At 65.0% G+C, this 55,358-nt stretch carries 59 protein-coding genes and 5 tRNA genes (2 of these 64 only partly in view); 26 read left to right on the top strand and 38 right to left on the bottom strand.

Annotated elements, in window-relative coordinates; genetic code table 11:
* Positions 1–327, bottom strand: partial view of an ATP-dependent Clp protease ATP-binding subunit ClpX gene (gene clpX / locus ACOQPH_RS03735; protein WP_420623395.1) — the start only. It extends 939 nt beyond the left edge of the window; only the first 327 of its 1,266 coding nucleotides appear in the window; its start codon is at positions 325–327; its stop codon lies beyond the left edge, outside the window.
* A 191-nt stretch (positions 328–518) separates the two neighbouring features.
* On the opposite strand from clpX, the gene tig reads away from it, so the two are divergent.
* Both tig and ACOQPH_RS03725 read left to right on the top strand, forming a co-directional pair.
* Positions 519–2,024, top strand: coding sequence for a trigger factor (tig, locus tag ACOQPH_RS03730; protein WP_420623394.1), 1,506 nt, complete (start codon positions 519–521; stop codon positions 2,022–2,024).
* A 35-nt stretch (positions 2,025–2,059) separates the two neighbouring features.
* Entirely contained in the window at positions 2,060–2,701 is a 642-nt protein-coding gene (locus ACOQPH_RS03725; protein ID WP_420624300.1) for an ATP-dependent Clp protease proteolytic subunit, read from the top strand.
* Positions 2,702–2,705: 4 nt separating this feature from the next.
* Here ACOQPH_RS03725 and ACOQPH_RS03720 read toward each other — a convergent pair.
* From ACOQPH_RS03720 to ACOQPH_RS03700, 5 genes are all read right to left on the bottom strand, one after another.
* Positions 2,706–2,777, bottom strand: a tRNA-Gly gene (locus ACOQPH_RS03720).
* 35 nt (positions 2,778–2,812) lie between these two features.
* Complete coding sequence (locus ACOQPH_RS03715; protein ID WP_420623393.1) at positions 2,813–3,970, bottom strand: glycine cleavage T C-terminal barrel domain-containing protein; 1,158 nt, start codon at positions 3,968–3,970, stop codon at positions 2,813–2,815.
* 44 nt (positions 3,971–4,014) lie between these two features.
* Positions 4,015–4,968 carry an SDR family NAD(P)-dependent oxidoreductase gene (locus ACOQPH_RS03710; protein WP_420623392.1) on the bottom strand — a complete coding sequence of 318 codons (954 nt, stop codon included), beginning with the start codon at positions 4,966–4,968 and terminating at the stop codon, positions 4,015–4,017.
* Between the two features lie 199 nt (positions 4,969–5,167).
* The gene (locus tag ACOQPH_RS03705) at positions 5,168–6,121 is read right to left on the bottom strand and encodes an SDR family NAD(P)-dependent oxidoreductase (protein ID WP_420623391.1); all 954 of its coding nucleotides are present in this window, start codon (positions 6,119–6,121) and stop codon (positions 5,168–5,170) included.
* 3 nt (positions 6,122–6,124) lie between these two features.
* Positions 6,125–6,637, bottom strand: coding sequence for a VOC family protein (locus ACOQPH_RS03700; protein WP_420623390.1), 513 nt, complete (start codon positions 6,635–6,637; stop codon positions 6,125–6,127).
* Positions 6,638–6,866: 229 nt separating this feature from the next.
* Here ACOQPH_RS03700 and ACOQPH_RS03695 point away from each other — a divergent pair, with 229 nt between their 5' ends.
* From ACOQPH_RS03695 to ACOQPH_RS03685, 3 genes are all read left to right on the top strand, one after another.
* Positions 6,867–8,363, top strand: coding sequence for a CoA-acylating methylmalonate-semialdehyde dehydrogenase (locus ACOQPH_RS03695; protein WP_420623389.1), 1,497 nt, complete (start codon positions 6,867–6,869; stop codon positions 8,361–8,363).
* Positions 8,364–8,472: 109 nt separating this feature from the next.
* On the top strand, positions 8,473–10,086 hold the full coding sequence (locus ACOQPH_RS03690; RefSeq protein WP_420623388.1) for an ATP-binding protein: 1,614 nt from the start codon (positions 8,473–8,475) through the stop codon (positions 10,084–10,086).
* Between the two features lie 88 nt (positions 10,087–10,174).
* Entirely contained in the window at positions 10,175–12,007 is a 1,833-nt protein-coding gene (locus ACOQPH_RS03685) for an SWIM zinc finger family protein (protein ID WP_420623387.1), read from the top strand.
* Between the two features lie 42 nt (positions 12,008–12,049).
* Here ACOQPH_RS03685 and ACOQPH_RS03680 read toward each other — a convergent pair whose 3' ends face one another.
* Both ACOQPH_RS03680 and ACOQPH_RS03675 read right to left on the bottom strand, forming a co-directional pair.
* Positions 12,050–12,463, bottom strand: coding sequence for a PIN domain-containing protein (locus tag ACOQPH_RS03680; RefSeq protein WP_420623386.1), 414 nt, complete (start codon positions 12,461–12,463; stop codon positions 12,050–12,052).
* Positions 12,450–12,740, bottom strand: a complete 291-nt coding sequence (locus ACOQPH_RS03675; RefSeq protein ID WP_420623385.1) for a hypothetical protein — start codon at positions 12,738–12,740, stop codon at positions 12,450–12,452. The genes ACOQPH_RS03680 and ACOQPH_RS03675 overlap by 14 nt, the downstream gene beginning before the upstream one ends.
* A gap of 248 nt (positions 12,741–12,988) precedes the next feature.
* Here ACOQPH_RS03675 and ACOQPH_RS03670 point away from each other — a divergent pair, with 248 nt between their 5' ends.
* Positions 12,989–14,179 carry an HNH endonuclease gene (locus ACOQPH_RS03670; protein ID WP_420623384.1) on the top strand — a complete coding sequence of 397 codons (1,191 nt, stop codon included), beginning with the start codon at positions 12,989–12,991 and terminating at the stop codon, positions 14,177–14,179.
* A gap of 280 nt (positions 14,180–14,459) precedes the next feature.
* Here the strand turns inward: ACOQPH_RS03670 and ACOQPH_RS03665 are convergent, their stop codons facing one another.
* From ACOQPH_RS03665 to ACOQPH_RS03630, 8 genes are all read right to left on the bottom strand, one after another.
* Positions 14,460–14,897 (bottom strand): TA system VapC family ribonuclease toxin, encoded by a 438-nt coding sequence (locus ACOQPH_RS03665; RefSeq protein WP_420623383.1) that lies wholly within the window; start codon positions 14,895–14,897, stop codon positions 14,460–14,462.
* Positions 14,894–15,196, bottom strand: coding sequence for a hypothetical protein (locus ACOQPH_RS03660; RefSeq protein WP_420623382.1), 303 nt, complete (start codon positions 15,194–15,196; stop codon positions 14,894–14,896). Before ACOQPH_RS03660 ends, ACOQPH_RS03665 begins: the two co-directional genes overlap by 4 nt.
* 360 nt (positions 15,197–15,556) lie before the next feature.
* Positions 15,557–15,904 carry a DUF5615 family PIN-like protein gene (locus ACOQPH_RS03655; protein WP_420623381.1) on the bottom strand — a complete coding sequence of 116 codons (348 nt, stop codon included), beginning with the start codon at positions 15,902–15,904 and terminating at the stop codon, positions 15,557–15,559.
* A complete protein-coding gene (locus ACOQPH_RS03650; protein WP_420623380.1) occupies positions 15,901–16,323 on the bottom strand; it encodes a CopG family transcriptional regulator in 423 nt (140 codons plus the stop codon). The genes ACOQPH_RS03655 and ACOQPH_RS03650 overlap by 4 nt, the downstream gene beginning before the upstream one ends.
* 160 nt (positions 16,324–16,483) lie before the next feature.
* Positions 16,484–17,422 carry an ADP-ribosylglycohydrolase family protein gene (locus ACOQPH_RS03645; RefSeq protein WP_420623379.1) on the bottom strand — a complete coding sequence of 313 codons (939 nt, stop codon included), beginning with the start codon at positions 17,420–17,422 and terminating at the stop codon, positions 16,484–16,486.
* Positions 17,415–17,945 carry a protein-tyrosine phosphatase family protein gene (locus tag ACOQPH_RS03640; protein ID WP_420623378.1) on the bottom strand — a complete coding sequence of 177 codons (531 nt, stop codon included), beginning with the start codon at positions 17,943–17,945 and terminating at the stop codon, positions 17,415–17,417. Before ACOQPH_RS03640 ends, ACOQPH_RS03645 begins: the two co-directional genes overlap by 8 nt.
* A 123-nt stretch (positions 17,946–18,068) precedes the next feature.
* Positions 18,069–18,145 (bottom strand) — tRNA-Pro (locus ACOQPH_RS03635).
* A gap of 69 nt (positions 18,146–18,214) precedes the next feature.
* Positions 18,215–18,406, bottom strand: coding sequence for a ferredoxin (locus ACOQPH_RS03630; protein ID WP_419552691.1), 192 nt, complete (start codon positions 18,404–18,406; stop codon positions 18,215–18,217).
* 215 nt (positions 18,407–18,621) lie between these two features.
* On the opposite strand from ACOQPH_RS03630, the gene ACOQPH_RS03625 reads away from it, so the two are divergent.
* Positions 18,622–19,464 (top strand): LLM class F420-dependent oxidoreductase, encoded by an 843-nt coding sequence (locus ACOQPH_RS03625; RefSeq protein WP_420623377.1) that lies wholly within the window; start codon positions 18,622–18,624, stop codon positions 19,462–19,464.
* 47 nt (positions 19,465–19,511) lie between these two features.
* On the top strand, positions 19,512–20,168 hold the full coding sequence (locus tag ACOQPH_RS03620) for an NUDIX hydrolase (protein WP_420623376.1): 657 nt from the start codon (positions 19,512–19,514) through the stop codon (positions 20,166–20,168).
* A 48-nt stretch (positions 20,169–20,216) separates the two neighbouring features.
* Here the strand turns inward: ACOQPH_RS03620 and ACOQPH_RS03615 are convergent, their stop codons facing one another.
* From ACOQPH_RS03615 to folE, 4 genes are all read right to left on the bottom strand, one after another.
* Entirely contained in the window at positions 20,217–20,645 is a 429-nt protein-coding gene (locus ACOQPH_RS03615; protein WP_420623375.1) for a TA system VapC family ribonuclease toxin, read from the bottom strand.
* A gap of 2 nt (positions 20,646–20,647) precedes the next feature.
* Positions 20,648–20,908: a ribbon-helix-helix domain-containing protein gene (locus ACOQPH_RS03610; protein WP_420623374.1), complete on the bottom strand. Its 261-nt coding sequence runs from the start codon at positions 20,906–20,908 to the stop codon at positions 20,648–20,650.
* Between the two features lie 108 nt (positions 20,909–21,016).
* Complete coding sequence (locus ACOQPH_RS03605) at positions 21,017–23,815, bottom strand: ATP-dependent DNA helicase UvrD2 (protein ID WP_420623373.1); 2,799 nt, start codon at positions 23,813–23,815, stop codon at positions 21,017–21,019.
* Positions 23,816–23,879: 64 nt separating this feature from the next.
* Entirely contained in the window at positions 23,880–24,548 is a 669-nt protein-coding gene (folE, locus tag ACOQPH_RS03600) for a GTP cyclohydrolase I FolE (RefSeq protein ID WP_420623372.1), read from the bottom strand.
* A gap of 150 nt (positions 24,549–24,698) precedes the next feature.
* Here folE and ACOQPH_RS03595 point away from each other — a divergent pair, with 150 nt between their 5' ends.
* Complete coding sequence (locus ACOQPH_RS03595) at positions 24,699–25,721, top strand: DUF6159 family protein (RefSeq protein WP_420624299.1); 1,023 nt, start codon at positions 24,699–24,701, stop codon at positions 25,719–25,721.
* On the opposite strand, the gene ACOQPH_RS03590 is transcribed toward ACOQPH_RS03595, so the two are convergent.
* Positions 25,683–25,756: transfer RNA gene (locus tag ACOQPH_RS03590), tRNA-Arg, on the bottom strand. The two genes, ACOQPH_RS03595 and ACOQPH_RS03590, sit on opposite strands and share 39 nt — an antisense overlap.
* Before the next feature lie 136 nt (positions 25,757–25,892).
* Between ACOQPH_RS03590 and ACOQPH_RS03585 the strand changes: the two genes are divergently transcribed.
* Positions 25,893–26,366, top strand: coding sequence for a cupin domain-containing protein (locus ACOQPH_RS03585; RefSeq protein ID WP_420623371.1), 474 nt, complete (start codon positions 25,893–25,895; stop codon positions 26,364–26,366).
* 19 nt (positions 26,367–26,385) lie between these two features.
* Here ACOQPH_RS03585 and ACOQPH_RS03580 read toward each other — a convergent pair whose 3' ends face one another.
* The 4 genes from ACOQPH_RS03580 to ACOQPH_RS03565 form a co-directional block, all read right to left on the bottom strand.
* Positions 26,386–26,679: a hypothetical protein gene (locus ACOQPH_RS03580; RefSeq protein ID WP_420623370.1), complete on the bottom strand. Its 294-nt coding sequence runs from the start codon at positions 26,677–26,679 to the stop codon at positions 26,386–26,388.
* Positions 26,680–26,827: 148 nt separating this feature from the next.
* Positions 26,828–27,766 (bottom strand): NUDIX hydrolase, encoded by a 939-nt coding sequence (locus ACOQPH_RS03575; protein WP_420623369.1) that lies wholly within the window; start codon positions 27,764–27,766, stop codon positions 26,828–26,830.
* 7 nt (positions 27,767–27,773) lie between these two features.
* Positions 27,774–28,241 (bottom strand): hypothetical protein, encoded by a 468-nt coding sequence (locus tag ACOQPH_RS03570; protein ID WP_420623368.1) that lies wholly within the window; start codon positions 28,239–28,241, stop codon positions 27,774–27,776.
* Positions 28,242–28,259: 18 nt separating this feature from the next.
* Positions 28,260–28,769 (bottom strand): glycine/sarcosine/betaine reductase selenoprotein B family protein, encoded by a 510-nt coding sequence (locus ACOQPH_RS03565; protein ID WP_420623367.1) that lies wholly within the window; start codon positions 28,767–28,769, stop codon positions 28,260–28,262.
* A 107-nt stretch (positions 28,770–28,876) separates the two neighbouring features.
* Between ACOQPH_RS03565 and ACOQPH_RS03560 the strand changes: the two genes are divergently transcribed.
* From ACOQPH_RS03560 to ACOQPH_RS03550, 3 genes are all read left to right on the top strand, one after another.
* Positions 28,877–28,952 (top strand) — tRNA-His (locus ACOQPH_RS03560).
* Between the two features lie 43 nt (positions 28,953–28,995).
* A tRNA-Lys gene (locus tag ACOQPH_RS03555) sits at positions 28,996–29,069 on the top strand.
* Positions 29,070–29,165: 96 nt separating this feature from the next.
* Entirely contained in the window at positions 29,166–29,711 is a 546-nt protein-coding gene (locus ACOQPH_RS03550) for a beta-class carbonic anhydrase (protein ID WP_420623366.1), read from the top strand.
* 29 nt (positions 29,712–29,740) lie between these two features.
* Here ACOQPH_RS03550 and ACOQPH_RS03545 read toward each other — a convergent pair whose 3' ends face one another.
* From ACOQPH_RS03545 to ACOQPH_RS03530, 4 genes are all read right to left on the bottom strand, one after another.
* Positions 29,741–31,408 (bottom strand): hypothetical protein, encoded by a 1,668-nt coding sequence (locus tag ACOQPH_RS03545; RefSeq protein WP_420623365.1) that lies wholly within the window; start codon positions 31,406–31,408, stop codon positions 29,741–29,743.
* Positions 31,409–31,501: 93 nt separating this feature from the next.
* A complete protein-coding gene (locus tag ACOQPH_RS03540) occupies positions 31,502–32,992 on the bottom strand; it encodes a cell wall-binding repeat-containing protein (protein WP_420623364.1) in 1,491 nt (496 codons plus the stop codon).
* Positions 32,989–33,594, bottom strand: coding sequence for a carboxymuconolactone decarboxylase family protein (locus ACOQPH_RS03535; RefSeq protein WP_420623363.1), 606 nt, complete (start codon positions 33,592–33,594; stop codon positions 32,989–32,991). Before ACOQPH_RS03535 ends, ACOQPH_RS03540 begins: the two co-directional genes overlap by 4 nt.
* 260 nt (positions 33,595–33,854) lie before the next feature.
* Complete coding sequence (locus tag ACOQPH_RS03530) at positions 33,855–34,091, bottom strand: type II toxin-antitoxin system ParD family antitoxin (protein ID WP_420623362.1); 237 nt, start codon at positions 34,089–34,091, stop codon at positions 33,855–33,857.
* Between the two features lie 150 nt (positions 34,092–34,241).
* On the opposite strand from ACOQPH_RS03530, the gene ACOQPH_RS03525 reads away from it, so the two are divergent.
* A complete protein-coding gene (locus ACOQPH_RS03525) occupies positions 34,242–34,811 on the top strand; it encodes a peroxidase-related enzyme (protein ID WP_420623361.1) in 570 nt (189 codons plus the stop codon).
* 26 nt (positions 34,812–34,837) lie between these two features.
* On the opposite strand, the gene ACOQPH_RS03520 is transcribed toward ACOQPH_RS03525, so the two are convergent.
* A complete protein-coding gene (locus ACOQPH_RS03520) occupies positions 34,838–36,055 on the bottom strand; it encodes an amino acid ABC transporter substrate-binding protein (RefSeq protein WP_420623360.1) in 1,218 nt (405 codons plus the stop codon).
* Between the two features lie 144 nt (positions 36,056–36,199).
* On the opposite strand from ACOQPH_RS03520, the gene ACOQPH_RS03515 reads away from it, so the two are divergent.
* From ACOQPH_RS03515 to ACOQPH_RS03495, 5 genes are all read left to right on the top strand, one after another.
* Positions 36,200–36,631 carry a very short patch repair endonuclease gene (locus tag ACOQPH_RS03515; protein ID WP_420623359.1) on the top strand — a complete coding sequence of 144 codons (432 nt, stop codon included), beginning with the start codon at positions 36,200–36,202 and terminating at the stop codon, positions 36,629–36,631.
* Positions 36,632–36,759: 128 nt separating this feature from the next.
* Entirely contained in the window at positions 36,760–36,969 is a 210-nt protein-coding gene (locus ACOQPH_RS03510) for a type II toxin-antitoxin system HicB family antitoxin (RefSeq protein WP_420443226.1), read from the top strand.
* Between the two features lie 247 nt (positions 36,970–37,216).
* A complete protein-coding gene (locus ACOQPH_RS03505) occupies positions 37,217–38,425 on the top strand; it encodes an ATP-binding protein (RefSeq protein WP_420623358.1) in 1,209 nt (402 codons plus the stop codon).
* 331 nt (positions 38,426–38,756) lie between these two features.
* Positions 38,757–38,999, top strand: a complete 243-nt coding sequence (locus tag ACOQPH_RS03500) for a hypothetical protein (protein WP_420623357.1) — start codon at positions 38,757–38,759, stop codon at positions 38,997–38,999.
* Positions 38,996–39,481 carry a DUF4143 domain-containing protein gene (locus tag ACOQPH_RS03495; protein ID WP_420623356.1) on the top strand — a complete coding sequence of 162 codons (486 nt, stop codon included), beginning with the start codon at positions 38,996–38,998 and terminating at the stop codon, positions 39,479–39,481. The genes ACOQPH_RS03500 and ACOQPH_RS03495 overlap by 4 nt, the downstream gene beginning before the upstream one ends.
* 31 nt (positions 39,482–39,512) lie before the next feature.
* Here the strand turns inward: ACOQPH_RS03495 and ACOQPH_RS03490 are convergent, their stop codons facing one another.
* From ACOQPH_RS03490 to ald, 4 genes are all read right to left on the bottom strand, one after another.
* The gene (locus tag ACOQPH_RS03490) at positions 39,513–40,487 is read right to left on the bottom strand and encodes an HNH endonuclease (protein WP_420623355.1); all 975 of its coding nucleotides are present in this window, start codon (positions 40,485–40,487) and stop codon (positions 39,513–39,515) included.
* Between the two features lie 89 nt (positions 40,488–40,576).
* Positions 40,577–40,870 (bottom strand): hypothetical protein, encoded by a 294-nt coding sequence (locus ACOQPH_RS03485; RefSeq protein ID WP_420623354.1) that lies wholly within the window; start codon positions 40,868–40,870, stop codon positions 40,577–40,579.
* Positions 40,871–40,929: 59 nt separating this feature from the next.
* Positions 40,930–41,838, bottom strand: a complete 909-nt coding sequence (locus tag ACOQPH_RS03480) for an IS982 family transposase (RefSeq protein ID WP_420622129.1) — start codon at positions 41,836–41,838, stop codon at positions 40,930–40,932.
* 200 nt (positions 41,839–42,038) lie between these two features.
* Entirely contained in the window at positions 42,039–43,151 is a 1,113-nt protein-coding gene (gene ald / locus ACOQPH_RS03475; RefSeq protein ID WP_420623353.1) for an alanine dehydrogenase, read from the bottom strand.
* Positions 43,152–43,252: 101 nt separating this feature from the next.
* Here ald and ACOQPH_RS03470 point away from each other — a divergent pair, with 101 nt between their 5' ends.
* Positions 43,253–44,908, top strand: coding sequence for an AMP-binding protein (locus tag ACOQPH_RS03470; RefSeq protein ID WP_420623352.1), 1,656 nt, complete (start codon positions 43,253–43,255; stop codon positions 44,906–44,908).
* Between the two features lie 193 nt (positions 44,909–45,101).
* Here the strand turns inward: ACOQPH_RS03470 and ACOQPH_RS03465 are convergent, their stop codons facing one another.
* Entirely contained in the window at positions 45,102–46,088 is a 987-nt protein-coding gene (locus ACOQPH_RS03465) for an NADPH:quinone oxidoreductase family protein (protein WP_420623351.1), read from the bottom strand.
* Positions 46,089–46,190: 102 nt separating this feature from the next.
* On the opposite strand from ACOQPH_RS03465, the gene ACOQPH_RS03460 reads away from it, so the two are divergent.
* The gene (locus ACOQPH_RS03460) at positions 46,191–47,204 is read left to right on the top strand and encodes an isopenicillin N synthase family dioxygenase (protein ID WP_420623350.1); all 1,014 of its coding nucleotides are present in this window, start codon (positions 46,191–46,193) and stop codon (positions 47,202–47,204) included.
* 53 nt (positions 47,205–47,257) lie between these two features.
* Here ACOQPH_RS03460 and ACOQPH_RS03455 read toward each other — a convergent pair whose 3' ends face one another.
* Together ACOQPH_RS03455 and ACOQPH_RS03450 are read right to left on the bottom strand one after the other, a co-directional pair.
* Positions 47,258–49,804 (bottom strand): CaiB/BaiF CoA transferase family protein, encoded by a 2,547-nt coding sequence (locus ACOQPH_RS03455; RefSeq protein WP_420623349.1) that lies wholly within the window; start codon positions 49,802–49,804, stop codon positions 47,258–47,260.
* 73 nt (positions 49,805–49,877) lie between these two features.
* The gene (locus ACOQPH_RS03450; protein ID WP_420623348.1) at positions 49,878–50,540 is read right to left on the bottom strand and encodes a hypothetical protein; all 663 of its coding nucleotides are present in this window, start codon (positions 50,538–50,540) and stop codon (positions 49,878–49,880) included.
* 162 nt (positions 50,541–50,702) lie between these two features.
* On the opposite strand from ACOQPH_RS03450, the gene ACOQPH_RS03445 reads away from it, so the two are divergent.
* The 3 genes from ACOQPH_RS03445 (at position 50,703) to ACOQPH_RS03435 (ending at position 53,322) form a co-directional block, all read left to right on the top strand.
* Positions 50,703–52,145: an amidase gene (locus ACOQPH_RS03445; RefSeq protein WP_420623347.1), complete on the top strand. Its 1,443-nt coding sequence runs from the start codon at positions 50,703–50,705 to the stop codon at positions 52,143–52,145.
* A gap of 63 nt (positions 52,146–52,208) precedes the next feature.
* The gene (locus tag ACOQPH_RS03440) at positions 52,209–52,952 is read left to right on the top strand and encodes a CoA transferase (protein WP_420623346.1); all 744 of its coding nucleotides are present in this window, start codon (positions 52,209–52,211) and stop codon (positions 52,950–52,952) included.
* A gap of 58 nt (positions 52,953–53,010) precedes the next feature.
* Complete coding sequence (locus ACOQPH_RS03435) at positions 53,011–53,322, top strand: hypothetical protein (protein ID WP_420623345.1); 312 nt, start codon at positions 53,011–53,013, stop codon at positions 53,320–53,322.
* Positions 53,323–53,363: 41 nt separating this feature from the next.
* On the opposite strand, the gene ACOQPH_RS03430 is transcribed toward ACOQPH_RS03435, so the two are convergent.
* Entirely contained in the window at positions 53,364–54,239 is an 876-nt protein-coding gene (locus tag ACOQPH_RS03430; protein ID WP_420623344.1) for an acyl-CoA thioesterase, read from the bottom strand.
* Between the two features lie 188 nt (positions 54,240–54,427).
* On the opposite strand from ACOQPH_RS03430, the gene ACOQPH_RS03425 reads away from it, so the two are divergent.
* Both ACOQPH_RS03425 and ACOQPH_RS03420 read left to right on the top strand, forming a co-directional pair.
* A complete protein-coding gene (locus ACOQPH_RS03425) occupies positions 54,428–55,219 on the top strand; it encodes a hypothetical protein (protein WP_420623343.1) in 792 nt (263 codons plus the stop codon).
* Positions 55,182–55,358: the 5' portion of a hypothetical protein gene (locus ACOQPH_RS03420; RefSeq protein ID WP_420623342.1), read on the top strand. 126 nt of this gene lie beyond the right edge of the window; 177 of the gene's 303 nt are visible here — the first part of the coding sequence; it begins with the start codon at positions 55,182–55,184; its stop codon lies beyond the right edge, outside the window. The genes ACOQPH_RS03425 and ACOQPH_RS03420 overlap by 38 nt, the downstream gene beginning before the upstream one ends.

Here is a 55,358-nt window from a genome sequence, read left to right as displayed (position 1 = left end):
GACATCCTCACCAGCACCAGGTCCGGAGGGCTCAAGACGCATCCGCTTGTAGTGGTTGTAGACGGCCACCGACAGGATCGTCTTGGTCTTGTCCTGGTCGATGATGTAGTCGTCGAGGAAGGCAAAGATCTCGCGTGGCTTGGGGACTGACTCGAAGGGCGTCTCGGTCGATGTCTCGACCTCGTCGTCGATGATCTCATTGCACAGGTCGATGCACTCGTCGCAGATGTAGACACCTGGGCCCGCGATGAGTTTGCGCACCTGTTTCTGGGATTTGCCGCAGAACGAGCACTTGAGCAGCTCGCTGCCCTCGCCGAACTTCGCCACGCTGCACCTCCCTCCTGCTGAGACTTGGTCGTCGGTAGATATACAAGGCTCGCACACGGTCCGTCCGCACGCGACCTCACAGTTGCTCGCCAAGGATGGCACAGCGCGCACTGAACAGTGCGATCTGTTTCATCCCGGCCGCTCGGTATCCACGGGGAGCGGTCGAGACGCACCGGTAGGCTCTGCGCTTCGTGAAGACGACGCTGACGCCGCTGGATTCAGCGGATTTCATCGGGCGCGCGCCGATTCCTGAACCCGATCCTCCGGTCGAGGACGAGACGCCGGCTGACCCCGACACCGACGACTCCAGCGACGGCGAGACTGCGACAGAACGAATTGTCGGTCCCCGCGTCAAGCTGACCGTCGAGGTCGACGCCGAGACGTTCGACGCCGACATCGAGGCTGCGTTCCGCAAGCTGGCCCGTGAGGTGCGCATTCCCGGATTCCGACCCGGCCGCGCACCGCGACGGGTGCTGGAATCGCACTTCGGATCCGAGGTTGGGCGCGCACAAGCGCTCGAAGAAGCGGTGCCCCGCTACTACGCCCAGGCGGTGCGTGACAACCACGTCGACGTGGTGAACCAGCCTGAACTCGAGCTCACTCTCGATGGAAGCGAAGGGCCGGTGGCGTTCGAGGCGACGGTCGAGATCCGACCGGTGGTGTCGATCTCGGGCTACAAGAGCCTGCAGGTCGAGATTCCAAGTCCCGAGCCGCCCGAGTCCGAGATTGACGCCCGCGTCGACGAGACGCGCCGCCAGTTTGCCGATATCGCGGACGTGGAGCGCTCCGCAGAAGTTGGCGACCGTGTCACGATCGACATCGAAGGGTCCGTGGACGGCGAGGCGCTGCCCGGACTCTCAGCCCAGGACTACCTCTACGAGGTCGGCAGCGGTGGCATCGTGCCCGAGGTCGACGAGCAGCTCATCGGCTGCGAGGCCGGGATCGAGTTGTCGTTCAGCGCGCCACATCCGGTGCAACCCGACATGGACATCGACTTCGAGATCAACGTCAACACGGTGTCGGAGTTGGTCCTGCCTGAACTCACCGACGACTGGGTCGACGAGAACACCGAGCACGACTGCATCGCGGACCTTCGCGAGGCCACGGCACGACAACTGAGCTTCGGCCGCATCATGCAAGCCAATATGGCTCTGCGCGACGAAATACAGAAGCAACTCGCCGACCTTGTCGATGGACCGGTTCCCGATGCCATGGTGAGCGGGGCAATTGCGGATCGCATGTCAGAGCTGGGCAGCGGGCTGCAGCAGCGAAACATGACGATCGAGGACTGGTTGGAGGCAACGGGCCAGGAGCCTGCGTCGTTCATCGGGGAATTGCGAGACGATGCTGATCGTGGCGTGCGTTTGGATCTGGCTCTACGTGCCCTGGCCACGGCTGAAGACCTGCAAGCCGACGACGATGACATCGACGCAGAGTTGGAACGGACGGCAGCCAACGATGGCCGCAGCCCGGCCCAGCTGCGCGACGTCATGGCAGATGCCGATGGACTCGCTCACCTCACATCAGCGATTTGCAAGGGCAAGGCGCTTCAATGGGCCATCGAAGCCGCCACACTCATCGGACCGGACGGCGACGCCATCGACCGCTCAGCGCTCGAATTCCCGTCGCCCGATGACTCGCAGAGCGTTGACGACACCGAAGACGCAATCGACAAAGACGACAAGGACACACCGTGACGACCGAGTTCTCCGCACACGCGGATCAATCTGATATCAGCGCCGGACGGCACAGTGCCCGCAATTACCTCGTGCCCACCGTCGTGGAACAGACCAATCGGGGTGAGCGGGCGTACGACCTGTACTCCCGGCTGTTGAAGGAGAACATCATCTTCTTGGGCACGCCGATCGACGATGTCATCGCCAATCTGGTGTGCGCGCAGCTGATCCACCTGGAGTCGGAAAATCCCGACAAGGACATCAACATCTACATCAACTCGCCCGGTGGGGACCTCAGCTCGCTGTTCGCCATTTACGACACGAGCCAGTACATCCGCAACGACATCACCACTATCTGCCTCGGCCAAGCGGCCTCTGCCGCTGCGGTGCTGCTGGCTGCGGGCACGCCGGGCAAGCGCATGGCGCTGCCCAATGCACGGGTGCTCCTGCACCAGCCCTACGGGCAGGCGATGGGTCAAGCCACCGACATCGAGTTGGCAGCGCGCGAGATCGACCGGATGCGCGAACGGCTTGAGCGGATCATTGCACACCACACCGGCCAGGAGATCGAGCGTATTCACACCGATACCGACCGCGACTTCATCATGGATGCCGAAGCCGCCAAGGAGTACGGGATCATCGACGAGGTGATCGCGAACCGCCAGGTGCTCGAGGACGGCCCGATCCGCGCTGCGTAAGGTGAGCGGACGACGGGAATCGAACCCGCATCATCAGCTTGGAAGGCTGAGGTTCTGGCCGTTGAACTACGTCCGCGGAGGCGGTCAGGGTAGCGGCGCGACGTTGGCGGCCTAGTTCGGCCCGACAGCAGCCTTGGAGCCAGGCGGCAGATTGAAGGGCAGTTGCGTCGTCATGGCTGAGCGGTCGATGCCGTCGAGATTGACCCGCAACGCCGTGTCCGGCTCGAACCAGGGCTGATCGAGCAGCGCGAGGCCGATGTTGGTGTCGAACCTCGGCGAGCGAGCAAGCGCTCGCAGCGTGCCGACTGGGTGACCGTCGGGGCACTGCACGGTGCGCGGCGACCGCATTGGCGACGGCGGGTCGCCATCGACGACGAGACCGACGAGGCGTCGCTGGGTGCCCGAGGCCCGCCGAGCCACCAACGCGGCTTGGCCGATGAAGTCGTGTCCCGCTCGATGGTCACCATCGTCTTCCGGGCTGACGAACCGGCTGATTCCGGCCTCGTCGGGATCTGTCTCGGGATCGGTATCGCCGCCGAAGGACAGCAGGAAGCTCTCGATGCGCTCGGCGTTGTTCGGCGCGCCCACTGCAAGCCCGAATGGTCGACCCGCTTCCCACAGCAGGTCCCAGAGCTCTTCTCCCCGAGAGCCGTCCATCAAGAAGAGCTCGAAGCCGTCTTGGCCGGACCACCCAGATCGACACACGATCATGGGGATGCCGTCGTGCTTGTGGCGGACGAAACGGAAGAAGCGCACGTCGCGCACCCAGTCCCCCAACGCCGCCGCCACGACATCAGCGGCGCGGGGGCCTTGGATCGCAAGCGGCCAGACGTCCGGCTCGGTCACGTCGACGTCGAATCCGCGTTCGCCCGCCACCGCTCGTGCCCACAGCAGCACGTCGCTATCGGCAATCGAGAGCCAGAACGTCGTCTCATCGATTCGCAGCGCCATCGGGTCGTTGACAAGTCGACCCTCGTGGTCGCACATCGGCGCATAGCGGGCCGCACCGACCTCGAGGTCCCGCAAGTCTCGGGCGCAGAGATACGTGACCAATCGGTGCGCATCCGGTCCGGCGATCTGCACTTGACGCTCGCAGCCGACATCCCAGATCGCCGCAGATTCCGTCAGTGCCCGGTAGTCCGCAGCAGGATCATCGGTGCTGATAGGCAGCACGGTGTGGTTGTAGACCATCGCCTTGGTCATGCCTGCTGCTACCGCGCGGTCAGTGAACGGCGTGATCTTGGTCCGGGGACCGATGATCAGCTCCACCCCGAGCTCCAGCCCTGCGAGGCGAACTAGCGACCGGTACGCAGCTAGGTGCCAATCGCCTGCAAGTGGCCTGCGTCGCGCAGCCGCTCGAAGAACTGCGGTTCGTAGGCGGACTCAGAGTCTGCACGCACTGCGGTGTCGATGGCGTGCGCATCTTCGCCGACCAGGATCCGCCAATCGCCCGCGAGGACTCCCGCCAGGATGATCTGGGCAGCTTGAGCGGCTGTCGTCGGGGCATCGACACGGAAACGGGTATTGCGATCGACGACCAGCGCCTCGATCTCGGCATCGCTGAACTGATCGATTGGGATCCCCCGGGCCGCCATTGTCTTGCGCCGCAGTGGGATATCGAGACCATGCGCCTCGATGCTGTTGAACGCGATCGAGGTGCCGATGTGACCGGGCATGACGACGTGGGCGCTGACGTGCGGCGCGTGGAGCGCGAGGTCCACCATGAGTGCTTCGGTGAGGCCCTTCACGGCGAACTTCGCAGCGGAGTAGGACGTGTGGGGCACGCTTGGCCCGACGGTCGCCCAAAACCCGTTGATGCTGCTGGTGTTGACCATCGCCGCCGCATCTGAGCGGACGAGCAGGTCCATGAAGGCACGTGCGCAATTCAGTACCCCGTTCCAGCACACCTCGAAGGTCTTGTCCCACGCTGCGCGTTGATCATCGATGACGAAACTGCCGCCGCCGCTGATACCGGCGTTGTTGAACAGCAGGTTGATGTGGTCGGTCTCGTGGGCAGCGGCGACGTCGGCCGCAAACGCTGCGACGGCGTCAGTATCGGTGACATTGCACAGGTGTGTCGTGATGCGCACCCCTTCGGAGGCGTCCTGACTGGCGAGTTCCGCTGTCTCGGAAAGCGTCTCGCTGTTGAGGTCGCAGGCAGCGACATGCGCTCCCGCTGCCGCGAGTTGGCGAACCAACTCACGGCCCATGCCGGTGCCGCCGCCGGTCACCACTGCGATACGCCCAGCAAAGTTTGATACAGCCATGCGTCTGTCTCCCCCACTTGTGCACGCAGACGCGGCTCCGTGCTGCGTGTTGGTCGGTCGTGTCAACTAGTGCTGAAGTCTCGCAGTGTCACGATGCTTCCGCGTCAATGCCAGACGCGACCTCGCCAGGTCAGCCTTCCGGTGGGCCGCCCGCGAACATCTCGGCAGGTGGTATGAGCACCTCGGCACCGGTGCGCGGCTAGCGGCCGAACGCCTGCAGGTAGCCCGCTTTGCGCAGCCGCTCGAAGAACTCCGGTTCGTAAGCCGACTCAGGATCGGCGCGCACTGCATTGTCGATGGCGTGCGCGTCATCGCCGACCAGGATGCGCCAATCGCTCGCAAGGACACCCGCCAAGATGATCTGGGCGGCTTCGGCAGCTGTTGTCGGGGCATCGTCTCGAAAGCGCGTGTAGAGGTCGAGGACCAATGCCTCAACCTCGGCGTCGCTGGACTGATCGAGCGCCACCCCCCGGGCCGCCACGGTCTTGCGCAACACCGGCGCATCGAGACCGTGAGCGGAGACGCTGTTCAGATCGATCAATGTGCCGATGTGGCCGGGTATCACTACGTGGGCGCTGACGTGGGGCGCGTGCTGCGCGAGATCCACCATCAGCGCCTCGGTGAAGCCCTTGACAGCGAACTTTGCCGCGCAGTACGCCGTGTCCGTCACGCCTGGACCGAGCGACGCCCAGACGGCCATGGCGCTGCTGGTGTTCACGATCGCTGCCGCATCTGAGCGGACGAGCAGGTTCATGAAGGCGCGAGCGCAGTTCAGTACCCCGTTCCAGCACACCTCGAAGGTCTTGTCCCATGCAGCTCGCTGATCGTCGATCACGAAGCTGCCGCCGTGGCCGATGCCGGCGTTGTTGAACAGCAGGTTGATGTGGTCGGTTTCGTGTTGTTCCGTTACCTCCGCGGCGAACGCTGCCACGGCATCTGCGTCGGTGACATCGCACAGGTGCGTGGTGATTCGCACGCCGCTTGCGGCCCGCGACGTGACCAACTCGGCGGTCTGCTCCAGCGTCTCATCGTTGAGATCGCACGCCGCTACGTGTGCGCCTGCCGCTGCGAGCTGGCACACCAGCTCGCGGCCCATGCCGTTGCCGCCGCCGGTGACCACGGCAATACGTCCCGCGAGTTCAGTGACGGCCATGGATCAGCCTTCCGGCGGACCGCCAGCGAACATCTCGGCGGCCGCGGCTTCCATTTCCTCGGGGGTCACGTCTCGCACATGGGTGGCGATTGACCAGTTGTGACCGAAGGGATCGCGGATGCCGCCGAAGCGGTCTCCCCAGAACATGTCCGTCGGCGGCATGGTCAACTCAGCACCTTGCGCCACGGCCGCCTCGATGGTGGCGTCACAGTCGACGACGTAACGGTGCATGGTGACCGAGGAGCCGCCGAGCGCAGCGGGGGCTGATTCCGAGCCGGAAAACTCTGGAAAGTCGTCGGCCAGGAAGATCAGACCGTCGCCCAGGATCAGCTCGGCGTGAATCAGCTTGCTGCCGTCGGGTGTGGCCTGCCGGTTCGCCTCGCGGGCACCGAACGCGGCCGTGTACCACTCGATGGCATCGGCAGCACCGCCGGGCGAACCATCGGTGCGGGCACCAATCGTCATGTAGGGCACGACAAAGGGCCGGTCGGCGGGAATCGGTTGCACATCGCTCATGGCGCGGACTCTAGCCACGGCTCGCCAAGCGGAACGCTGCTCCCTACAGCACGCCCGATCAACCCCCAACGCTGCTTCCAGAGCCGCTCTCAAGAGCATTTTCGATCACCTCGCAACGCTGCTCCCGGCGCCGCCCCCAAGTGCGTTCCCGTTCACCCCGCAAGGCTGCGAAGATGCGTCATTCGGCGCGCTCGTCAAGCACTGGGCGCTGCCGGCAAGGAGGACTCTCATGAGGCAAGTCGACCACTGGATCGGCGGTCAGCGAACGCAAGGGTCGCCCAAGACCATGTTCGAAGTGACCGACCCGGTCACCGGCAGTGTCATCGCCACGGTTCCCATGGCGTCCGCGGGCGACGTGGACCTGGCCGTGGCCACGGCACGCACGGCGTGGGACGGTTGGCGGGAGGCCTCCATCTCGTCTCGAGCCGCGGTCATGTTCGCCTTCCGGGAGCTACTCGAGGAGCACCGCTTGGAGCTGGCCGAGATGGTCTCGGCCGAGCACGGCAAGGTGCGAGCCGACGCCCTCGGCGAGGTGCGGCGAGGGATCGAGGTGGTGGAGTTCGCCTGCGGCATCGGCCAGCTGCTGAAGGGCGAGCGCACCGACGACATCAGCACCGAGCACGACGCCTACACGGTCCGCCAGCCGGTCGGCGTGGTGGCGGGCATCACGCCGTTCAACTTCCCGGCGATGGTGCCGATGTGGATGTACCCGGTAGCCATCGCCTCCGGCAACTGCTTCGTGCTCAAGCCGTCCGAGAAGGATCCGTCGGTGGCGGTGCGCATCGGCGAGCTGTTCGCCGATGCCGGGCTGCCCGACGGCGTGTTCAGCGTGCTCCACGGCGATGCGGACGCGGTGAATGGCCTGTGCGAGCACCCCGGGATCGACGCGGTGAGCTTCGTGGGCTCGACGCCGATTGCTCGTCATGTGCACCGCACAGCGTCAATGGCTGGCAAGCGGGTGCAGGCGCTCGGCGGTGCCAAGAACCACATGATCGTGTTGCCCGATGCGGTCATCGGTCAGGCCGCTGACGCCGCCGTGTCGGCCGGCTACGGCTCTGCCGGCGAGCGCTGCATGGCGATCTCGGTGGTCGTGGCGGTGGGGGCAATCGCCGACGACCTGTCTGAGGCGATCTGCGAGCGGATCGACGCACTGCGCATCGGCCCCGGACTTGGTGCCGAGGCCGTCGACATGGGCCCGCTCGTCACTGCAGAGCACCGTGATCGAGTGCTCAGCTACATCGACCTGGGCGAGTCCGAAGGCGCAGTTCTGGTACGTGACGGCCGTGGCCTTGTGGTGGACGGCCACCCGAACGGCTACTGGGTCGGGCCCACTTTGCTCGACGAGGTCACCACCGAAATGAAGGTGTACGAGGACGAGATCTTCGGACCGGTGCTGTGTCTGGTGCGCGTGGAGTCGTTCGAAGAGGCGATGGAGCTGATCGAGAACAACCAATACGGCAACGGCGTGGCGCTGTTCACCCGTGACGGCGGTGCGGCACGGCGGTTCCGGCGGGAAGCCCCGGTCGGGATGATTGGTGTCAACGTGGCCATTCCGGTGCCGATGGCCTACCACTCGTTCGGTGGCTGGAAGGACTCGCTGTTCGGCGACCACCACATGCACGGACCCGAAGGCATCCGCTTCTACACCAGGCTCAAGGCGGTCACCGAGCACTGGCCCGACCCCGCCGACCGCGGCGTGGACCTGGGATTCCCCACGGCCCGCTGAGCAATCGCTGGAGCATCAAGCGCACAGAACTTTCCACAAGATTTTCCGCAATGGTTTGAGTTGTGCACAATAATTCCACAATGTGCACAACTCTGCTAGAATGGGTGCTGTGAACGCCGAAAATGAGGAGCACATTTCTGCACCGGCAGAGCTCCAAGCGGAACTGGACGCCGCCGTGCCGCACCTTCGGGCTGCGGCTACCGATTACGAGACGGTCGAAGTCAAGTCCGCGGCGAGCGGCTTCCCAGAGAGCGCGCTGAAGTCCATCTCGGCGTTCTCCAACGGCCGAGGGGGCCTACTCATCCTTGGATTGAGCGATGCGGATTTCCTACCAGTTCCGATCAACCCGGCGAAACTCGCCGCCGATCTGGCGTCGAAATGCTCAGATATCCTCGAGCCCAGGATTCGGCCGAATATCGGCATCTGCGATGTCGAGGGCCAACCTGTCGTTACGGCTCGTATCCCGCCACTGGGACACCAACACCGACCCTGCTATATCCGAGCCGAGGGAATGAGTCAGGGTTCGTACACACGGGTTCACGACGGCAACCGGCGCCTGACGGACTACGAGATACATGTGATGGTCTCGGGTCGCGGACAGCCGAACGATGATGCCGCGCCGGTCGACGGGGCCCGCTTGGAGCATCTGGACGATGCGCTAATGAGCGACCTGCTGAGACGGCTTCGCCGACGCCGCGGCGAGATCTTCACCGAAGCCGCCGATCATGAAGTGCTGCACATGCTCGGCGTTCTGATCGATCCGCAGCCCAGCTCGCCCGTCACGCTTGCGGGTTTGCTGGCACTCGGCCGCTATCCGCAGCAGTTCGTGCCACAGTTGGCCGCCTCATTCGTCGTGCTGCCGACAGAGGACGGGTCGCCTCTGGCCGACGGAACGCGTTTCATCGACAACCAGCCGCTCGACGGGCCGATACCGGCCATCGTGGCGCAGGCCGTCTCGGCAATGCAACGCAACATGCGACGACGATCAGTCGTGGAAGGCGCCGGCCGCCAAGACATCTGGGACTATCCAGCAGAGGCCATCCGCGAAATCGTGGCAAATGCTCTCATGCACCGCGACTACAACCCGAGCGCTCACGGCACTCAGGTGCGCATATCCCTGTATCCAGATCGATTCGAGGTTGCCAGCCCCGGCGGGTTGCACGGCATCCACTCAGGGCACACCGACGTAGCGCAGCTCATTGATGCCAGCATCAGCAGCACCCGAAATGCGCTGCTCGCACGGTTGCTCGAAGATGTCGTCATCCCAGGTACCGGTAGGCCCGTGTGCGAGAACCGAGGTTCAGGATTGCGTGCAGCAGTACAGGCCCTCGATCGGATGGGAATGGGACCGCCTGAGCTAGATGACCGGGTACGCGAGTTGGTCGCCACGGTCCGCGATGACTACTTCCGCATCGGTGTCTCGGCAATAGGCGGCTCCGACCGCATTCCAGGCGCCTTCGACCACGATCCGTGGTCACCCACGTCGGGGGCGAATGCGGGGCGGCAGGCTCAATCGCACGAGCTGTACAAGGGCACCCCAGACCAGGTGATCCGTCTGCTTGAGGCTGGCCCGCGCAGCAGCGTCGATCTGGCAGGAGCGCTCGGCACCTCGAAACAGACGGTGCTGAACTGGCTACGTCGCCTCCGAGCCGATGGCATCGTGGCATCCACACACGCCGAACCCCGTACCCGTGGCAACAAGTGGATGCTGGTGCCGCAGTAGTAGCCATCGGTGTGCTGGTACCACACCACGCAAGCGCGACATTGCACGAACATCGTGACTTCGGTGCCATCGACTAGGAAATCAGGTCGTGACCGATATCAGGGAACTGAGTGGATCGAGTCGTTCAGACGAATTGGACGAAGTGCTCGACCAACACATGATCGAGGAACTCGCCGGTCTGCGCTCCTTTCAGCGAGGGGTCGGATACCTGAATGACCGTCGGGTGGAATCGGCGGCAGCGAGCGACAAAGGGGTGCGCGCGACGGTGCGCGGAACAATGCCGTACGACGTCGAGTTGTGGCTCGACGCCGACACGCTGAACTGGTCGTGCTCGTGCCCTGCGGCCGAAGACGGCTCGTTCTGCAAGCATTGCGTCGCCGTGGCATTGTCGCTGCTGCGCACCGGCGAGCGTCCCGAAGGCGCGAGCGAGCCGACGCGGCCGTCGCAGCACAGCCGAAGCGCCGACCCTGATGTCCTCCTGCTCGAGGGGTTCGTGCACCGGCTCGATGTCGAACGGCTGGCGGAGATCGTGCTGCAGCAGGCTGCCGACGATTGGCGCTTACGCGAACGCCTGCTGCTCGAAGCGAGGTCCGAGCAAGGCATAGGGCCGGACCTCGATGAATGGCGTCAGCGGATCAAGGGCGTTCTTGGCGCCCGGCGTCATGTGAGCTATCACGAAGCTCCTGAATGGGCAGCGATTGTCGACGACATGATCGACGCGATCGTGGATATCTGCGATGCAGGTCATGGCCCCGAAGCAGCGCAGCTCGCTGAATATGCGCACAGGCGGGCGGACATGGCCATGGGCCGTGTGGACGACTCTGACGGGTGGCTGACGGTCATATCCGACCGACTGGCGGATCTGCATCTTCAGGCGTGCGAGCAGAGCACATCAGACCCGGTCAAGCTGGCGAAGCGCCTCGCGAAGCTCGAAATGACGTCAGAACTGGACGGATTCCACCGGTCGGCAGCGAGATATGCGGAAGTACTCGGCCCCTCAGGGCTGACCGCGTTCCGCCGTGCAATCGAGCCCCAATGGCGGCAGATCGACCCCAAAGACGACGGCTGGTCGTCGGACGTGTCCCGGCTGCGTGAAGCGATGATCGGTTGGGCGCTTGCCATGGACGACCCCGACGCGCTCATCGAGGCGCACCGGCGCGAGCGAATTCACCCCACCGACATGGTCGAGATCGCCGCTGCGTTCGAACGGGCCGGTCGTGACGACGAAGCTGTCGAGTGGGCCCGTCGGGGTCTGTCAGGCATGAGGCACGGCTCATGGCATGCCGGTAATACCCGCGATTTTCTGGCTCGCAAGCTGCGCGAGCGGGGCGAGACCGGAGCCGCCGTCGATCTGTACTGGAAGACGTTCGAGGCGAGTCCGTCGCTGAGCAATTTTCGCCGCCTGAAGCAGGAGGACACCGGTGTCGACTGGCTGAGCCGAGGCCGCAAGCATCTGCTCACACTGCTCGATCCGAGCGGTGACAACACGTTGCTGGCTAGCAGGGCGCCGGCTGATGGTTCGGTGCCCGAAGACGTCATGTCTGACGACGCTTCCGCCGCGCCCGCAGCAGCAGCAGTCATCTTGACGGAGATCCTGCTCTTCGAGGGTCACGCTCAGCAAGCATGGGACACGGCTGTGCAGCTGGGCACGAGCAGCCAGATGTGGATGACGCTCGCGAGGGAGCGAGAGCAACACTCACCTCGTGACTCGATCACGGTCTATGCCTCGGCGGCGCTGGCGATCATCGATCGCAAGAAGGCCAACCAATACAAGTCCGCCGTCGATCTGATGTCTCGAATTCAGCGTCTGGCAGCCGATGCGGACGAGCCGCAATTGTTCGATTCGCTGCTGCAACGCGTCCGGACTGAGCACCGGGCGAAGCGCCGGCTCAAGGAGCTGCTTGACCGCGCGGGTTGGTGATCCCGTCGGGCGATCTGCGGCACCCGGACGCTTCGATGGCCGTCACTGCTCGACGAATGGGTTGATGACCCGCAAGCCGTCGTAGTCCTGCTGTGCGCTCATGTCCTCGGAGTACACGGCATCGCAGCCCAATGCCTGCGCAGCAGCAAGGATCGCGCCATCCCAGTAGGACAATCCGAAGCGCTGGCTGAGCGACACACCAGCACGAAAGACCTCGGCCGTGATCGGCTGGACCGAGAAGTCGTCGAAGACGCTGAGAAAGCGCATCGCCAGTTCGGCACTGAGGGCATGGGGGCGGCTGCGTCGAGTGGCCTGAACGAGGAACTCGGCCAGCACCTGCACCGAGAGCGCCAGGTCGGGCTGCTTGAGCAGCGCCACGGCGAGTCCGTGCTTGGCGGCATCGTCGGGCGCGGGACTTGCCGCGTAGAGCAGGACGTTCGTGTCAACGAGACGCACTGCGCTCGTGCAGTTCTTCGCGCGACAGATTGTCAGCCGTCCGGAAGCCGCCAGCTGACGTAGCTATGACGCTCAGCACGTCGTCAAGGTGCCTGCTCCGCCGCTGCTGTGCCGTCTCAGGCAGGTCGTCGTCGTCATGCAGCACGCCGCCATCGCCACTCGCAAGACGCCTGAGGTAGCCGCGAACCAGCGCAGACACCGAGGTGTCCAGCTCAGCAGCGCGAATGCGCGCCAACCGGTGCGTGTCGTCGTCAATTGCCACCGTGATGTTTCGCATGTCCATCAGTCTCCTGCTGTGCCACAGTAATTGTGACACACGTTATCTGCGTGCCACAGCCATCGGCTTGGATCGCCGCCCCTCCGCCCACTTACGAGCGGGTCCGAGGGTGCTGTGCACACGCGGGGCGGCACGGCGGTTCCGGCGGGAAGCCCCGGTCGGGATGGTCGGCGTGAACGCGGCGATCCCGGGCCCGACCGCTGACCCCAACATCATGGCTGTGACACCCCTCTCGTACATTTGTTCCCATGAAGAACGGCGGCGAATCCGGTTCGCAGGGCAGGGCCGCAGACACTGCGGTGCGTGTGGACCCGGTGGAAGTGTCGGGGCTGTGCGATGCGGGCTTGCGTGCCCGGTTGAGAGAACTCGGCCGGGCCGATTCGGCGCTGGCGGCAATGAAGGCTGCTGCGTTGGGCGAGATCGCCCGCCGCAGAGGTGCGTCCGCTGCCGAGCACGCCGCCAAAGACACGCTGCTGATCTCAGGGCGCGCGGCACGTGGGGATGTCAAAGCAGCGGTGGCGCTGAGCGAACTGGACATGACTCGTGAGGGTCTGGCCGATGGTTCGGTTCCTGTGGGGCACGCACGACTGATCGCGCGTGCCGCCACCGAGGGCCCCATCGACGAGGGGTTCCTGGCTGAGCGGGCACAGCGCGAGGGTTATGACGAGTTCCGTCGCACCGTGGCGCGTCATCAGGCCGACCAAAGCAGCGACGACGGCGCCTCGCTGCTCGAGCAACAGCACCAGGCGCGCTCGGGGCGGGTGTTCACGAGCCGTGACAACGGCATGGTGGTGCTCAACGCACAGTTCGACAGCGTCACTGGCGCTCGCCTGGCGACGGTGATCGCAGCAATGGAGCGCCACCTGTACCACCACGAAGACCCCACAGCGCGGCCCAGCCATCCCCAGCGCACTGCCGACGCGATAGCGAAGCTGATTCTCGAACCTGACGCGCAGCGGCCTGCGGGCACCTCGCTCCTGGTCGTGGCGGACTACGACATGGTGAACCACCAGCTCACCAATGCGCGTCTGTCAGACGGCACACCGATCCCCATCGGGGAAATCGCCAACGTTGCCGCCGATGCGCATGTGCTGCCCGCGATCTTCAACCACGCGACAGGGGATCTGCGAATGGGACGCCGCCGCCGCACCGCCACCGACCTTCAACGCGCAGCGCTAGCGTTGCGCGACCAAGGCTGTGTCGGCTGCGGTGTGTCTCCCAACCACTGTCGATCCCACCACATCATCGAATGGCAGGACGACGGCCCCACCGACTACGGCAACCTCGTGTCGGTCTGCAACCGATGCCACGACAAGATCCACCACGAAGGCTTCACCGTCGAACAGAACACCGACACCGGCCGCTACCGGCTCCAGCCCCCGACTCGGCCACCCAACGACACCAAAGGCCGAACCGGGTCGCGAGCACCGCCACGCTGAGCGCCCATTGGCGCACCAAGCGCACAGCACTTTCCGCAACGATTCGATTTGTGCACAAAGTTTCCGCAATTGAGTGTCGCTGGGCGGCGGACTTGCCTTGGGGGCAAACCTCCGCATTAGCGGAACGCACCACGCTCGTACAGCTCATCGCGAGACAGGTTGTCGGCCGCCTGGAAGCCGCCAGCCGACGCTGCGACTTCGCTCAACACGTTGTCCAGGCGCTTGGTACCCCGCCATTCCGGCCTCCACTCGTGAGGTCGCCTCGATTGGGAGCGCGAACTCATGTGGCGTGCGCCGGGTTGAACCACGACAGGCCGTCGAAGCGAGCGAAACCGGCATCGGCGGTGGCGACGCGGGCACCGCTGCTGATGGCCAACGCGGCGATCCAAGCATCAGGCACAAGGTTGCCGGCGATGAATGAGTCGCGTTCAGCGAATTGCGAGAACTGACGCCAAGTCGCCTCGGTCACCTGCAACTGCCGGGCAGCCGGCGCGGCGCGCAACGCGTCCACGAATGAGAGGGCGGCCGTGGTGGGGGCAGGATTCGCGAATACCCGGCGATTCGTCACGACACGGAGAAACCCGGTCAGGACTACGTCGATGAGACCGAATGGTTCTGGGCCGTCGAGCGCAGCGTCCAGCCAGCGGCGGAACGTCTGGTGCTCGTCGAGATCGCCACGGTAGGCATACACCAGCACATTGACGTCTGGGCAGATCATTTCCAGCCGTCGGCGTCAAGGGCGCTGCCGAGTGCCTCTTTGTCTGCGGGATCGACGAGAACCTGATCACTCGCGCTGCCCCATATCGGCAGCGGCGCCCGGCGAACCTCCGACACCTCGCTCAGTACGTGGTGAAGACCTTCAACGACCAGAGCCGTGAAGGTGCACCCACGCTCTGCGGCGCGGCGCTTCGCCATGTCTGCAAGCCCATCGGGCAAGTTGATCGTCGTTTTCACATACACAACCATATCGCGAGATATGCAGATATGGCTCCATACGCCTACGACGAGCTGCTCCATGAGCACCTCAAGCTCGACACCGCCTTAAGGAGTCCTGCGCCGTCGGCACCTAAACCATGAGGAGACAAACCCAGCGGTAATGACTCTGGTGCAAGGGGTCAGGACTCAAGCCAATTGGGCCTGGTCGTAGAGTCGGTCGGAGAGCGAGGTGATTTCGTCTGCCATGGCGAGCTTGGCCCGCCATGTTGCCGGGATCGCTTCTGCTCCGTAGTGGGCACCGGCGATCTGGGATTCCCGACCGCCCGCTGAGCTCGGGCGACCCTACGCCCCATTGCTTCTCGGGTTTCCATTCTCCCTGACCGATGAACTTGTGATCATTCCGTCCCAGGTCGTCAGGTGTCAGCGAGTTGAATCGTGTCGTCACGGCCAGTGCAGCCCAGGCGACGGCGACGGATTGGCGTTCGCCCATGCATCGAGGCGACGCGCGAGCGCTGGCCCCAACGCGCTGCCCGAGGGCAAGTCACTTTTTCGAACGAAGGTGACAAGTCCATGGGGAGCGCCGCGCTCCAAGTTCTGTGCCACCAAGGACGCGTAGTCGGCGAAGTTCTCCGTCACGACGACGCGACCCTCATCTGCGGCCAACCCGTAGAGATGCTCGTCGTCGCTGCCCGCCAACACTGAGCCAGCGACGCTGCGGGCGTCGTGGCCCAGTCGCCGCAATTCGGCAGCAGCCGCGGGCGGGAACATCTCGTCGAGCAACCACTTCACGTCGAGAGCATGCGCTCGCGGCGATCAGCGAGCTCCCGCAGTTCCTCCGCGACTCTGGCGTCGGTCGCGATGCGGTCGTCGATCTCATCGGGGAATACGGCGTAGTAGTCGGCGGCGAGCCCGATCAGTTCTGGTGCAAGGCCCGTTTCCTCGGCGACAAAGTCGACGGGCTGTCTGCCAGTGCCGTGAGCGCGCTTGAGGTCACGAACGACCTCCCACACATCGGGTCCCTTCGCCAGCCCAGCGCGACGACCGGTCGGGCCGTCGCGGAACACAATGCCGGGAAAGCGCCGCATCTTGAGTCCTTCGTCAATCAGCACAACGGCAAGCGTCGACGGCGGTGCGGAGACCCGCTGGCTCTCATCGTCCAATCGCGCACGCACATCCTCTGGCAAACGCAACGATGTCGGACGGCTCATGGTGCCTCCTTCGAACGTCTCGCGCTACAGCGTAGTGCGCTGGCATACGACTGGTCTACGCGTTGACGGGACTTACCACACTTTCCGCAACGGCTCGAGTTGTGCTCAAAGTTTCCGCAATTGAAGGTCGCGCGAACTCGGCTGGCGTTCCGCCGAGCGCTCAGGCCAGAGCAGCCTGGTCGTAGAGGCGATCGGCCAGCGAGGTGATTTCTTCCAACATGGCGAGCTTGGCCCGCCATGTCGCCGGGATCGCCTCGGCCCCGTAGTGGGCTCCGGCGATCTGGCCGTAGATGGCACCGGTGGTGTCGGCGTCGTCACCGAGGTTCACGGCGAGCAAGGCGCCCTCGCGGAAGCCGTCGGAGCGGTGGAAGGCCCACAACGCCGCTTCCAGAGCGTCGACGACGTAGCCCGTTCCCTTGATGTTCGGCGGTTCACGATCCTTGAACGAGCCGCCGGCGACGAGCGCAATCTTCTCGGCTAGGGGGTCGCGCTCCCAGAGTCGTTCGACGGGGCAATAGCCCGCTGTGAGCAGCGTCTGCTTGTCGGCGCCCTGCAAGGCTCCGACCAGCAGGCCAGCGAAGTAGCGGCCGGCATCGACCGCTTCCCGCGCCTGGTGCGTGACCCGGGAACTGTCGGCGGCCATGGAGATGGCCTCCTTAGCGTCGCCCGCGTAGTGCATCGGCACCGGCGCAAGCCGCATCAACGAACCGTTCCCGGCACTCATGGGGTCCGAGGACCCGGCATACGGGCCGCCGTGCTGGACAAACCGCGACAGCGCTCGGCTGACGGTGACCCCGATGTCGAAGCAGTCCCCCGTACAAGACAGGTAACCCTCGCGCCACCAGCGCACGTAACGCTGCATCTGATCGGCCGGGTCGAACCCGTCGCCCTCGACCAGGCTGGTGGCCAAGCACAGCGCCATTGAGGTGTCGTCGGTCCACTGGCCTGGCATCAGGCGGAACGGACCGCCGCCGACCATGTCATCGATCGGCTCGAACGAGCCGGGATTCTTGAACTCCAGTGTGGTGCCCAGCGCATCACCTGCGGCGAGTCCGAGCAGACATCCCCGAAATCGATCCCGGGGTGTGGAATCACTCACGCGGCCCACCCGAGACTGGTTCGCTCCAGTTGCGCACGTACTCGCGTTGCCGCGGCATTTCCGGCGAGCGAGGCGTGCGGTATGCCTTTTCCATGCCCGTCCACCACGTCGCGATTTGGTCGAGAGCCTGCTCGCCCGTCCGGCCATGGCGCACCAGCCAGCAGCCGACCACTGTGCCGGTTCTGCCAACGCCACCCCAACAATGCACGTAGACCGTCTTGCCCGCACCTATGGCCTCGTCAATCACGTCGAGGATTTCGGCAGTGTTTTGGGGGCTGCGCGGCACATCTAGATCAACGATGGAATGCCGGGAATGCTGGAATGGCGTGCCGAGTCGGCTGGCTTCTTCGGAAGCAATCGGGGCGTAGGGCGCCAATCCTTCATACGGCTCGGTCAGGTCGATGAAGTGGCTGATTCCGGCCTGAAGCAAGACCCTCAACTTGTAGGCGGCTTCGTTCCGGTTCGGCGCCCCCGGATACTCGCCCGCCAGGAAGCGGCCATGATCAACCCAGTAGGTGTTCATCGGAAGTTGATGGCAGCTACAAGCACCGCCCATGTCCGCCGTCATTGGTCACCTCACACCCGGCAAGCTCCGCCGCTGGCCAGTCGGAATCGCTTGTCAATCTCTGAATGACCGTGTCGCCACTGGTCGGGAAGGCGGGATTTGAACCCACGACCCCCTGCTCCCAAAGCAGGTGCGCTACCAAGCTGCGCCACTTCCCGAGTCTGATCAGTCAGCTCCAGAGTCGATCGTACCGGCGCGGCTGCAGCTGGCCCGGGTCGGTTTCGAGCTCAGTCGTCTACCGAGATGACCTGTGTGGGGCAGCTGGCCGCTGCAGTGCGAACTGCGCTGTGCTGCTCGGCGCTGGGGCTGTCGTTCAGCAGTTGCACGAGACCGTCGTTGCCCACCTCGAAGATGCCCGGGGCGATCATCTCGCACGACCCGCTGCCGATGCACTTGTCGACGTCGATGGTGATCTTCACTGTGCCTCCAGGTCGTCCAGCCCCCAGGTCGTCGAGCCCGCACGTTGCTAGGTGCCCACGCAACGTGCCCCTGGAGATCCGGCAACACGCTACGCCACGCCGCTGCAACGCCCTACGCATCGCGGCCCGGTTGCAACCGGGCACGCGTGACGCGGGGCCGTTACTCTCAGCGGCGGCCGCGACCGGCCACAACGGCAACCACCAGGAGGACCACCGTGAAAATCGGCGTGATGATGTTTCCCACCGACAAGGCCATCGGGCCCGTCGAGTTGGCCAAGGCCACCGAGGAACGAGGCTTCGAGTCGCTGTGGTTCCCCGAGCACAGCCACATCCCCACCAGCCGTGAGACACCGTGGGGCGGCCGCGAGGGAGCGCCACCGCTGCCCGAGGAGTACTGGCGCACGCACGACCAGTTCGTATCGCTGGGTGCAGCCGCCGCAGTAACCGAGAACATCATGCTCGGCACCGGCATCACGTTGGTCGCACAGCGAGACCCGCTGTGGCTCGCCAAGGAGGCCGCCACCGTCGACCGGATCTCGAATGGCCGGTTCATCTTGGGCATCGGTTACGGCTGGAACAAGGAAGAGCTCGCCAACCACGGCGTGAAGTACACCGACCGGCGTGCGGTCACCCGCGAGATGGTGCTCGCAGTGCGCGAACTGTGGACCAAAGACGAGGCCGAGTTCCACGGCGACTGGGTGAACATCGACTCGTCATGGCAATGGCCCAAGCCAGTGCAGGAAGGCGGCCCGAAGGTGATCCTGGGCGGGGCCGCAGGTCCGCGCACCATCGCCGACATCGTGGAGTTCTGTGACGGCTGGATGCCGATCTCAGGCCGTTACGACCTGGACGTGCCGGTCAAGCAGATCCGGGAGTCCGCGATCGAAGCGGGCCGCGATCCCGACGAGATCGAGTTCGGGCAGTTCGGCACGCCCCCCAAGCCCGAGATCCTCGACAGCCTGGCCGAAGTGGGCGTCAGCCGGGTCGTGCTCGCGCTCCCGCCGGCACCTGCAGACACCGTGCTGCCGATCCTGGACAAGTACACCGAGCTGCTGTAGCCGCGGGCATCGTCGCCGCTGGAAGCGCCAGCGGGGACAATGGCTGCATGACCGACAGCGCGCCAGGCGTAGAACTCCTGGACTTCACGGACCAGCTCGGGCGGCGCCTTGGCACCGCACCACGGGCCGAGGTTCACGAACGCGGTGACTGGCACCGCGTCTTCCACTGCCTCATCGTCACGCTGCGCGACGGGGTACCGACGGTCGTGTTGCAGGGACGATCACGCTCCAAGGCGGCCTATCCGGGGCTGTTCGACATCAGCGCGGCAGGGCACCTTGCCGCCGGGGAAACACCGCTCGATGGAGTGAGAGAACTGGCCGAAGAACTCGGTGTTGCTCCCGATACCAGCGATCTCGTGCCTCTCGGGATCCGCAGAGTGGCGGACAACAGCGGTGAGGGCACGCTGAACTGCGAGCTGATCAGCGCGTACCTGCTGCGTGACGACCGCTCGCTCGCGGATTATGCGGTCGCTCGTGACGAAGTCGATGCTGTGTTCGACGTGCCGATTGCGCCGTTCCTCACGCTGCTCGAAGGCGGCCCGCCGATCACCGTCGAGGGTGTCGCAGCGGCTGGCCATCCCGACGCTCACGATGTCACCGCCGAGGTGACGCTGGACAATCTTGTGCCCGGCACCGAGTACTGGGTGGTGCTGATGGTGATGGCCCAGCGATTCTTGGCCGGCCAGGGCCCGCTCGCGGTCTAGTTCTCCAGCGACGGCACGACCAGCGAATCCGGCTCAGAGCCTCCGCCACTAGGCGACGAGGGGGTTCTCCCAACGGACCTGGGGAAAGCGGGCGAAGTCGGTATCGGCACTCATCACCGTCAGGCCATGCTCAACAGCCAGCGCTGCCAACATGGCGTCAGGCACCAGGTTGGCTGTCACGTGGTGCTCGACGACGAGTGCGCCCAAGATCGCCGCGGTTCGCTCGCCTGATGGCGGGATCCAGGTCGGCCCGGCGTCAAGCCATGCGCGTACCCGTTCCCACGCTTGGGTCGCGGTCAATGGTCGGTTCCACACACGCGGATTGGTGCTGATCCGCATGAAGGCTGTGACGGTCTGAAGCGGTAGTGCCACACGGCGATTGCCCAGCAGAGTCTCATCGAGCCATTGCTTGGCTCGTTCATGGCGAGCCGACGAGGCGTCGGTGGCGTACAGCAGCAAGTTGGCGTCGACGAGCACACTCAGCCTTGGGGAGAGTGCTCGTCGACCCGGTCGCGCATTTCGAGCTCATCAAGCATCCCGAGGACCTCGCCGATGTTGGTGACATCGATCTTCTGGCCCATGTCGTAGCTCTTGTGAACGTATGGCTTCGAGGCCGCAGGCCTGGCGAGACCTTCCCGGGCGAGCCGGTTGAGCGCCTCGCTCATGCCGATGCCCTCAGATCTGCGGAGTTCTTCGACCGCTGCGACCACGTCATCGGCCAACGTCACCGTCGTACGCATGCCATCACTGTAGCATCATGATGTTCCAACAGATCAATCATGATGCGGACCTGCTGGACCTCAACGCCGCAGTTCAACTTGCCGCCGACGATTGTTCCGACGTGGCTCTCAGAGGTGTTCGGCGATGATGGCCAACGCCTCCGCGCCATAGGCCTCGAGTTTGGCCGGACCAATGCCCGGCACGGCCAGTAGCTCGGCATCGTTGCGGGGACGCTGGGTCGCCAGGGCGATTAAGACCGCATCGGCAAAGACGACAAATGCGGGGAGGGCATCGGCACGGCTTCGTTCAAGGCGCCAGGTGCGTAGCGCTTCGAACAGTTCCGCGTCACGAGGATCTGTCGGCGGTTGGGGTTTGGTCTTGCGAGGCGAGCTTGAGCTTCCGATGCCCGACAACCTCGCAGCACCCCCGGATGCCTTATCGGCATCGGCACTCGAATTGCGCCCCGCACCTCGGGACGCCACGGCCGCCGGTTCGGTGGGCGCCGGAGGAGCGAGCTTGCTGAGCTCGCCGACGAACGAAGAGGACGGATCGTCGCAGACCAGCGTCACCGATTGCGAGCATCGGGTCAGCGCGACGTGAAACACGCGTCGTTCTTCCTCGACGTCGTGCGCGAGACGGTGCGGCATGAGCCCCGCTGACGCCTCATAGATGATGACATGGGGCCATTCGAGGCCCTTCACCTTGTGGACCGTCGCCAGCCGGATACCGGGACGCCGAGTCGACGAGCCGCCGTCGGCGCGACTACGTACAGATTGCTCGTCCACACCGAATCCGGCAACCTCGCGGTCCCCGAATCCGGACAGCCGATCGGACAGCCAACCGCTGAAGCCTGCCGGCTCGGGGTGCAGGTGGGCGACCGAGATGAGGGCGCGCAGATCGTCTCCATGAGCAGAGCGATCGACTGACCGCCGGGACGCGTCCAAGCGTGTATCCAGGCTGTTGCCGAGTCCGAGTTCATCGCGCACGAATTCCAAGATCTGCCTCGTCGTGAGCCTCTTGCCGTCCGCGAGTTCCAAGAGCAACTCCACATCGTCGGCGAATTCGCGGATCTTGCCCGCGGTGCGCTCGTCGCTGAGGCGCCCGGCCAGGGCGCGTAGCTCCCGGACGCTGCGCTGCTCGCCGATCCACTCGATGACACGAGGTGAGATGCCTCGTGGCGGGCGACGTGCGGCATCCGAGAGCGACTGAGGCGGCAGCGCTCGTTGCGGCGCGATCGCGAGGGCCAGCCAGGCAAGTGCCGCCGAGACACCGGTTCGTTCCAAGAACCCCCGCCCGAGAGGCGCGTCAGCAGCGACACCCATCTCGGCGAAGACGATCTGTGGCACAAGCAGGGTGCTGTTGACCCGCGCCAGCACTGCGATCTCCGAAGGCTGCGCTCCGCGATCGATGAGAGCCATGACCGCAGCGCGCAGCGCGCTCGCTGGATCAGCGCCCGTGACGATCCGCAGATCATCGGCGCCATCGGCATCGGCGATCCCAGCAGCGCCGATCTGCTTGTCGATGCGCTGGCGGTTGTGCGACAGCAGATTGACTGCGGCGCTGACAACCTGCCTCGGGCAGCGGTAGTTGACATGCAGCGGATGCCGCTTCGCACCGGGAAAATACGTCTCGTAGTCGATCAGCCACTGCGGCGACGCCCCCGTGTAGCCGTAGATCGTCTGGTCGTCGTCGCCGACACCGAACACGTTGGCTCGCGGACCGGCAAGCAGCCGGATCAGAAGCAAGTGCGCCGGTGTCAGGTCTTGGAACTCGTCGACGAGCAGCACGCCGCAGACACGCCGCGCCGTTGCGCGTGCCGCGGGATCGCTCAGCAGGATATCGATCGCCCGAAGAACTTGCTGGTCGAAATCGACCAGTCCATCGGCGGCGAGGTCGTCGACGAAGCGCGGCGCCACCGTCGCAAAGTCGGATACGTCGGGTTGGAAGGCCTGCTCGACCTCGGTCGGATCGCGCAAGCCCAGCCGGGAGGCGCTGAGCGCTTCCAGCCATGGAGCCAACTGATCGGTCATGGCCCGCCGCCGACGCTTGACGATGCCATCGAGACGCTGCCGCACTCCCATCTCGTCGATCACCTCGACGCGCCCATGCCGGGCTGGTCGGGCGAATCGGCCGGAGCCGTTGCAGATTGCCAGCGCGAGGCTGTTCAGCGTGCGCACCTCGAGTCCCGCAAGATCGGCCGTGCGCTCCTGCATCTCGGCCCGTGCACGCACGTTGAACGCCACCAGGCACACAGCGCTGCGGGCTACGCCGAGATCTCGCACCAGATAGCGCGCCCGCTCGGTGAGCACACGGGTCTTGCCAGATCCTGCCGGCGCGACAATGCAGGCGGCGCCGCCAAGATGACCAACCGCGGCGCGCTGATCGCCGGCCAGATCAGCCTCCGGCGCACAGGGCCGAACGACGGCCAGGCTCCCCGCGGCGAGATTGGCGGCGGGGATCACGCCATGGGTGAGATCGAACGCGTCCAGAGGTCCCCCGTCGCACCACGCCGGCCCGCTGTCCGTTACGACGTCCCCCTCGCCAGAACCTGCGCAGATCCTTGCTCCGAGCGATACGGCTGCATCGACGGGGGCGAACCGGGCGCGACGCGGGTCGCGAGCATCCACGACGTTGGAGCACAGCAGGTGAGAGAGGACTTCGGCTCGCATCGTCATGCCGACGCTGAGCTCCCACCAGCGGGCCTCCCAGACCGGCGTTCCGCCGGGCACATCGCCCTCAAGCTCCACTACCAGCGGGATTCGCTTCGACCACGCTTCACGAAGCCGTCGCCCGATCTCCATGGTGAAGGCGTCGGGCTGCACCACGAGACGCTCGCAGGCATCCCACGGCGAAGGTGCCGATTGCCCCCGTCGCACGAGGACGCTGCGCCCGAGCTGTGGCGGGCCCGCCAGCGCGGTCGCGTTCACATTTCCTCCAAGGCGAACAGCACTCGAATTCCGTTGCTGGTCCCGGTCTGCACCGACCGTTGCGCTAGCGGCCGATGCCGATGAGGTGCATCGCCTCCGCACGGGTTGCGGTGTTGCGGAATTGGCCGCGCACGGCTGAGGTGATGGTGAGCGACCCGGGCTTTTGCACTCCCCGCATCGACATGCACTGGTGCTCGGCCTCGATGACCACGAGGGTGCCGCGCGGCTCAAGCACCTCCATCAGCTTGTCGGCGACCTGGGTCGTGAGCCGTTCTTGCACCTGTGGCCGGCGGGCGTAGGCCTCCACGAGGCGTGCCAGCTTCGACAGCCCCGTGATTATGCCCCGCTCGCCTGGGATGTACGCCACATGCGCCCGGCCGACGAACGGCATGAGGTGGTGCTCGCACATCGAATAGAAGGGGATATCACGCACCATGACCATCTCGTCATGGCCGGTCTCGAACTGCACCTTGAGGTGATGCTCGGGGTCTTCCCGCAGGCCAGCGAACACCTCCGCGTACATGCGGGCGACGCGCTTGGGCGTTTTGCGTAGCCCCTCGCGGTCGGGGTCCTCGCCGATGGCAATCAGGATTTCCCTGACCGCTCGCTCGATGCGGTCGGTATCCACCACCTCTTCGGTAACGGCGCCATTCGTCTCCGCGATCGACGTCACCTCACCTGAGAGTCCGGATGTCGAAGCAGCATCCGTGCCAGAAACTGAGCCCTGCGGCATCCGCTGAACCTACCCGCGTTCGCCAGCGACACCATCGCAATTTGGTGAGGCGGCGCCGGGTGTGCCGAGCGTGTGCCCGTGCGGTCGGCGCCTGCAGAGCGACGTGATGGTCAACAGCCCTTACCAGGTGCCGAGGTTAAGGTCATCTCAATGGGCATTTTCGGCGAGCTCAAGAGCACTTGGAGCCGGACAAGAATCCTGGCCTCCACTTCTTATGGAGTCTTGAAGCGCGACAGGTTCCTCATGGCCTTCCCGGCCTTGTCACTGGCTGTGGTGGCGACAATCAGCGTTGTCGTCTGGGCCGTGGTGTGGGTCACGACCTCTGGGCTCAGCTCCAGCACGGTTGCCGATCCCGGAAAATGGGCAACCGAGCCCACGGTGTGGATCGTGCTTGTGGGTTCCGTCCTGCTGTGTACCTTCGCCTCGGTTTTTTTCACCGCTGCGCTTACCTATGGGGCCTGGGAGCGGTTCCAAGGCAGAGCACCGACCTTCGAGAGCTGCATATTGGCCGCCAAAGCCCGTCTCCACGTCATCGTGCCGTGGGCCATCCTCGCAGGCTTTGTAGGAGTGGTCTTCGAAGTGTTGTACCGGCTCCCCAGAATCTTCCGCCACATGGAACAGGCTGGTCGCCACATCCCCGTGGTCGGCCACTTCGTCGCCATCGGGGCAATGATCGTGGCCTTTGTACTTGAGTCCATTTGGTACTTCGTCACCTACCTCGTCGTACCGGTTCTGGTAGTGGAAGAGACCGGCCCGATCGCTTCCTGCAAGCGCTCCTTCGGCCTGTTCCGCAAGACGTGGGGAAAGAGCCTGATCGCTCGAGTGGGGTTCGAGCTCATCGGCCTTCTCATCCTCCTGCCAGGTCTGGTGCTCGCGACCCTTGTCGTGCTCATCGGGTTGGGAAGCCCAGTGGCGCTGATTCTCGGAATCGGTATCGGCGTGGCATGGCTGCTGGCGATGATAGTGGCCATGTCGGCAATTGTCGGCGTTTTCAAGATGGCGCTGTACCTCTACGTGACGACTGGCGAAGTGCCTGGCGAGTTCCAAGGCACTGGCCTTGAGAACGCGTTCACAAACAAGAAGGCCCTCAAGGCCGAACGAAAAGCTCGCAAGGCTCGAGGGAAGGTCCAAATGCGCCCCCGGCAGGACTCGAACCTGCAACCGGCGGGATAGAAGCCCGCTGCGCTGTCCAGTTGCGCCACGGGGGCTTTGGCCACGTAGACCCGGGGCCATCCTGCCATCGAACTAGCGCCGGTCCAAGGGTTCAGCGACATGGCGGTGGCCTCCTCGGTACATTCGAGAGTCCGGCCTTCGCATGGCTCCGACCCTCAAGGGAGGCTGAACGTGACTGCGACGAACTCTGGCTTCCGCTTCGACACCGGCGATCTTCAGTGGATCCACCACGAGGGCGGACCGCGGTTCGAGTTTCCGATCGACTACGACATCGCCGTGCTCGGCCACGAGGAGGACGTCGGGCGGCTGGACCTGCTCATTCGTTGGGCACCGGATGCCTACTGCCACTTCCACCGCCACGTGGCGACGACGACCTCGCTGGTCCTCGAGGGTGAGCATCACGTCATCGACATTGATGGCGACGGCAACGAAGTGCACCACGATGTCCGGCCTGCCGGCACCTACTGCAGCGGCCCCGGTGGTGACGTGCACATGGAGCGCGGCGGCCCCGAGGGCTCACTGGTGCTGTTCTCGATGCACGAGCCCACGGGGCGGATGTTCGAGGTGCTCGACGCCGATCACAACGTCCTGGCTGAGAACACCATCGAGTCCTTCAGGGAGCAGGCCCGCGAACTCGCGAGTTGACATCCGCACGAGCGATGCGTCAATCGCTCAGGCTTGCTCCCGCCGATGCATGTTGCGCGTCGTCAGCCAGTGCCCGCGACAAGGCTTCAGACAACCGATCGTCAGCCCAGCCGGTCTCGATGGCCTCACATACCAACCGCCACACCTCGAAGCCCAACGCCGTGACATCTCCTGCGATGAACTTGGCCGTCAGCTCTGCTTGAAGCCTTAGGGGATCGGATCCTCCGCTCCCCAGCCACGCCTCGACGACTTCACGCGTGCTGCCCTCAGCGCCCGTCAAGCCAGATAGTGGTCGGGGGGCCGTGCCGGTCACGGATTCAACGGTACCCGGCGACTCACATCGGCTCCCACCGGAAATCGATTTCCATGATCGCCATCGTTCGATCAGGCTGTTTGCAGAGCGTTCGCGGGACGCGTCACCTGCAGTTCGCAACCGCCAGGCGCACGTCGCCGGCAGCCCGCTAATTCGAGGGCCAGCGCAGGATGCCGGTCTCGGCGCGGCCGTCGGCGGCCTTGTAGTCCGGGTCGTCGGGGAAGGCGATCCGGTGCGGGCCTTCGTTGTCGTAGCGAATCCGCACATCCTCGTCGTCGGCAGGGGTGCCGCTTCCGGCTGCTGCCACCGCGTCAGCGACGGTGCCGAAGCGGGCGAAGCGGTGCAGCATGCCGATGGTGGGCGTCATCATCACCATGTCGCCGGTCTCGTTACGCCTGATGGCGTCGGCGGGGCGCACCCACTGGTGGTCAACGGCTTCGTCGTGGTCGGGCAGGGGCGTCTGACCGTACGGCATCGCAGTCAAGAAGAACCGTGTGTCGTAACGGCGCGGCGAGCCCATCGGCGTCACCCAGCGCCCGATGAAATAGACGTTGTTGCCATCGAGCAGCAGATCTTCGCTGCGGACGGTCTCGATGAAGTCGCGCTCGCCGGCATTGACCTCGTCGCGGTACTGCGAGAACCGCTCAGCGACATCGGGAGGTGAGAGGTCGATGATGCCCGAGGGCAGGTCCCTGGGGTCTTCGACGCCCACCGGGTGGTCGTGATGGGCGAGCAGGATGCCGGCCTCCTCAAAGGTCTCCCGCAGTGCCGCCACCCAGAAGGCAATGCCGCCGCGTTCGATGCCGATGCTGTACGAGGCATCGGCGTCAGTGAGGCCCGCCACCGTCTGATCGGCGCGCTGAGTGGCGTCATCGGGATCGACCGCTCCTCCGGGATACACCCACATATCGCCCACGAAGATCGATCGGGAGTTGCGCTTCAGCATGAGCACGTGGGGATCGTCGTCACCGGACAGGATCATCACGGTGGCCGCATCGCGCACCGGCACAGCTTCGGGGTCGTAGTCGCCGCCGGATCCAGGCGACTTGGCGCCCACGGAGACGCGGCGCTCGGGCTGTTCGCTCACAGGCGGGTCAGTAGTCGATGCCCGCGCAGACGAGGCACTCTTCGCCGTCGTGGCTGGCGCGGGCGGCTGCTGCGTCCTGCTCGGTTTGGTACTGGGGCGTCGGGTGACGCTGGATCCGGTCGTCGTCGTAGGTCGCAGATGCGGACTCACCGCCCGTCGGCACAGCGGACTCGGACAGATCAGCAGCCTCGGCGGAGGGCGCGAACACCTTGTCCTTCCAACGGTCGGACTCCGACCACCGGTAGCGCAGGTGCGCCATCGACCCCGGCACACGCAGGTTCTCGAAGGCAGCGAATGCGTCCCGAAGTATCTGCAGGTTGAGCTCCGGCTCGTGGGGCCGGCCAGACGTGTGGCCGAGCGGGTAGTCCAGGTAGGCGGCGCGAGGCGGCCAGACCGCCCTGGTGATGTCACGTGCGCTCGTCACCGACAGCGTCGGGATCCCCTCGGCCTCGATGGCCCGTGCGATCAGACCCACGGTCTGATGGCAGACCGGTCAGACCGGAACGAGCAGCACAGCGTCCAGCTCGTCGGCCACGCAGCGCTTCGCCAGTTCAGGGATCAGCTCGGTGCGGACCCGGCGGGTGCTGTAGATGCCGCCCATGAGGGTGTAGGCGTTCGGACCCAGTTCGCCGATCTCGCCGCTGTCTCGCAAGGCACGCAAGCCCTCGATCGGGAACACGCAATTGATGTCCGAGCGGGCATCGGTCAAGTCGTAGGCGAAATGCGTGGCGCGCAGCTTGGCAGGGTCGATGTCAGTCGGAATTGCCCGGTACGTCGTGTCGTCGCGAAAGTGGAACGCCGTCTGGCCGACTGCATAGACGCCACCCGTCGCAATGAGGCCCAGGCGGCATTCCGAGATCGGCTTGGTCAGCGGTGTCCATGGCGGCGGTGTCTCGCTGTGGAGCCAGCGGTACTCGCCGTATCCCAGTCCGATGTACTGGGCCGTGATCCGAGGGATGTACTCGACTGGCGGCTTCCGAGCCGCGACGGTCTGTGCGCTCACGCTCCTACGGTACGCCGTCGGGCTCGCGCCTGTCAGAGCTCACCGCAGAGTCGCCGTGAAATCCGGTAGCGAGGTGGTGCCGCCCGTGGCATCCTTGACCACCCCGTGCGGGTCGTAGCTCAGTCGGTTAGAGCGCCAGTTTGTGGCACTGGAGGCCGGGGGTTCGATTCCCCTCGATCCGCCGCACCGTCGCTCAGAGGGTGTCGTTAGCCTTGCGGGGCATCTCGCGCCTCTAGCTCAATTTGGCAGAGCAACGGACTCTTAATCCGCAGGTTCTGGGTTCAAGTCCCAGGGGGCGTACTACCGGTCTGCCGGATCACTTCAGCTGCTGAGTTGGTCAGCACAGCGCTGCACGTTTGATATTCCACGCGTCGATAGCCATGACGAGGACATCGGATGAATCAGCGGGAAGCACACGACGAGCCGAGGGTGTCGGACTTCCATTCGACGGCCGACGACTTGGTCGAACGCAATCGGCGTGTGGCCGACATCGTCAAGACGCCTGGGATGGCACGCGCACCCAGCCGGCACGTGGCGATCGTCACGTGCATGGATGCTCGCATCGATCCCTTGGCGGCGCTGGGGCTGAGCGTCGGCGAGGCGCATGTCGTGCGTAACGCGGGGGGCGTCGTCACCGACGACGTGATCCGCTCGCTGTGCATCTCCCAGCAGTTGCTCGGAACCCGGGAAATCCTGGTGGTGCATCACTCGGGCTGCGGCATGTGCGGCCTCGATGAGGCAGCGTTCAGCAAGGAGATGGAAGAACGCTTCGGCGAGCGGCTCGACTGGCCGATCGGCTCATTCGCTGACCCCGACAACGACGTTAGAGCGTCTATCGCAGCGCTACGAGCCTCGCCATTCATAGAGCACGACACGGCCGTACGCGGCTTCATCTACGACGTCGAGACCGGCTTGCTCAACGAGGTTCCGACGACGGCCTGAGACGCGGCTCTCACCTCGTGCTGCGCCGTTCAGTTGGTCTTGGTGATCGTGACGGTGTGGGTCCGCCCCGAGTCCGCAGTGACCGAGACGGTGTACCCGCGAACCGTCACCGAATCTCCAGCTTCCAACAGCGGGAAGTCCTCGACTGTGCCGTCCCCGCTGTCGCCCGCAATCTTGAGCGGCAGATCGCCGGCCCCCAACGAGGCGTCAACGGTGTACACGAGCACACCCTCCACAGGCAGGCCCGGTGGCGTGACACGGGTACCGACTGAATCGGTGTACGGGCGGGCATTGTCAAACCCGAGCCGTCGTCGACTCTCCATCACGAGTACCTGATTCGGTGCCAAGGGAACGACAGCCATGACGGTCCCACCGCCGGGGGCTGCGACTGGCTCCAACTCAACGGTCGCAACGGAGTCGGTGACGCAGCGGACTTGGTCGTCATCCAGCCATCCCAGCTGCCACCGACTCCAGGCCAACATCTCGTCAAACGTCACGCGCCGAGCAGTTGCCGTTTGCGTATGGCCGTCGGCGTGCCGCCGAACTTCCTCGAAGCGAGAATCGCCGGCCGAGGCCGGGAAGTACGACTCAAGTCTCATAGGGCCGAAAACCGTGCGCACCCAGTACTGACCATTCGTAAGCGGGGTGCGCTGATGGTCATCGCCGTATGGGTAGAGATCGGACAGGCCGAGGGCGTGAGCGATCTCGTGTGCGGCGACCAAGCCCCAGTTGCGAGTACTCGTCTGCTGAGACAGCGGCATGGTGTTCGCAAACGTGATCTGCATCAGGCTGTCGTCAGCCCTGATGTTTCCTCCTGCCTGACCGCCACCGAAGTGGCTACTCGGGAGCACGAAGAGGACGATGTCTGAGCCAGCAAAATCGAACGAGGGATCCGCAGCGGCCACGATCTCGCGGGTCAAGCTCCGAGACTCCGCGTCGGGTGGAGCGACTTGCTCGTTCGTCGTCCGTTCGCTGAAGTAGTCGCTGTAGTCGCCAGTCATTCGCAGCCAGCCGTGTCGCACTGTTGTGGTGACGTCGAGGCGGCCGTAACTGACCTCTTCGAGAAAACGCGTCATGAGCGGCAAACCGAATTCAGCTTCCTCTTGCGTGCTGTGGGTGGCTTGAGCATCGGGGAAATCGGCGAAGACAACCGCTACTTGCAGGGATCCGATCGCAGGGGGAGCCCAGGTCGGCAAGGGGAACCCCGCGGTCACCTCATCGATGAGGCCGAACGGCATGCACTCGCGGTGCTCGCTCTCCGCGGTATCGCCGACACTCGTGCCGCTGGCATCAGCGATCCAGATCTCGAAATCCAAGAGGCGATTGCCCTCACGTCGGTTCTTGACGTATGCGATGCGCTCGCCGTCAGGCGACCACGCAGGTCGAGATTCCGGCCCCGCCGCATTCGTCACCTGGAACGAGCGGGCTTCATTGACCTCCAAAATGTAGATGTCCGACTCGCGATGATCACCACTCGCGTACGCAATCCGGCTGCCATCAGGCGACCATGACAGGCCGTCACGCCGCACCCCGCCCCTCAAAAAGCGGACATTGGAGCCGTCGGCGTCCATCACGCCCAGTCGGCCAAAGTTCACGAAAGCGAAACGACGGCCATCGGGAGACCAGCGCGGCGCGTCGAACCAGTTATTCAGCCGGCCCGCCACGACCTGCAGATCCCCACCGGTTTCTGCGTCCACCGTGACGATTGAGCGAGAACCGCGAACGACAGAATCCTCCGGGCTACTGACCAAGACCTCGCGGCTAAAAACTATGCGGCTTCCATCGGGTGACTACGATGGGGAATCGTCGGTCCCCTCGCCTCGCGACAATTGCCTGTTGCCGGTGCCGTCGGCGTTCACTACGAAAATGCGCGAGGTCCGCGGCGACACCGCGCTGTCCCGTCGTACATACGCGATCTTCGTACCGTCGGGAGACCACGCCGGTGCATCAGCGTCAACACCAGCGCCCGACAATTTCAGAACTTGACGCTTGTGGCTGCCATCGGGTAGTGATATCTGCAGCGCACCTCTTTCTGCGAACGCGATGTACTCACAGTCCGGTGACCACGCCGGCGCGAAGAGGCTCGGGCTGGGACCAGCGAATCGGACGTCCTCGCCACTGCCCGAGCCGCCGCAGGTACCTGCTGGAAGGACGGTCGGCTGGAAGGCCTCCTCGTCAATCGCTTCTGTCTCCTCGGTGGTCCCGCCCCTGAGGTATGCGTCGATCGCCTCCTGTGAGACAGCGCCGTCGCCACCAAAGATGGTCAGCTGCAGTTCATCGCCCATGTTTGCTTGTCGCGCCGCGTCAAGGAACGCTGCCGTCTCCGACGGGATGGCACCGGGGTCAGCCAGCACAAGGGGTGCGCACTGCCGAGCCAGCAACGGCGCCGCGCTGAATGAGTCGAAGGGCACTCGGGCACGAGCCAGGCCGACAGCGGAGCCCCCGAAGCAAGAGCCACCCGAGTGCTCGGCTATGAGACTTGCCATCTTGATAGCCGTGTCGTACCGGGTGGCTCCTGCAATCCGACTCACAGTGATTCCCAGATCACGGATGGAGTCCTCGACCGGTGACGACAGCGCGCCAGTCCCGCCCATCAGCACAATGTGGCGAATGCCTGCGTCGCTCAGGTACGACTCGACGCCCGAGTCGAGATGTGTCTTCGGGCTCAACAGCACAGGGTGGCGGCCCCGGGCCGACAGCGGACCAGCGACGAGCGCATCTGCGAACACTTCACCGCTCGCGACGATGGCCGTCGATCCGAAATCGCCGAGCGTGCCGACGGTGCCGGCGCGGCGCGCCACCGCGACCCCGGTCTCGTACTGATCGGCGCCGCCGACCCACTCGACATCAAGCCCGGCCGATTCGAGCGCAGATGCGACGGTCGATGAGATAGATCGCGTCTCGGCGTCGGCTCCCGCGCTCACCAGCAGTGCATCGGACGCCTCGACTCGCCGCAGGAATTCCAGCGCGTCAGCTCGAAGCTCTGTGGGCGGCGTCATCAGCACCGGTGCGTCAAGCCGGCCAGCGACCGACGCCGCCACGACTGCCTCGTGCCAGCTGACGCCCGAGACCATGACCACGGTCTCCAGCGAGCCGCCGGCATCGGCGGCGACGGCCTCGGCGACGAGCAGCGATGTGGCGTACCGGTCGGCGCCCCCGTAGCGGGTAAGCGTGACGTCTGCGAGTTCGGCGTCGGAAGCAGCAGATGCGACTGGCGCAAGCGCCGCAGCGCCGACGCTCAACGCAAGCAGCGCGGCGGTAATAGCCGCGAGACGTCTCATGGTTCGCACGCGGGTTTGCTTATCGCACTCCCGCCTAATGTGGGCGTCGAGGCGGTGGGCCAGTCGGGGACGCCTTCGTCGCGCTGCACGCCAGTGCTGTTGAGCAGGCCGCTCACCATGCGGTAGCAGCCCGCCGCTGCGACGAGGTGCACCATCTCGGCTTCGCTGAAGTGCGCCTTGGCCTCGGCCCAGGTGGCGTCGGAGACGCAGTCGTCGGAGTACAGGTCGTCCACCACTTGCAAGACAGCGGCTTCAGCTGGCGTCCAGTTGCCCTCGGCGATCGGCCGGGTGACGAGGTAGATCTCCTCTTCGGTCATGACCTCAGCCCGGGCGATCAGCGTGTGCTGGCCAAACTCGTACACGGACTGGCAGTTCCAGCCCATGCGCAGCACGGCGATCTCCACGTCTCGCCGGGACAAGTCGCCCTTGAACAGGATGGTTTGGGCGAATTCGCCGAACGCCTTGGAGATGGGCCGGCTGTGAGCAATGGTCGCGATGACATTGACGGCGTTGGCGAACGAAGACTCCATGACCTCGCGAGCTCGCTCGGCCACCTTGGGGATCGGTTCGAGGCGTGGGGCTGTCGGTCGTGGCAGGTGCATCGGAAGGCAGTCCTCTCATCGGCCCCTGAATGTAGGAGGCCTGCCCGCCCGCCGCCGCTCTGAGCGGCTGCGCCGATAGGAGATGTCGTGCAGCGAGGACTCTTGCCTCACCAGTCTTGGCCCAGGTCGCCCAAGATCGTCGCGAGATCCTGGGCGTAAGCAAGCAGGCGGACCGCATCGACATGGTCATCCCGCTCCAAGTAGAACCAGCCGCACGGAAACCCGGTCAGCCTCGGCCAGCGGGCGCAGTCGGACTTCGCTCACTCTCCTCGGCCGAGTGCCCGGGCGCGAAGATCATCGACGACCTCGGACGTCAACGGACGGCCCTCACCCGACTCGAGTCCGTCAGCAATCAACAGGCGCAAGCGGCGCGCCGCCTCGTCTTGCTGATCACGCCGGATGAGTTCGCGCAGATACTCACTGGTATTGCCGTAGTCGCCGCCGCGAACGCGCTCGTCGATGTAGCTCCGCATCGACTCGGGAAGTGCAAAGCTCATCGTGTTCCGGCTCACATCGCCAGTTTCCACTAGTTGACAACTGTTGCCAACGATGAGCGGCTACACCGGCTCCGACCGGCTCTGTTCGACGACCGCAACCGCTGGAGCCCTCAACGGAACCCTTGCTGGATCGCTCCCTAGGCTGCGGGCATGACCGAGCCAGCCATCTCGACGTTCCCCGTGCCCGACATTGCGGACATGCCCGACGACCTGCGGGAGCGCATCGAGCTGATCCAGTCCAAGACGGGTTTCGTGCCCAACGTGTTCCTCGCCCTGGCGCACCGGCCAGACGAGATGCGGGCGTTCATGGCGTACCACGACGCGTTGATGGAGGGCCCCAGCGGGCTCAGCAAGGCGGAGCGGGAGATGATCGTGGTGGCCACCAGCGGCGCCAACGACTGCATGTACTGCGTCGTGGCGCACGGCGCGATCCTGCGAATCCGTGCGAAGGATCCGTTCCTGGCCGATCAGCTCGCGGTGGACCCCGCCAAGGCCGACGTCACCGACCGGCAACGGGCGATGATCGACTTCGCGCTGAAGATGTGCCGTGAACCGGCGTCAGCGTCGGCGGCCGACCACCAAGAGCTGCGGGCACATGGCTTCAGCGACGACGACATCTGGGATATCGGCGCGATCACGGGGCTGTTCGCACTGTCGAACCGCATGGCGCACCTGACGTCCATGCGACCCAACGACGAGTTCTTCACGATGGGTCGCTAGCTGGCGGCGAGCACCGTGTCGCTCCGCTAACGCGCCGGGTAGACGAGCTTCCCCACGGCCGCAGCGTCGGGTGCAACGACGACGATCTGACCGTCCTGCACCTGGACGGTGCCCATTGGCTTCGCGACGTTGACGCCTCGCTCGTCGAAGCGAATCGGCCCATAGAACATCTCGACGTCGAGTTCTCGAAGGGCCTCGCGTACTTCATCGGCGTCGAGGCTGCCTGCCGCCTCGATCGCGAGTTGCAGCGCAAGGGCAGTCGCTGTCGAGCTGGCGGCCTGGTAGACGGGCCGCTCGCCCCAGAGACTCTCGTAGTAGTCCGCATAGTCCGCAGCGCTTCCGAAGTACGAACCTTCGTAGGCCATCGCGGGCTCCCACTGCGTCGGTCCCAGCACGCCGTTGACGCTGGCGCCGAGGTCGTCGGCCAGTTGTGGGTTAGAGGGCCCGACGGTGATGAGCATCGCATCTAGGCGGATGCCGAGTTCCTGCGCTGATTGCAGGAACAGCACTGCGTCGCTGTAGTGGCCGCCCCCGATGAACACGTCAGGGTCGAGCTCATCGAGCTTGGCCATGAGATCCGAGACGTCCTCAACGCCTTCGGGATATGCCTCCACCGCTAGCACCTGAATGCCGTTTGCTTCGAGGTGGCGGCGTGCGCCGCCGGCGACCGAGGTAGCGAACGGCGTGTCCTCGTGAGCGATGACCGCGGTTTGTGCGCCCCGGGCAGCAAGTGCCTCGATGCCCGACCGCGTGTAATCGGTGGCAATGGTGGCAACGAGGAACAGGTTGCGGAAGCCCCGGTCGAAGAGCGTGTCTGAAGTGCCGTTGCCTTCCACCATGATAACCTCGCTGGCTTCGGCCACGGCGCTGGCTGTGCTGGTCAGGCTGCTGGAATAGGGGCCGAGCAGGAAGTCGACCTTGTCGCCGTCGATGAGCTGTTGTACGAGCTCGGCGGCGGTGTCAGCGTCGGATTCGTCGTCGTAGTAGATGATCTCCGCCCTGTAGCGGGCGTCGCCGATCCGGATGCCCCCGTATTCCTCGTTGACCCAGCGAACCCACGTGTCATAGCCCTGACGCGAGTCCGCGCCTTCCATGGCGAACCTGCCCGTCTCACTGAGCGCAGCGCCCAGCCGGACGGTTCCGTCGAAGCCGTCGACGTCGGAATCGTTGCCAGCGCACGCAGCTGCCAGCAGGAGAACTGCAAGGAGCAGCGCCAGCGCCCTCGACGGCCGGTGCATCGGCATGAACTGTCGAGGCTTCCCCATGGCGACGCTCCGTCCTCGCTCAGGCTTGCTGCCCAGACTCCGGCCGAAACGCTAGAAGGGCGGTCGCAGCGCGCCACGTCCTGTCATCCCCGTCGCTGTCGGGCGACTGGTAGAACCGATCCAATGGAACCGAAGGCGCTGCCTGGGCCTGCGTCGGAGCGCATGTCTCAGCAACGATCCCGTGACACGGAGCCGGAACGGCTGATCAGGTCAGCGCTGCATCGGCGGGGCCTGCGCTACTTCGTGCATAGGAGGCCATTGCCCGACGTGCGCCGGGAGGCCGACATCGTGTTCTCCCGGTTGCAGGTGGCGGTCTTCGTGGACGGCTGCTTCTGGCACGGATGTCCCGAGCACGGCACCAAGCCCCGCCGCAACGCCGAGTACTGGGAAACCAAGATCGCCCGCAACCGCGCCCGCGACGCCGACACCGACGCCCGCCTGGAAGCCGCCGGCTGGACAACAGTGCGCGTCTGGGAGCACGAAGAACCCGACGAGGCCGCCGATCACATCGAACAACTCATCCGCGACCGAGCCCGCCGCCTCGCCGAGTCGTAGGCGACCGCACCTGCCGCGCGCGGTACGCCGAATGACGACCGGCTCGCCGATGTCGGCCGCTGCCGAACCGGCCCAAAACGCCGACACGCCTACAATCGATCCCCGAGAGCAAGACCGAGGTCATGCCGATGCGGAACTTCACTGCTGTTGTCGAGCGCTGCCCCGACACCGGGTTCTTTGTCGGCTACGTCCCGGGATTCCCAGGTGCGCACTCCCAAGGCGAGACTCTCGAAGAACTCAACGACAACCTCAAGGAAGTCATCGCGATGATCCTCGAGGACGGTGCCCCGGCAATGGCGGGCGAGTTCGTCGGCACCCAGGTCGTCGAGGTGGCTTGAAGCTCTGTGCCAGCAGTGCCGATCCTCAAGCCGCGAGAGGTCGGGATGACGGTACAAGAGTTCGTGGCGTATCGCCGGTAGGCGCATCGGAAGCAGATGCAGCACTGCGCGCGCCAATTCGTTATTGGACACCGCGCCTAACGCGTAGTGCAGCATGTGCAGAATTAGTAATCAGCGGCGTGTGAAACTTGTACTAACAACCGTGCAGTATTGGTAATCTGTCCTTGTGGCCAGCTACATTCCGCGCATGGCGGACGCCAGGATCGAGTTCTTGGCCGAGTCCCCTGCGGCGCTGTTCGTCACCGGTGCTCGTGCTACCGGCAAGACGACGACTGCCCGCCGGCACGCAGCGACAGTGATTCAACTGGACGATGCCGAAGAGGCTGCTGCTGTGCGGGCCGATCCCGACGCCGCCTTGCGAGATCTCAAACCGCCAGTGCTGCTGGACGAGTGGCAGGTGGTCCCTGAGGTGCTCGGTGCGGTCAAACGGGCCGTCGACACCGACCGTGCTTCGGGAAGGTTCATTCTCAGCGGTTCGATCCGCTCAGCTCGCGATCCCTCCCTGTGGCCCGGCACAGGTCGCTTGCTCCCGGTGACCATGCATCCGATGACGGTGCGCGAGCAGTTCGGCACCATCGGCGTGGAAATCCTCGAGCTCATGCGCACCGGCGACGACATCCGGCTGCCAACGGACCCGCCTGACCTGCGTGGCTACGTCGAGCTGGCGCTCAATGGCGGCTTCCCCGAAGCCGTGCTGGAGAACCAGCCCGCACGCCGTGACGCTTGGCTCGACGGCTACCTCGGCCAGATGTTGAACCGCGACCCGTCGACGTTGGGTGCCTCACCCGATAGCGCTCGTCTCGGTCGCTTCTTCGGGGCATACGCACTCAACACGGCAGGTCTTGCGACGGATTCCACGCTCAACAGTGCTGCGGCCATCAACCATCGGACTGGCACCGCCTATACCCAAGTGCTCAGCGACCTCGGCGTCCTCGCTGAGCTGTCGCCGTGGCACAGCAACCGTCTCACCCGACTCGTCAAGGGACGCAAGCGCCTAGTGGCAGACACCGGCCTGTGGGCGGCTGCCGTCGGCGTTGACACCGCGACCGTGATGTCCAACGGTGACCTGCTCGAAAGGCTCCTCGAGACCTTTGTCATCAACCAGTTGCGAGCCGAGACGGCTCTGACGACGCGCGGCCCACAGCTGTGTCACCTGCGGGTGGCGGACGGTCGCCACGAGGTCGACCTGATCGCCGATTTCGGTGCCCGCGGCATTGTCGCCATCGAGATCAAGGCCACGAATGCTCCCGACACCAGTGATGCCCGCCATCTCATGTGGCTCCGGGACGAGCTCGGGCCCCAGTTCGCAGCAGGCGTCGTATTCCATGTCGGCCGCCGCAAATACCACCTGTCAGAGCAGATCGAAGCCATCCCCATCTGCGCCCTGTGGGCGTGACGCCTGCGGCGATCCGCCACATTCACCGCCGGGATGTTAGAGTCAGCAACGAAAACCCCGGAACCGTCAATGCTTCGGCAAACGGCCGGGGTTACGCCGTTCATGGCCGCATTCAGCACGCTCCTGCAACTGTGCCTGCGATGCCGACACCGATGCCCGCCTGGAGGCAGGCGGCTGGACCCCGGTGCGCATCTGGGAGTACGAAGAACGCGACGAAGCCGCATGTGCAAAATTGGTAATCAGCGGCGTGTGACACTTGCACAAGAGCCTGCGGCTCATGCCACCGGAATTCTGTGGAAATTCTCCAGAACCACGACGTAGTCTCGTTGACGTGGTGGTGACACTGGATCTCTCCGAGGAAGGCATGGCGCGACTGCACGCCGAGGCCGAGCGTCGCCGAACCAGCGTTGACGCCGTTATCGAGGAATGGGTCGCTTCGCTGTCCGCCAAGGAACAACCTGTCAAGCGCCGGCAGCCGAGTTTCGTAGCCATGGGCACCTCCAGTTCGGGTCGACGGGCATCGGAAGCCGACGACATGCTCGCCGAAGGATTCGGCGACTACCGCTCACATTGATCGTCGATACCGGCGTCCTCGCTGAGCTGTCGCCGTGGCACAGCAACCGTCTCACCCGGCTCGTCAAGGGACGCAAGCGTCTGGTGGCAGACACCGGCCTGTGGGCGGCTGCCGTCGGCGTTGACGCCGCGACCGTGATGTCCAGCGGCGATCTGCTCGGGAGGCTCCTCGAGACCTTTGTCATCAACCAGTTGCGAGCCGAGACGGCTCTGACGACGCGCGGCCCACAGCTGTGTCACCTGCGGGTGGCGGACGGTCGCCACGAGGTCGACCTGATCGCCGATTTCGGTGCCCGCGGCATTGTCGCCATCGAGATCAAGGCCACGAATGCTCCCGACACCAGTGATGCCCGCCATCTCATGTGGCTCCGGGACGAGCTCGGGCCCCAGTTCGCAGCAGGCGTCGTATTCCATGTCGGCCGCCGCAAATACCACCTGTCAGAGCAGATCGAAGCCATCCCCATCTGCGCCCTGTGGGCGTAACCACTCAAGCCAAGACCATGTGCGTCAGCGCTCAGGGCAGTGAGTCTTGATAGATGTGCTCGCGGTGCCATGACAAATAGCGATCATGCGGCGGCTCAGCTCCCGGCGGAAGAATGAGGCGCTCCTTCATTACTGGGCCGAAATAGTGAGCGGCACCATCATCCTTCTCGATGCTTGAATTTAGCCTCCGGGATCGTCTGATTCGGAGGTCGGTTTCCAATGTGATCAAGCCTCTATCAAATGCCGCGTCGTGCATTCGACAAGCTGCGATGCCATTGCTAGGATCAAGTCGTTCGTCTTCATCAGAATCGGAACACGGCTTGATGTGTGATCCCCATATCAAACCCTCCTTCGGCAGCGACTTCGGAGCAAACCCGCAAAAGCCACAAACACCCGCAAAGCGCTGTCGAACTGCATTCGAAAACGCTTCTTGCCCAATTCGCCGTCGGCCCAGCACGACCTTCGTAGTCTCACCTGGTTCGAGGGCGAGAGGCGTACCTCTAATGGCCGAGTCCAACGCTTGAATCTCGAATGCGGTGTCCTCAAGGTGAAACGGTACACGCAGATAGGAAACTCCGTCACCTGCATCATCAAGGAAATCTCGCAACCTACTGGCATCGATACCTTGTCGTCGGGCCGCACGGATCGTGACTTCGTAGAGGTGCCAAAAGCGGTCGGGTTCCTCGTTCATTGCTACAAAGAAGGGTAGGTCAAACTTGCTTCCGTGCGGCAACCGGCCGTTCAGATTCACCATCTTGAGGATCAATGAGCTTGGCTTCCGGCGGAAGAGATGTGCAAGCGTGTGTACAATTGTTGGGGCTGCCGAATGTGTCTTGCTTCCGTATCGATGCGGATTTGGAACAACTCTTAGAAGTCCATAACAGAGAATTGTTTCGACTGGAGTGAACCGGTGACGAACGTCATAAACGAGCCTTTGATGAATGTTGCTCCACTGTGAATCAGCTGCATCAGGCGAGAGTTCCAGATAGTCGCTAAGTCTTACCATGGCCCGAGCATAGACAACACTTCATCCAACCCGCGTCGACACCTAGCCCTATACAGCTCGAACCTGCTGAAGTTGGCAGACAATAGGGCTCAATCATCCTCGAGGGGAAAGGCGTCGCCGATGGCCCCTTCGAGGTACAGGCTGAAGTGGCAATCGCATACATCCACGTTCTCGGCGTCCTCGTCATCCGACGAAACCCAGCAGACCCGCAGTGACGCTGGATTGGGATTCCGGCCGTACCCACACTCGTTGCAGGTGATGCCGCCATCCGAGTATCCGATAGCGAGCCGAATCTGACTGTTCTCGAAAGCGGCAAGAGTCGGCGCAATCGTGTCACTATCTGTACCGCCAGCGATCCCGGTCTCGTCGTCCGTCCTGTTCATCGCATCCTCCAATGCCGTGTGACGCCCAATGCGCCAGCTAGATGATTAGTTCCAAGGGTTTAGTGGTCGTAGGCGGTGAGTGAGCGGCTGGGGCGTGTTCGGTGGTAGGTCTCGTTGTGCCAGATGGCGGCCGTGAGGGCGAGGAGCCGGGCGCCGATGCGCGCGGCGACGCCGGCTTTGGTGCGGCCTTTGTGGCGTTCGAGGCTGAGCTGACCTTTGAGGGTCTGGTTGATCGATTCGATGATCTGGCGCAGGGGCCGCAGGAATCTGGCGCCGGGCCGTGGGGCCTCGGATCGGGTGGCGGGGCGCAGCACGGTGATGCCGACGTCGTTGAGGTCGGCTTCGAACGCAGCAGAGCGGTAGCCCTTGTCGGCGATGAGGGTCTGGCCCGGCCGGGCGATCCCGGCGGCGTCGATCATGTCGGCGCAGACGTCGCGTTCGTCGGCTTTCGCGCCGGCGAGCGCGAACGCGATCGGCAGCCCCGCCGGGGTGGCCACAAGATGCAGCCGCAAGCCCCAGAACCAGCGGGAATGCGACGCGCAGTAGCCGTATTGGGCCCATCCCGCGAGGTCAGAGCGCTTTTGGGTCTCGCGGCTGGTGCCGCACTCGACCGGGGTGGAGTCCACCAGCCACACGTCGTCGTGCCACGACTCGCACTCGCGTGCGAGCCATCCCATGACACGAGCGATCATCTCGGCGCTGCGCCGCAGCCGCTTGTTGTAGCCGTCGCGGTTGGGCAGATACGGGAACCACGGCCCCAGATGCGCTCTCGCGTAGCGCACGAACTGCGACTCGTTGTCATAGCCCAGCAGCGCCGAGATCACCGCCAAGGTGACCAGCTCCGCGTCCGACAGCTTCGGGGCGAACCCCACCACAGGCCGCCGCGGAGCCCACCCAGGGTTCTGCGCCAACAGGTCATCGATCCTCACATACAGTGCGGTCGCGAGGGTGTCCAAGTCCGGGCCCATGCTGAGAACCTCCAAGATCGAAGCGTGAATACACACCCCGAGCTTGGACACCCTCACCCCACCACAGGTGGACCCGACCCCTTGGAACTAATCATCTAGGGGTGCAAGAACGATGCCGGCTTGCAACCAGCGGAGGCCGGCAATTTCCGCCAGTCAGCGACATGCGAGGATCCGGCGTCGGCCGATGGTGACTGTGTGGGTCAGAAGCCGAGGGCGGTGAGGGGGTCGGTGTAGGCGATGTTGAGGGCGGCGGCCACGTTGGGCTCGGTGACGTGACCCTTGTAGACGTTGAGACCGGCCCGCAGGTGGGGGTCGGTGCGCAGGGCGTCGAGGCCGTTCTCGGCAATGGCGAGCACCCTGGGCAGGGTGGCGTCGCTGAGCGCTCGGGTTGAAGTCACCGGCACAGCGCCGGGCATATTCGCGACGCAGTAGTGCACGACGCCATCGCAGATGAAGGTTGGCTCGGCATGCGTCGTGGGTTTCGATGTCTCGAAGCAGCCGCCCTGATCGATGGCGACATCCACGACCACTGAGCCCGCTCGCATCTGGCGGATCATGTCGGCGGTGACGAGCTTGGGCGCCCGAGCGCCGGTCACCAGCACAGCGCCGATCACCAGGTCAGCGTTGAGCACCTCGGTCTCGACCGTTGCGCGGGTGGAGATGACCGTCACGACCGCGGCGCCAAAGCGCTGCTCGAGGTGATCCAGCGCGGCCGGATCGATGTCGAGCACCCGCACGTCAGCACCCATGCCGATGGCAATCTCGGCCGCGTTCTCGCCGACAACTCCCCCGCCGATGATCACCACACGAGCCGGCGGCACGCCCGGCACGCCGCCGATCAGCAGGCCGATGCCGCCGTGCGCTGTTTCCAGCGCCCACGCGCCCGCCTGCACGGCGAGCCGGCCGGCGACCCGAGACATCGGTGCCAGCAACGGCAAGCCCCCACGCGAGTCGGTGACCGTCTCGTACGCGACGCAGGCCGCACCCGAGGCCACGAGATCGGCCGTCTGCTCTGGATCGGGCGCCAGGTGCAGGTAGGCGAACAGGATCTGACCGTCGCCGAGCCGCTTGCGTTCCGACGCCTGCGGTTCCTTCACCTTGACGACGAGTTCCGACTTCTCCCACACTTCGCCACAGGTACCGATGCGTGCGCCCGCGGTTTCGTATTCGGCATCGGGGACTCGTATGCCCGCGCCAGCGTCGGTCTCGACAAGCACCTGATGGTCGTGCAGCACCAGCTCGCGCACAGCGTGGGGCGTCAGCCCAACCCGCTGTTCACCCGCCTTGAGTTCGCCGGGCAATCCGATCAGCATGCAGTCACCTCCCAAACAGGTGCCCAACCTCTGTACGCGCCCGGCAAGCAGGCGCCCCCCATTCGGGCAGAATTGCCCGGGCGAAGTCTACGATTCCGCCGATGGGCACCCGTGACCAGGGCACGAGTCGTGACGGCTGGACGTTGCCAGGGCTCGTTCGGGAAGCGGCGAGGGCACATGGCGCCCGCGAGTTTCTCTCATTCGAGGACGGTCGCACGGTCAGCTTCGCCGAGCTTGACGAGCTGACTGACCGGTTGGCAACTGCGCTGGCCGACCTCGGCCTTGAGCCGGGCGATCGGCTGCTGGGCTTGCTCACCAATAGTGCCGAGTTCATGCTGCTGATGATCGCCACCCAGAAGCGGCGGGCGATCTTCGTCCCGGTCAACACCGACCTGCGCGGCGCATTCCTGGAGCACCAAGTGCGCAACTCCGAACCTCGGATCGTGGCGGTTGATCGCGGCCTGCTGGACCGATTCGACGACGTGAACACCGGCGCAATCGCCTCTCCGGGGGCTGACATCGAGACCACGCTGCTGGTCGACGACGGCAGCCACTGCAGCACCCCGGGAGGAGCGCTGATGGGCACCACGGTGCTGGCGGTCAGTGACCTGCTCGACACCACGACACGGCCCGACGCAGTGCTGGAAGCCAAGCCCAGCGACGTCTGCACGATCATGTACACCTCGGGCACAACGGGTCCCGCCAAGGGTGTGCTCATGCCTCAGGCGCACTGCTACCTGTTCGGCCTCACGACGGCTCAATCGCTGGATATCACGCCCGAGGACCGTTTCTTCTGCTGCATGCCGATGTTCCACGCGAATGGGTTGTTCATGCAGGTCTACGCCTCGCTGCACGCCGGCGCCTCGGTGTACGTCACCAAGCGGTTCAGCGTGGCGCAGTGGCTCGGCACGGTCATCGACAAGGGCATCACACTGACGAACGCCCTCGGGGTCATGCCGGAATTCATCTGGCGCAGTCCCCGAACCGAGCGCGACCGGGATCACCAACTGCGCGCAGTCATCGCCCTTCCGGTCGCCGACGAATGGGCTGCCGGGTTCGAGGAGCGCTTCGGTGTGCGCATCGCGCAGGGCTACGGGATGACCGAGGTCAACATGGTCGCCTTCACCAACCCCGCCGATCCGGTGATGTCGGGATGTGCCGGTCCGCCTCTGGATGACTACTTCGAGGTGATCGTCGCCGACCCCGCGACCGATCTTCCGTTACCAGGCAACGAGATCGGCGAGATCCTCGTCCGGCCCCGCGTGCCCTTCTGCTTCAACGTGGGCTACCACCAGATGCCCGACAAGACCGTCGCAGCGTGGCGCAACCTGTGGTTCCACACCGGCGACGCCGGCAAGCTCGACGACGCAGGCCGGCTGTACTTCGTGGACCGGCTCAACGACCGCATCCGCCGCCGCGGCGAGAACATCTCCAGCTACGAAGTGGAAACAGTCATCAACGAATACGAAGGCGTCGTCGAGAGTGCCGTGGTCGGGCTGCGTGTCGAAGGGGCCGGCGGCGAAGACGAGGTGCTCGCCGTGGTGGCGGTGGACGGACCACCCCCCGATCCAGTCGAATTCTTGGACTGGTGCGTGCCCCGGATGCCCCGCCACAGCGTCCCGCGCTACCTGCAGTTCGTCGCCGAGCTGGACAAGACCGCTCCAGGGAAGATCCGCAAGCAGGCAATCCGCGACACCGGCGTCACCAACGACCTCTGGGACCGCGAATCGGTCGGCTACACCGTGACCCGCGGCTGAGAGCGTGAGCGGATAGGTGGCGATGCCCGGCAGTCCCGACGGCTTGGACTTTGCGCAGAAATGCCGCCACAGACGGCAAAATTGCACAAAGAAAGCGTGACAGCAACTTTCCGAGACGTCACCTATCCGCGCGGCCTCTAAGCGAGCACAGACGACACGGCGACCCGCGGCTGAGCGGGCCCGCGGCTGAGGCCTACAGGTCGGGGCGCAGCAGGACCCTGCCGGTGGTCTTGCGCTCGTGCAGCGCCTGCAGCCCGTCGAGCAGCCCTTCGAGCGGCAATACCTGGCTGACCAGCGGGTCGAGCCTGCCGTCGGCAACCTGGGGCCAGAGCTCGTCGTAACACTCTTCGAGCACCTCGTCCATGCGGCCGCGGTAGCCGCCCATGTGCACGCCGACCACCGAGTAGTTCTTGACCAGCAGGTGGTTGGCAGGCGCTTGGGGGATCGTGCCGCTGGCGAAGCCCACCACCAGCAGCCGGCCCTCCCATGCCACGAGGCGCCGCGCCACGTCGAAGTACTTGCCGCCGACCGGGTCATAGATGATGTCGCAGCCCCGGCCGCCGGTGGCATCCATCACCGATTGGTAGAGGTCGTCGTTGTCGTAGTCAATGACGGTGTCGGCGCCGAGCTCGCGGCAGGTCTGCACCTTCGCAGCGCCGCCCGCGGCGGCGATCACCGTGCATCCTGCAGCCTTGGCCATCTGCACAGCGGCCGAGCCGACGCCGCCAGCGGCCGCCAGCACCAGCACCGTCTCACCGGATTGCATCTGCCCCCGCCGGTACAGCGAGAACCATGCCGTCCCATAGATGACATTGGCAGCACATGCCGCCGGAATCGAGACGTCGTCGGGCACGTGCCGTGCCGTTGCGCCCTTGATCAACGCCTCGCTGGCATAACCGCCCCAGCCGGCTGTGCCCGAGCCGATGACGCGGTCGCCGACCTTCAGATCGCAATCGGGACCGACCTCGACCACTGTGCCCGAAGCTCCCATGCCGGGCGTGAACGGCGGACTCGAACGCACCTGGTAGGTGCCTTGGCAATGCAGGATGTCAGCGAAGTTCAGGTCGGTGGCCTCCACGGTGATGCGCGCCTGGCCAGGCCCTGGCTCGGGCGAGGGGTACTCGCCCAGCTCCAGCACGTCCCACGGGTAGCCCAACTCGTTCAGTCGCCATGCTCTCATGGGGCCGAACCGTACCAACGCCCAGTGACAACATTCCGAGACGTCGTTGCGGGACGCCGTTCCGACTGCCCGCGTACGCTCGTAGCACGACAAGGGGGCACCGTGGCGCTCACATCGCAGGATCGCGGAAGCACAACGCAATCGACCGGGTCCGCCGGGACGACTGGCGTCATTCCCGTCTTGAATCTCGCGCCGCTCAACGAGCCGGTGCCGGATCCAGCGGCCCAAGCTGCCCTCGCCGCCGAGCTGCGTGACACGCTCACCGAGATGGGCTTCTTCTTCATCGTCAACCACGGCATACCCGCCACCACGATCGAGCTGATGTTCGACGAGGCCCGGCGGCTTCACGCGCTACCCCAGCCGGTGAAGGACTCGATCCCGATGGGCAAAGTGGTCGGCGGCTACCTCGGGATGGGCGGCGGCACATCGTATGCATCCGACATCGCGGGGCCCGTACGCAAGCCCAACCAGAACGAAGCCTTCTTCTGCCACCGCCACGGCTACCACACCCACAACCAGTACCCGCCGCTCGAGCACTTCGCCGAGCGCTGCGAGTCCTACATTGACCAGCTCATTGCCCTGGGCTCGCGGATGCTGCCGATCCTGGCGCTGTCGCTTGATCTGCCGCCGGACTACTTCGATCCCCACTTCGACGAGCCCAGCGTGTCGCTGCGCATGTCGCACTACCCGCCGATGGACTACGACGACAACGAGTGGGGCCTCGCCCCCCACAGCGACAGCTCGGTGTTCACCTTCCTTCCTGCCAACGACGTGCCGGGGCTGGAAATCCGTCCCGCCGGCTACGACTGGATCTCGCCGCCCCAGATGCGCGGTTCCTACCTTGTCAACAGCGGCGACATGCTGAAGCGCTGGACGAACAACGCGTACCTGTCGACGGCACACCGGGCACGCAACCTGTCGGCCGGCGACCGCTACGCGGTGCCGTTCTTCTATGGCGCCCGGGACGATGCGGTTGTGGATCCTGTTCCCACGGCCGTCAGCTCGGAGCGTCCGGCGCGCCACGAGCCGATCACCTACGGCGACTACCAGCGTTGGTTCCTGAATCGGAACTACGCGAACGTCACCGGCGAGAAGGTCGGCAAGTTCGAGACCTAGCGGCAAGAGGCTGAGCCGATAGGCACAGATGTCATAGCGGGGAAGACGCTCGGCTACTCGAGCACTCCCGCCACGGCCAGCTCGGTAATCCGGTCGGCGTCGTAGCCGAGCAGCTGTTCGAGCACCTCGAAGGTGTGCTCGCCGTAGGTCGGGCCGCCATGGCTGATGCCGTCGGAGCTGCGTGACATCGCGAAGCGGGTGCCTTCCACCCACATCGTGCCGTTCGTACCGTGGGCGACGTTGCGGAAGTGGTTTCGGTGCGCAAGCTGCGGATCGCCAGTCATGATCTCGGAGTTCGCAATCGCGTGCGCCGGGACGCCAGCCGCCTGCAGCTCGTCGTGTGCCTCGACGCCGTCTCGCTGCGACGTCCACGCCGTGATCAGCCCAGCGATCTCATCAGCCCGCTCGCGCCGCTCGTCAACGCCGAGTCCGGCAAGTCCGTCAGCACCGATGACTCCGCACAGCGCTCGCCACCTTCGGGATCGGCGCAGCCAGCTCCATCCCGCTGCACCGTCAGCGCCGATGACTGCGCACAGCGCTCGCCACTGGTCGTCGCTCTCGCAGGCCACCGCAATCCAGCAGTCCTCGCCGGCCGAGGCAAACACGCCGTGCGGCGACATGGCGGGATGGTCGTTGCCGAGCTTGTCGGGCAGGTGCGCATTCACGTTGTAGTCGAGCACCGCCGGGGCGAGGAACGCCATCGACGCTTCCGCCTGGGACAGATCGATGTACTGGCCCTCGCCAGTCCGGTCGCGATGGTCCAGCGCGGCCAGCAAGGCAGCGCTCAGGAACTTCGGCGACACGTAATCGGTGTAGGCGCCGAACACGCCCGCTGGGTCTCGGTCAGGCCAGCCGGTCATCTCGTAGAAGCCGGACATCGACGCCCCCATCGTGCCGAAACCGGCCAACGACGACAGCGGGCCACTCTGGCCGAACAGACAGCTCGACGCCATGATGATGTCGGGCTTGACGGCACGCAGGTCGTCATAGGACAGGCCAAGATTCTGCAGGGCATGGGGTGAGAACGATTCGCACACCACGTCGGCCCAGCGCACGAGATCCAGGATCAGGTCGCGGCTCTCGGGCTTGGAGATGTCGATGGTGATGCCGAGCTTGCCGGCGTTCATGTTCTGGTAGAGGCCGCCGTTGTCGGCGCCGGCCTCGTTGTTCAGGAACGGCTGGATGGTTCGGGCCGCTTCGACCTTGTGGGACGACTCGACACGCACCACGGTTGCGCCCCAGTCGGCCAGAACCCGTGTCGATCCCGGACCGGCCATGACCCACATGAAGTCCAGGATCTTGACGTCAGCGAGCGGGAGCGACGGGTCTCGGTGGCTCGCATTGGCCACAGCCACCAGCGCATCGGACACGGGGGCTGCGGTTCCCGATATCGCCTCCGCGAGAACCTCGTCGGTGTGCTCGCCCACTGACGGTGGGGGCGTCGAGATGTCCAGCGGGGTGGCGCTGAACTGTGCCAACGGACCTGGATAGCGCACCGATTCGATGCTTCCGGTGGGAATGTCCCGCCAGAAGTCCCGCTCGGTGTACTGGGGCGACTCGACCACATCTGCGACCGTGGTGACGGGCACGATGAGCAGCCGCTTCTCCAGCGCCAGCTCCAACAGATCGGCTTTGGTGCGAGTGGCGGTGAAATCCGCCGCGACCTGCTGGATGCGCTCGTACTCCGTGGGCGGAATGCGTCCGGTGATCACGCCCTCCACGAAGTGGATCCAGTCGATCTCGAGGTCGCTGTCGGCGCAACCGCCCTGAGTGTGCATCCATTCGAACAGCCGTGCTCCGAAGGGGCCGATGGACTCGCCGAACAGGATGGTGGCCGAGACGTAGCCGTCAGCGGCGGGCGAGCGGAGCCGCACCCGGAACGGCCCGAGCCGTGCCCCGCCGCTCATGCGCAACAACTCCGGCGAGTTGTAGAGGTGACACAGCGTGGCTGACTGTGTGGCCTGGGTCACTGCCTGCTGGGCGCTCACATCGATGTGCTGGCCCTGACCAGTGCGTTTGCGATCCCGAAGCGCGATCAGCGCGGCCACAGCAGCCTCCGCAGATGCGTGCAGGAAGCACTGATCGAGCGGGATGCGCAACGGGGGCCGATCCTCGTCGCCCATGACGTTGGACAACATGCCGGCAGCCGAGATGATCAAGTCCGTGGCTGCCCAGCCCGCCTTGGGCCCGGTTTGGCCGAACGGCGTGATGGACGTGTACACCAGTCCCGGATTGACCGCTGCGAGATCGTCGGGTCCGAGGCCTCTGGCCGGCATGGCTCCGGGGCCATCGGACTCGATCAATACGTCAGTGCTCGCGGCCAGGTCGCGCAGCCGCTGCTGATCCTGCGAGTCGTCGAGATCCAGCACCACGCTGCGCTTGCCGCGGTTGTATGACCAGAACCACAACGAGGCTTCGGGGTCGCCTTCTCGTCCAGCGACGAACGGGCCGACATCGCGCGCCCGGGAACCGCCCGGTGGCTCCACCAGAATCACATCCGCGCCGAGATCGGCCAGCAGCGCTCCGGCCATCTGACCTCGATGGTCCGACAGGTCCAGTACTCGACAGTTCAGCACCGAAACCCCTTTCCCCCTGCTCATGGGTGCTCGTGATCGCGCCGAACCTAGTTCGCCACTGTTACAGCGCTGGTCGCCGGTCGTCTGGGCCGGGGGCTCAACGGCTCAGCACTGCTTGCGCCTCGGCGACCACCAGCGACACCGGCCTGGAGACCACGACCGGCCCTACGACTCCACTGAGGCCCGTGCTGGACGTCCATCGAATCGTCCAGACCGCTTGCACGGCGGCGCGGTAGCGCCCGCTCGCTGTCGCCGTCGAAGCTCGCTGGAACACATGGCTGCACAGTGACCGGCTCCCTGGCACCAGCCAGGGCGAGCCCGGTCCTGGGCAGGAAACGAGCGCCGAGCCATCGCCGGGACGCAGCTGCAGAGCGATCGGCGTGGCAACAAGTGTCACGACAACTCCGCCTGCAGCAACAAACCGAACGATCGGGCGCCACTGGAATGCGGGCACCCAGAACCAGGTGTCGATGCCGACCAACGTTCGCACGTGCGCTGCGGGGGGCGCGAAGCGCGGCACGGGACGAGGCAGGGACAGCGTCGAGAGGGCGCGATTGGCGGCGGCACCGACCTGTGGGGCTCGATGGGCCGGTTCGCTGCTGGACACGTCGATGTGCACGCCCGCTAGCGCCGGGTCCCGTGTTGGCGGCCGCTCGGGAAGTCCAACGCCACCAAGGGTGAGCGCCGGACCGGTCGCCTCCGCCGACGGTGCAGCGAGGCTGACGGAGCACAGACATACCAGCATAACGATAAATTTCATAGAGTTTCGCACCAGCACACTGTCGTGACGATCCTCCCGTCGAGCAAGCGGTTTTCGCACTGTCGGCGCAGGCGGGCGGCGGGAAGAGGCGGCGAACTAGGTTGCCAGCACTGTTCGTTACGAACTTCTCACTACGAACTCGTCGGACCAGGAGGACCAGAGATGGCCGCAGACGATTTCGCGTACGCCACCACGATGGAGACTGCGGCCGCGATCGCTGCTGGCGACGTCTCCTCCCGGGAGCTGCTCGAAGCCGCGCTCGGGAGAGTCGACCGTCTCGACGGTCCCATCAATGCGGTCGTCGCCGTCGATGCCGAGCGGGCACTGGCCGCCGCCGACGCCGCAGACGCGGCAGTGGCGCGGGGCGACGAACTGGGGCCGCTGCATGGTGTGCCCATCACCATCAAGGACTCGTTCCAGACCGAGGGGCTCGTCACCACGTCGGGTGCCCCGGCGCTGGCCGAATTCGTGCCCGAACGCGACGCCGACCCCGTCGCCCGCTACAAGGCGGCTGGGGCGATCGTGTTCGCCAAGACCAACCTGCCGCTGTTCGCCGGCGACGCCCAGTCCTACAACGAGGTCTACGGCACCACCGCCAACCCGTACAACATCGAGCACACCCCCGGCGGATCCTCGGGCGGGTCAGGCGCCGCGCTGGCCGCTGGCTATACGCCGCTCGAGCTTGGCTCCGACATCGGCGGCTCCATCCGTATCCCGTCGCACTGGTCCGGTGTCAGCGGTCACAAGCCGAGCTACGGCGTCGTCTCGGCGCTCGGTCAGATTCCTGGCATGCCGGGGACGCTCAGCCAAGCCGACATTGCCGTGGCTGGCCCGATGGCTCGCGACGTCGACGACCTCGAGATGGCGCTCGACGTGCTCGCAGGGCCCGATGCCTGGAACTCCAAGGCCTACTCGCTGGATCTGCCACCTGCCCGCCACAGCGACATCTCCGACTTCCGGGTGGCGGTGTGGCTAGATGAGGAGTCATGCCCGATCGACGCCCAGTACCGGGATCTGCTGTTGGGAGCCGCCGGCGCCTTGGAGCAGGCGGGCGCCCGGGTTGACACCCATGCTCGCCCGGCGTTCACTTACGAAAAGGCAGTCGACACCTTTCTGCACCTGCTCTCGGCAGCCGAAGCCGGTACGTGGACGCTTGCGCAGTTGGAAGAGATCGCCTCGTCGAATGACGAGCCTCAGGGCGATCTGGGCATCTGGTACGCCGCAATGCGGCATCGGGAGTGGCTGAGCTGGCACGAACGCCGTCTGCAGCAGCGTCGGCGCTGGGAGGACTTCTTCACCAATTGGGACGTGGTGCTGCTGCCAGTGACCCCGACCGCTGCGGTCCGCCACGATCACAGCCGTCCTGCCACCAATCGCCGGATCACCGTGAATGGAGATACCCGGCCCTACTTCGACATCATCAAGTGGATGGGCCTCACCGGTGTGTCCTGGCTGCCTGCGACGGTGGTACCTGTGGGAATGGTTGGGGACCTGCCGGTCGGCGTGCAGATCGCCGGACCATTCCTGGAGGACCGCACGACACTGGCGGTCGGCCGATTCTTGCAAGAGGCCCTCGACGGCTTCCAGCGGCCCGCTGGCTTCTGAGCGACGCTGCGCTCGTTCCATCGCTGAGAGCCGGATCATCATGCGAACACGCCGCGACGCGCCATGACGTCGGGGAAAAACCGTTTTCATGCAGTTGTCCATGGCGGCGATTTCGTCAAGTCTGCTACTGCAGACAAGACCACGGCGATGACGGGGGCCAACGCTGTCCTCGGGGCCTTGCTGGCCCGGTCGAACGGCGCTGGCGGCCAGCACGTTGAAGTCAACCTGCTCGATTCGACGCTGTCGTGGATGTGGCTCGACTATTTCTGGAATGAGTCGGTGCCCGAGGCCCCGCGAACGCCCACCTACAGCGAGTGGTACAGCCCATGGCAGACGATCGACGGCTGGGTGGGTGCCATCTGGCCCTCCGATGAACAGTACGCCCGCGTGTGCCTGAAGCTGGGGGTGTCGCATTTGGCCGACGATCCTCGCTTCGCCACCCGCGAGGCCCGGATACGCAACTCGAATGAACACCAGCGAGAATTCGCCAAGCTGCTCGGCGAGTTCACCACAGCCGACGCACTCAAGGCCTTATCCGAAGCCGACGTTCCCTGCGCGCCCGTGCTGAGTATCACCGAAGTGTTCAATAACCCCCAGGTGAAGCACAACGAAACGGTGCTCACCCACCATCATCCCGTCGTGGGCCAGGTCCGCACGGCTCGCTTTCCGGCTCGGTTCAGCAAGACGCCGACACAACTGGAGCGCATGGCACCGGATAAAGGCGAGCACACCGATGAGGTGCTGACCGAGCTGGGCCGCTCCCCCGCCGACATCGCCAAGCTCCGCTCCGACGGCATCATCGCCTGAGCCTCGTTGGGTGGAAAATGCGCTTGGTGCCGGTGGCGCACCGCAGTACGGTGATGTCGTGGCCGATGACGAAGTCCCCGATGCGCTCCCGCCGGTGGGCGAGGCGCTCGACGCAGCGTTCGCAGTCCAGCGCGCGGCCTTGCGACGCGTCGAGACATCGCAGCGCGAGCTCCAAGCATCGGTAGGCGAACTCGAGACATCGCAGCGCGAACTCCAAGCATCGGTAGGCGAAGTCGAGACATCGCAGCGCGAACTCCAAGCATCGGTAGGCGAAGTCCAGGCATCACAGCGCGAGACGGCCGAGACGCTGGCCGGCCACTCCGAGCTGTTGCTGGGCATCGCCGAGAAGGTGGGCAAGCTCAGCGCGTGACGATGTCGCTGACCCGTCGCGGTCACGCATCGCCGAGATTCTCAAAGGCGGGCGAGGGCTTCTTGGACGGCGGTGGCCACGAGGCGGCCGTCTTGCCAGAAGCGGGCCTCGGCGGTGCCTCGGTTCCCGCCTGCCATCAGCGGTCGCTGCTCGCAGTAGATCCACTCGTCGGCACGAGCGGGTGCATGAAACCACATCGCGTGATCCAGGCTGACCACCTGCACGCCGTCGTCCAGCCAGGTGACCCCGTAGGGCACAATCACGTTGTCGGCGAGGCAGTCGTCGCTCATGTAGGCGATCACCGCTTCATGGATGGCCGGGTCGTCCGGCAGCCGCCGCGGAGCCCGGAACCAGTAGTCGATGCCGCCGCGCGGCGACGGCCCTGTCGGTGCCCAGGGCGCATATGCGAGCCGGTATTCCACGGGCCGGGTCATGTACGACCACTGCTCTCCGAAGATCGGACCCACCTCGGCGATGCACTCCTGAAAGGTCGGCAGCGACTCGGGTGAGGCCACATCGGACGGCATCGGGCATTCGATGTCGACAGGTCCCTCCTCGGGCACGTGGAAGGTCGCCATCAGCTCGAAGATCAGCCGGTCGAACTGGTGCGCCTGCGCCCGGCGCGTGCAGAACGCCCGCCCGTCACGTACACGGTCGACCCTGTACTCGACATCGGCCATGCCGTCGCCGCCCCGCAGGAACACGGCATGGACCGAGTTCATCAGCCGGCCCTCGTCCACCGTGCGCTGTGCGGCAACGACCGCTTGCGCGAGCACGTGTCCGCCGTACAGGCCGAACTCGTCGAACCCGGATCCCTTGCCCCAAAATGTGTCAGGGCCATCGCCGTTGTGCTGCAGATCCAAGAGGTCCAGCAGCTCGTCCAAGGCCGCGTCAACGGCCGAATCGGTGTCTGTCACGGCCTAGTTGATTAGCAGATATCGGCGCCGGTCCCCCTGCATTCGGTTCAGAGGTCGAGCGCTGTGTACTAGCTTCCACTATTCATGAATCTTTCTCATGTGATGCTCAACGCTTCGGCCCCCTCACCCGCTGCGCTCACAGCGGCAGCCCCCCCCGACTCTGGGGTTCGCCTCGCCGGAGGTAGGTCATGACCGCCTCCCGGCGTGTTGGCACGCTCCCGCTGCTGGTTATCGGACTGGGCGTCGTCGCCGCGCTGGCGGGCGTCCTGTGGTTCGCTGACGGCCAGAATCCCGCCCACGCCCAGGCTCGGGTGAACAACGCCGCGACCGGCCTGCCGAGGATCGTGGTCTCCGCGGAGAGCCCCGGCATTCTGGCGGCCGACACCTGGGACATCAGGGACGCCGACGGGCTGCCCTATGGCACAGCTCCCGGAAAGACCGAGGTCGGGGATCCGGACGACGGCCGATTCATTTTCGACTTCTCCTACCAGTGGATCCGGGTCGACGGCTCTAACGAGACGAACGTGGGCACCGACTCGCAGAGGTACCAGCTCGTCGAAGCCGATTTCGGCAAGAAGTTCAAGGTGCGAGTCTCGTTCACGGACCGGGACGACAACGCCGAGGCTGTGACCAGCGTGCCCTTCGGCCCCATCGCCGAACCGACGCTGCTGTCGCCGTCGAGCCTGGTCTCCAACACGGCCTCGTTTGCGACCACGGCGATGATCACCAGTGATTACGCCATGAAATTCAACCTGCGGAGTCACGGCCAGGGCTACGAGATATCGAGCGTCTCCATCGATTTGGCCGCGGTCCCGTCGAGCCTGAGCGTCTCCCTGTGGACCGGGGGGCCTCCCGGGGGCGCCGCGGCTGTCGGCGTCGACGCTGGTCGCCAACACCTCCCAGACGCCCGTTGCCGCCAAGAACATCACCAGCGAGTACGCGATGGGGTTCGAGCTGGGCGCCCACGGGCAGGGCTATGAGATCTCGGGCGTGTCGATCGACCTGGCCGCAGCCCCCGCGGATTTGACCGTGTCGCTGTGGGCGGGGCCCCCGCCCGGGTTCGGCCGCGCCGCGGCCGCGCACACCAAGCTGTTCGAGTTCGCCAACCCGAACTCGTTC

Source organism: Candidatus Poriferisodalis sp. (assembly GCF_965221945.1).
In the GTDB taxonomy this organism is placed as follows: Bacteria; Actinomycetota; Acidimicrobiia; order Acidimicrobiales; family Poriferisodalaceae; genus Poriferisodalis.
Note: the sequence above shows the minus strand (reverse complement) of the source record. Positions and strands in the feature narration are given on the sequence as shown.

What these genes read in the sequence shown, in the direction of transcription:
- ACOQPH_RS03450 (WP_420623348.1), bottom strand. Translation starts at nt 50,540, where the DNA reads ATGAAATTTATCGTTATGCTGGTATGTCTGTGCTCCGTCAGCCTCGCT.
- ACOQPH_RS03445 (WP_420623347.1), top strand. Translation starts at nt 50,703, where the DNA reads ATGGCCGCAGACGATTTCGCGTACGCCACCACGATGGAGACTGCGGCC.
- ACOQPH_RS03540 (WP_420623364.1), bottom strand. Translation starts at nt 32,992, where the DNA reads ATGAGACGTCTCGCGGCTATTACCGCCGCGCTGCTTGCGTTGAGCGTC.
- ACOQPH_RS03520 (WP_420623360.1), bottom strand. Translation starts at nt 36,055, where the DNA reads ATGCCGATGCACCGGCCGTCGAGGGCGCTGGCGCTGCTCCTTGCAGTT.
- ACOQPH_RS03505 (WP_420623358.1), top strand. Translation starts at nt 37,217, where the DNA reads ATGGCGGACGCCAGGATCGAGTTCTTGGCCGAGTCCCCTGCGGCGCTG.
- ACOQPH_RS03465 (WP_420623351.1), bottom strand. Translation starts at nt 46,088, where the DNA reads ATGAGAGCATGGCGACTGAACGAGTTGGGCTACCCGTGGGACGTGCTG.
- ald (WP_420623353.1), bottom strand. Translation starts at nt 43,151, where the DNA reads ATGCTGATCGGATTGCCCGGCGAACTCAAGGCGGGTGAACAGCGGGTT.
- ACOQPH_RS03610 (WP_420623374.1), bottom strand. Translation starts at nt 20,908, where the DNA reads ATGCGTACGACGGTGACGTTGGCCGATGACGTGGTCGCAGCGGTCGAA.
- ACOQPH_RS03705 (WP_420623391.1), bottom strand. Translation starts at nt 6,121, where the DNA reads ATGGCCGTCACTGAACTCGCGGGACGTATTGCCGTGGTCACCGGCGGC.
- ACOQPH_RS03480 (WP_420622129.1), bottom strand. Translation starts at nt 41,838, where the DNA reads ATGGGCCCGGACTTGGACACCCTCGCGACCGCACTGTATGTGAGGATC.
- ACOQPH_RS03695 (WP_420623389.1), top strand. Translation starts at nt 6,867, where the DNA reads ATGAGGCAAGTCGACCACTGGATCGGCGGTCAGCGAACGCAAGGGTCG.
- ACOQPH_RS03675 (WP_420623385.1), bottom strand. Translation starts at nt 12,740, where the DNA reads ATGCGAAACATCACGGTGGCAATTGACGACGACACGCACCGGTTGGCG.
- ACOQPH_RS03650 (WP_420623380.1), bottom strand. Translation starts at nt 16,323, where the DNA reads ATGAGCCGTCCGACATCGTTGCGTTTGCCAGAGGATGTGCGTGCGCGA.
- ACOQPH_RS03525 (WP_420623361.1), top strand. Translation starts at nt 34,242, where the DNA reads ATGACCGAGCCAGCCATCTCGACGTTCCCCGTGCCCGACATTGCGGAC.
- ACOQPH_RS03425 (WP_420623343.1), top strand. Translation starts at nt 54,428, where the DNA reads ATGACCGCCTCCCGGCGTGTTGGCACGCTCCCGCTGCTGGTTATCGGA.
- ACOQPH_RS03710 (WP_420623392.1), bottom strand. Translation starts at nt 4,968, where the DNA reads ATGGCTGTATCAAACTTTGCTGGGCGTATCGCAGTGGTGACCGGCGGC.
- ACOQPH_RS03535 (WP_420623363.1), bottom strand. Translation starts at nt 33,594, where the DNA reads ATGCACCTGCCACGACCGACAGCCCCACGCCTCGAACCGATCCCCAAG.
- ACOQPH_RS03670 (WP_420623384.1), top strand. Translation starts at nt 12,989, where the DNA reads ATGAAGAACGGCGGCGAATCCGGTTCGCAGGGCAGGGCCGCAGACACT.
- ACOQPH_RS03470 (WP_420623352.1), top strand. Translation starts at nt 43,253, where the DNA reads ATGGGCACCCGTGACCAGGGCACGAGTCGTGACGGCTGGACGTTGCCA.
- ACOQPH_RS03510 (WP_420443226.1), top strand. Translation starts at nt 36,760, where the DNA reads ATGCGGAACTTCACTGCTGTTGTCGAGCGCTGCCCCGACACCGGGTTC.
- ACOQPH_RS03700 (WP_420623390.1), bottom strand. Translation starts at nt 6,637, where the DNA reads ATGAGCGATGTGCAACCGATTCCCGCCGACCGGCCCTTTGTCGTGCCC.
- ACOQPH_RS03620 (WP_420623376.1), top strand. Translation starts at nt 19,512, where the DNA reads ATGACCGACAGCGCGCCAGGCGTAGAACTCCTGGACTTCACGGACCAG.
- ACOQPH_RS03530 (WP_420623362.1), bottom strand. Translation starts at nt 34,091, where the DNA reads ATGAGCTTTGCACTTCCCGAGTCGATGCGGAGCTACATCGACGAGCGC.
- ACOQPH_RS03595 (WP_420624299.1), top strand. Translation starts at nt 24,699, where the DNA reads ATGGGCATTTTCGGCGAGCTCAAGAGCACTTGGAGCCGGACAAGAATC.
- ACOQPH_RS03550 (WP_420623366.1), top strand. Translation starts at nt 29,166, where the DNA reads ATGAATCAGCGGGAAGCACACGACGAGCCGAGGGTGTCGGACTTCCAT.
- ACOQPH_RS03665 (WP_420623383.1), bottom strand. Translation starts at nt 14,897, where the DNA reads ATGATCTGCCCAGACGTCAATGTGCTGGTGTATGCCTACCGTGGCGAT.
- ACOQPH_RS03660 (WP_420623382.1), bottom strand. Translation starts at nt 15,196, where the DNA reads ATGGAGCAGCTCGTCGTAGGCGTATGGAGCCATATCTGCATATCTCGC.
- ACOQPH_RS03515 (WP_420623359.1), top strand. Translation starts at nt 36,200, where the DNA reads ATGGAACCGAAGGCGCTGCCTGGGCCTGCGTCGGAGCGCATGTCTCAG.
- ACOQPH_RS03455 (WP_420623349.1), bottom strand. Translation starts at nt 49,804, where the DNA reads ATGAGCAGGGGGAAAGGGGTTTCGGTGCTGAACTGTCGAGTACTGGAC.
- ACOQPH_RS03490 (WP_420623355.1), bottom strand. Translation starts at nt 40,487, where the DNA reads ATGGTAAGACTTAGCGACTATCTGGAACTCTCGCCTGATGCAGCTGAT.
- folE (WP_420623372.1), bottom strand. Translation starts at nt 24,548, where the DNA reads ATGCCGCAGGGCTCAGTTTCTGGCACGGATGCTGCTTCGACATCCGGA.
- ACOQPH_RS03485 (WP_420623354.1), bottom strand. Translation starts at nt 40,870, where the DNA reads ATGAACAGGACGGACGACGAGACCGGGATCGCTGGCGGTACAGATAGT.
- ACOQPH_RS03440 (WP_420623346.1), top strand. Translation starts at nt 52,209, where the DNA reads ATGACGTCGGGGAAAAACCGTTTTCATGCAGTTGTCCATGGCGGCGAT.
- ACOQPH_RS03640 (WP_420623378.1), bottom strand. Translation starts at nt 17,945, where the DNA reads ATGAACACCTACTGGGTTGATCATGGCCGCTTCCTGGCGGGCGAGTAT.